This window comes from Kitasatospora sp. NPDC023385 (assembly GCF_055664045.1).
The window spans coordinates 55608-113001 of the sequence record NZ_JBVOOL010000006.1; the positions used below are offsets into that span (position 1 = coordinate 55608).

Sequence of the window (57394 nt, forward strand, 5' to 3'; positions counted from 1 at the left end):
CTCGCCTCGGGCGCCCTGGACCTCGTCCCCGAACGGGTCCGGGCCTTCGGCCTCGACGCCGTCAACGACGCCGTCGCGTACGCCGCCTCGCACGGCGGCCCGTTCGACCGCACCGCCCTCACCCCCCGGCCGCCGAGCAGGTAGGCACGTGCCGAGAGACGGCGCGGACCCCGTCGCCTGCCCAGGCGGGCGGGTGCCGGCGGAACCCGGCCTGAGTGCGACCGAGCAGGTGCTACTGGTCGCTGTCGCAGTCGTGGTCGGCCTCGACGTGGTCGCCGTCGGCGAACTGCGTCTCCAGGGCCCAGCCGCAGGTGCCGCATTCGGCGCGGCCGTCCCAGCCGCTCTCGGGTCCGTCGTCGTTGTCGGGGTCGGGGTCGTTGTCGCAGTCGGGGTCGGGGTCGTTGTCGCAGTCGGGGTCGGGGTCACGGTCGGGGTCGGGGTCGGGGTCGGGGTCGACCAAGGTGCCGTCCTCGAACAGTGCGTCGCCGCCGTCGCCGCAGGCGCCGCACTCCCGCCGGGCGTGCCAGGACACCTTGGGCGGCTGGGTGGTAGGGGTGGTTCACTCGTCTCCTCCGGGAAGTGGGCCGTCCCGGGTTGGGTGGGCCGGGACGGCGGGATCGGTGCGGGACGGGGTCAGCCGGCGACGGTCTCGGCGTGCCGGTGGAGCGCGTCCAGGAGTGCGGTCTGCTGGTCGGTCAGCTTGCCGTCGGTGCGGGCCTTGTGCTGCTTGCGCAGCCAGGTGCCGGGCCTAAACGTCGGGTCCGCTTCGCCGCCGGTGCGGTTCGCCGGGCCGTCGAGGGTGCCGCCGGTGGCGAGGTAGACGAGCAGGCGGCGGTAGGAGCGGTTCCAGTCCGGCTCCAGGCGCCACAGCTCGTCCAGCGCGTCCAGCTTCGCGATCTGGTCGGTGGTGAGGTTGTCGGCCTTGCGCTGGCGGCGCATCCACGCGCCGACCGCGTAGTCGTCGAGCTTCGCGGTGGCGGGGATCGCGAGGTGGCCGTGCTGGTGGTGGAAGGCCGCAGCGTAGGCGGCCCCGCGTTCCCAGGCGTTGGCGTTCTTCGACCAGATCATGCCGAGCGCGTCCAGCTCGCTGACCCGGGCGGCTTCCAGGAGGCCCTGGCCGTTGAGGTGGCGCTGGCGGGTGAGCCAGGAGATCAGCTCGGCGTGCTTGGTCTTGTCGGTGGGGTCGAGGTGGCCGTGCTGGAGGTGGAAGACCGCCGCGACCGCGTGCATCCGCTGCCACTCGACCGCGCGCGGGTTGAACGCCCGCAGCTTGACGGTCTGGAGGATCCGGGCGGCGTGCTGCTTCGTGTTGATCCGCAGCCACTCGACCGGCGACTCGACCGGGGCCGGCGGCTTGTCCTCCCCCGCCGCGGAGGCCTCGCCCTCGGCCGGTGTGGTCGCGGTGGTGTGCGCGGTGCCCTGGGAGCGGTGGGCGCGCAGTTCGGTGATCCGGCCGACCACCCGTGCGTCGTGCGCAGCGAGGGCGCGCAGGACCCGCCAGATGGTGCGGAAGGAGGAGGCCTCGATCTCGGCGTCGGCCTCGGCCTTCACGGCCTCGCCGGCGTCGTGGACCTCGGCGGGGTGCGCGGTGGCGGTGTCGTCGCCGATCTCCGGTGTCGGCAGGTAGACCGGGATGATGACCCAGGACACCTTGCCCTGCCGGTAGGACTGGCGCAGCGCGCGGCCGACGGCCTGGACGATGTCGATGACGCTCGACTTCGGGTCCGCGAACCAGATGGCGTCCACGGCGGCGACGTCGATTCCCTCCGTCAGGAGTCGGCTGTTGCAGAGGATGCCGCACTCCTCGCCGTCCTCGCCGGTGTGGGCCTTGAAGTCGGCGAATGCGGCGCGGCGGTCCTTGAGGCGGTCGGTGCCGGCCACCGCCTTCGCCCAGATCCGCTCCGGGCGCTCCGCGTCGGGCAGCATCTCGGAGGCGTCCAGCAGGGTGCTCGCGAACTCCCGCGCCGCGGACACCCGGGAGTGGAACGTGATGACCCGGCGCAGGCCGAGGTCGGCGACCGCGCGCAGCACCGCGATCTGGAGCGCCAGGCGCAGCAGTTCCTCGTTGCTGCGCTGGGAGCGGAGGTCGGCGACGGCCGGGAGGTTGAGCAGCTCGCGCAGGTCCTCGTCCGTGACGACCGGCACCAGGACGCGGTAGTCGGCGAGGTAGCCGTGCTCGATGCCCTGTCCGAGGGTCCAGGTGAAACAGGTCTTGCCGTAGATCTCCTCTGAGTCCATGGAGCAGAGCGCGGGCAGCTTCTCGCCGTCGGCGAGGTCGGCCAGGCCGTCCTTCGCGCGCCGGTCGTCGGCGATCCGCGGGGTCGCGGTGAAGTACAGCCGGCGCTTCGCCGGGACCTGGGCGTCGTCGTGGACGGCCGCCCACGCCTTGCCCTCGGCTCCGGCGGTGCGGTGGGCCTCGTCGACGACGACCAGGTCCCAGGCCGGCAGGCGGAAGTCGCGGTGGGCCTGGACGATCCGCCCCAGCGAGGCGTAGGTGGCGTACACGGTGACCGGCTCACCCGTCTTCTCCTTGGCGATCAGGTCGGCGATCCGCGGGGCCTGCGTGCTCACCCGGGCGTGGACGCGGCCGCCGGCCTCCGCGCTCTCCAACGCCTCCTCCCGCGAGCACGCCGCGACGGCCAGCCCTCGGCGCCCGCCCTTCAGCGACCAGGCTTCGGCGGTCTGCTCCAGCAGCTCGATCGTCGGCACCAGCACCAGCACCCGGCCCCGAGCGGCCAGGCGCCGGGCGCACCCGGCGGCGATCAGCGTCTTGCCGGAGCCGGTCGCCGCGACGACCGTCGCGCGGCCGCCGTCCTTCACCTCACGCACCGCGGCCGCCACCGCGTCCTTCTGGAACCCGTGCAGCGGCAGCGGGTTCACGGCGGTGCCGGACGGCTGCGCCGGGACCGGCGGTACGGCCCGGGTGCGCAGCACGGCCGGCACGTCCTGCTCGGCGGTGGCGGTGGTGGTCTCCACGGCGGGGTTTCTCCTTCGGATGCTGAGACGGCTCGGCGCCGCGCTCGGGCTGTGGGAGGGTCGGCGGCCTCTCCCCGGGGCCAGGTCATGGATAGGGAGAGGCCGACCTGTGACTGAGCACCACACTTGGCGAGTTGAGCGTTGACCTGGTAGGGCCTTGCCAGAGCTGGCTCGGTGAACCCGGTGCATCGCCCGCGCATCCTGAAGCGGCCGGACGCGGCCTCGGGTTCAGCCGTCATCCGGCACGGAAAGAAGTTACCTGTGCAGGTAACACGTGGCAGTCGAGGCGGGCAGCGATCACCGAGCGCGACGGCGCGACGCTGCCAGATCATCGCGGCCGCCGTTCAGGTGCCGGCCGAGAGCGAGTACGGACGAAACACCTTCGAGCGGCCCCGGCAGCGGGCCGGGATCTCCAGCACCCGGCTCGTCTCGGACCACTTCGGCACCCGGGACGAGCTGATGGAGGCGGTGCTGACCGACATCGCGCTGCAAGCCCAGGCCGCCGTCGCCCGTCGCACGGAGGACGCGCCGACCGCCACCGAGCGCCTCACCGCCCGGATCGAGGCGGAGCTGGCCCGGATCGCGCGCAACCCCGCCGCCGTCCGGGCGATGTACGAGATCTGCGTGAACGCCAGGGACGAAGAGGGCGCGCTGCGCTACGGCTCCCAGACATCGGCTGAGTCCAACGTCGCGGAGCTGGAACCGATCCTGCGAGCCGGCCAACAGAGCGGGGAGTTCCGGGAGTTCGACACCACTCTGATGGCACTCACCCCGATCGACGCCGCCATCGTGCGGATGACGCAGCCGCCTCGCGTGAGCGTGGACGACTGCATCCGTGAGATCACCGCCCTGGCCCTTCTCGCGCCCCGGAGGACGTCATGACCACACGCAATGTGCCGGCGGCGGCGCCGCGGCCGAGCGGCCGACGTCTGCTGCTCGGTGTCGTCCGGGACATCGTGGTCCCGATCGCGTTGTACTACGGCCTGCGCGCCGCGGGCATCAGCGTCTTCGTCGCGCTGCTGGCCGGCGCCTTCCTGCCGGCGCTCACCACGGCGGTGCAGTGGCTGCGCACCCGCAGCCTGGAGGGCATGGCGGGATTCATCGCCGGGACCATGCTGCTCGGCGTTGCAGCCGCGCTGGTCGGCGGCAGCCCCCGGTTCCTCCTGGCCAAGGACGGCTGGCTGACCGGCGTGGCCGGGTTCTGGTTCCTGATCTCGATCAGGGCCAGGCGCCCGCTGCTCTTCCATGGCGGCCGTCCCCTGCTGGAGGGGCGGTTCCGCTCCGACGGCACCTCCTGGGACGTGCTGTGGGAACGCGAGCCGGCCTTCCGGCGGATCTGGCGGGTCTCGACTGCGATCTGGGGTACAGCGATGCTGCTCGACGCCGCCGTGCGGGTCGTGATGGCCTACGCCCTGCCGGTGGACCTGGTGCCCGGCCTCGGCGCGCTGCTCTGGCCGATCACGCTGCTGCTGTTGCAACTGGTGAACGGCGTCTACTACGAGGTGGCCGGGCTCTGGCGGCTGACCTCCGGTACGGCCGCGTGCTCGGCGGATGGCTGAGCGACCGCCTGCTGTGGTCCAGCCACGCCAGGCAACCGGCCGCATGCGTCGACGCCGAACGCTCAACCCGCCGGCTCAACCGCTCACTCGCCGACTGAAGCGCTCAGTCACACGACCGGACTCTCTACCGCTGCTCGGGCGGCACCCAGCCGCGGACTTCGAGGTAGGCGATGTCGGCGTCCTCGACGGCGCGGCCGGTCTCCACCAGCCACTCCTTCATCGCCTCGGTGACGTCGCCGTGGTGGTCGGCGACGCGCTGGGACCACTCGGCAGCGTCGAAGCCCCCGGTGCTGGCGGAGCCGTAGGTGCGCTCCTCGGTGCCGTCCGCGCGGGGGATGAAGCCGCGGCGCAGGCCCGGAGAGTCCTCCGTGGAGCCGGCCGAGTAGGTGTACTGGTCGGCCTTCATCCGGACGGTGAAGGCGAGGCGGCCGCCGGCCTGGCCGGTCTCGTGGACGACCGGGGCGAGGTGGGAGGCGCCGGACTTGATGGCTTGCTTCCCGGCCCGGCCAGCCATCGACCCGCCCGCCTCGCCGACGACGTCCTTGCCCCGCACCCGGGCCTTCTGCCCGGTCTTGGTGCGGCGCCGCTCGACGTTCTCCTGGGCGACCGCGGACAGCGCCTCGGTGTCGCGTTCCCCGCCGCGCACCGCCCGGACGACCTGGCGCAGCGCGCCGATGAACGCCTTGCCCTTGCCCTTGGTGAAGAACTGGCTGACCAGGCTGGCGTCGCGGCCGAGCATCTTGGCGACCTGGCGCTTGGTGTAGCCCTGGTCGATCAGCTCCTGCGTCAGCCTCGCGGCTTCGTTCGGCTGGTTCGGGTCGGCCGGGCTCACTGGTCAGCTCCCTTCTCGGCGAGTTCGGCTCGGCCCAGGCCTCGTAGCTTCAGGTACTCCTCCTGGCTGGTCGGGTGCTCGATCGGGCCGGTGAGGTGGCCCTTGAGGAGGTAGTCGCCGGGCTCGCCCCGGTAGGGCCAGGGCTGGCGCTCGGTCAGGGCGATGCCATCGGTGCCGAAGTAGACGACCGTGCCGGGCTTCGCGTGGAGAGCACCGGCGTAGCCGATGACCTCCTTGCCCTGGCGGTACTTCATGTCCAGCAGCGCCGCCCGCGCCCCCGACCACACGTACGCCGCCCACTCCGGGTGCGCGTAGGGGTCGCGCGAGAAGCCGGCCTGCCGCTGCCAGGTCACTACCTCACCGTCCTGGCCGAGGATCTCCACCCCGGCGGGCAGCGCCTCGCCGACCGGGGTGGTGCCGGAGACCAGGCGCGGGCGCTGCGCGAAGCCGCCCAGGCCGAACAGCAGCACACTGCGCACCGCGCGGGAGGCGAGGTAGGCGGCCTGGCGCTGGCGCTCGTCGCCGTGCAGCTTGGAGAGGTTGGTCAGGTCGGCCCATGCGGCCTTGAGGCGCTTGCCCCACTCGTCGAGCGGCTTGCCGTCCTCGAAGAGCAGGCCGCCGAGGACCTCGATCCGCCACGGCGCGATGTGGTTCGACAGGGCGAGGTGGACCTCCGCGCCGCCCGCCCACGTGGTGAACGTCGTCCCCGGCTCCGAGGGGTAGATCCAGGCACGGTCGCCGGTGACGGGGGCGGGGAGCAGTCCGACGTGGTTCCAACCGACCGGGACGGTCACGCGCACGTTCCAGTGCGAGCACGACATCAGCGCCTTCGTCTGCTCCTGCTCGGTCATCGCCGCGAACGCCCGCGCCGTGATGCGGCGCGGCGTGCCGACCGGCGACTTCCACAGGTGCTTCGCGTAGGCGAAGGTGCGGTCGTACTCCACCAGCGCCGGCAGCTGCTCCGGCACCCGAGGCGGCAGGATCAGCTCGGTACGGCCCTGCCCGCCGGTCGCATGCAGCAGCCCGCGCAGCTCCTCCGACAGCACCGGGTAACCCCCGGCCCACTTGCCGGTGGTGGGGACGGTGCGCGACCACAGGTCCCGGCCAGTCTGCGACGGCGAGCCCATCAGGACCGCGTCGTCCCAGTGCCGGCGCAGCGCCTGCCACAGCAGCGTGAACGCCTGACGGCAGGTGACGACGTCGGCGCCGTCCGGGTCGAACCACTCCCCCATGCTCCGGATCTCGGTGCTGCCGCTGTCCGGGGCGGCGGCCGGGGCGTAGCGGCCGACCGGCTGGCGCTGGTGCACGAAATGCCCGGCCAGCTTGTCCCGGCCCGCACCGACCGCAGTGCTCCAGCGCTCCGACGGCGTGTTCAGCCAGGCGGCGACCGCGTCCTTGAGCGTGGAGTAGCGCTCGGCACCGTCGTGCCACGGGGCGCCGGCGGTGATGTAGATGCGCTCGGTGCCGGGCGCGGTGGCCTGGACGGCGTCCAGGATCTCGCCGGGAGTACGGGCGCCGAGGTCAAGGCGCACCACGCGGTCGCGCACCGCGAGGTCACCGGCCGCCGCGTCCAGGAACACCGTGCTGCGGGCCTGCTGCATGAAGTTCGGGCGTTTGGAGACCAGGCCCGTCGTCACGGCCTCGAACCGCGCGCCCGCCGGGCCCTCGGGGAGGGTGGGCAGCTCGCGCGGGCCGGCCTCGGCCACCGGACGCGGCGCGGCAGCGACCGGAGCGACCGTAGCCGCCGGGACGACCGGCGCAGCAGCGACGGGCGCGGCCGGGGCGGCCTGCTCGGCGACGACCTGGTCCTCGACGTCGGCCGGGACCGGCTGCTCGACGACGGCGGCGGGGCGGGTCAGCGTCGGAGCGACCGCAGTGGCGAGCTCGGCGGCCGGCGCGGCCTTCGGCGCCTCGACGGGCGCGGACGCGGCAGCGGCCTGGTCGTCGGTCTTGGCGGTGCGGACGGCGGCCGGGGTTGGGTCCAGCAGTGGGGCGATCCGCACGACGTCGCCGACCGACAGGCCCGAGGCCTTCGCGATGGCGTCGGCCTTGGCGCCCTCGTACCCCGCGAGCTCTGTGATCCGGCGGGCGCGCTGCAGGTTGAGCTTCTCCAGCGCGGCCTGCGCGGCCGCGACCGTCTTCTCCGCCTTGCCGATCTCCTCGCGCAGCGGGCGCAGCTCGGCGACCTTCGCGGTGTACGTCTTGCGGTCCATCAGCGGGTCACTCCCCCTGGGCGGCGGGCTGGTCAGCGGCGGTCGTGGTGGTGGTGACGTAGGCGATCGGGCCGCCCGACACCGACGGCAGGCGGGTGCCGAGCAGCAGGCTTGCCAGGCGGGCGTCCTCCGGGTCGGTGGGGTCGGCGGCGTTCGCGGGGGCGGTGAGATCGGTCAGGTAGCCGGCCAGGCGCGCCTTCGGGAAGCGGTAGCGCCCCGCGGTGCCGACGGTGCCGTCGGACTCCCATTCGGTGAGACCGGTCAGGACCGCGACGACGAACCCGGCGACCGTCACCGGCAGCACTCCGCCGGCGGCGACCCGGGCCGGGTCGCACCGCCACCAACCGGACAGCGCGGCCAGCAGCTGCGCCTGGTCCAGTGCGGTACCGAAGCCGATCCACTCCCGGTCCGGCTCGTCCACCTTCGCCGGGGCGTCCGAGCGCAGCACCGCGACCTCGGCCGCGCCCAGCACGGTCAGGTCGGCCGCCGGCCGGGCCTGCAACCGCTGGAGCGCGGCCAGCGGGAACACCTGCCGGCCGACATCGCGCACGCCGGGGACCACGCCGGTGGCCATCAGCTTCTTCACCGTCGGGATCGAGCACCCCAGGGCCGTCCCGGCTTGACCGGTCGTCACGAACACACCCACAACCTCCACGCCTATTCATCTAACTTGAAACGCTAGGGACTCTACGCCTCCACTCCGACACTTCGCACGCCTTTTTAGTAAGTCGTACAAGCATGTCTGACGGCGGTCCGCCCTCCGCTGTCGGTGCCGGGTGACACGGTGGTCGGTTACCAGCCCCGGAAGGAGGTGGAGAAGATGAGTCCTCGACAGCAGAAGGCCGTGGTGATCCTCGGCGCGGCCCTGGTCGGCACCTACCTGCTCGGCAACGTCGCCAAGAGCCAGGCCCGGGTGCTCGGCCTCAAGCCTGCGCAGCTCGCCGCGCTGAGCGCGGGCGTCGCGTTCGCCCTGCGCAACGCCTGAGCAAGGCCCACACGGTCCGGCCCGGTCACCATCACGGTGGCCGGGCCGGACCGCTTCCGGGCCCTACTCGGCGCCGGCCTCCGGACGGTGGGCCGGGCACGCCCCGCAGCAGCCCGGGACGGGCAGGGCGGCCGGGGCCTTGGGGGTGCGCAGCTTGCGGACGGCGCCCACGGCGTTCGCGGCGGCCGGGACGGCGGAGAGGACGGTAGCGCTGGGCACCGAGGCCGCGATGGCCGGCTTCCGGGTCAGGTACGTGCTCGTCACCAAGATCGTCAACGAGCTCATTGAAGCCGCGGACGAGAAGCAGCTAGCCAAGACCATTGCCCGCTACGGCCGCGTCGATCTTTTGTGCATCGACGAGCTCGGCTACATGGAACTCGACCGCCGCGGCGCCGAATTGCTCTTCCAGGTGCTGACGGAGCCCGAGGAGAAGGATGGAGCAGCATGTCACTGACCCGGGGATGCGACCACTCCTCCAGGCTTCGGCTACCTCCGCACTCGGCGAGGTCGAGGGCCCCGTAGTCGTGCCCGGTCACCTTGTTGAAGGCCCTGATCGCCTCATCCGCACCTGGCGCCCCACGCGCACCCTTCGCACCAGGCGGGAGCTCGACGGTCGCGCCAGGAGGTCCGGCCGCAGCCGTAGGCGAAACACCGGCCGAGTCAGAGCGGTTGCTGCCAGTTGCGGTATACGTGAGGGGGCCGGGCAAAACCATCGTCGCTGAACGGATTCGGCAGTGTGCCGCCGAGGGCTCCGAGGAGGAAGTCGCCGAAGCCCATCTCAAAGCGAACCCAGTGCTCTCCCTATGGATAGGCTGGCGCTTGAAAACGACGACGTCCCAGCTGTCTGGATCCCGTGCGTCGCAGAGCCAGAAGGCCACGTCACCGTTGGAGCTCCTCGCGAAGGGAGGAGTTTCCCCTCCTCCAGGTCCTCCTGGGCGGTGCCGGTAAGGGCCGCCGGCTCCTCCCTCGGGTCGAAGTCCAGTCCGTCGACAAGGACACCGTACGGGGAGCCGACCACCGGCGGCGTTCTAACGCTGAGGTACTCATCCAGCTCGCCGCCACCGTAGAGCGCGACGAAGTCACGGTAATCGGCAGGCAGGCGCAGGCCCGTGCTCCGTGCCAGCTCGTCCCAATCGACAGTGTCGCCCGGAGTGCTGGGCTCCCCGATCAGAGCCGAGAGGCGGGTGATGGCCGGGTGGACCATGGCAGTGTCGGATGATCGGCCCGTGCTGGCCCTGGCCGGCCCGTCCCAGCCGGTTGCAAGGATCGTCAGAGGGACGAAGTCTGCACGAACGGCAGGGATTCCAGATCAGCACGCACCTTCGCATCTTGACGGGCCGTGACCTGCCGGATCACCAGGATCGCCAGAACCGCAGCGACAACGCCGACCACCTCGTCATAGAGCGAATACCCGTAAGGGCGCGCCCCGAGCCGAACGGCAACCGCACCACCGACCGTCTTGGCGAGCCATGCCACCCACCATGCGTTGATCAACCACCCCCCGCCAGTGGGCGAGTTCGCGCGCCAGACGTCCAGCGCAATCCGACGCGGAATCCACCACATCGCCCCGGGGATGAACCATGCACCGACGGCAAGTCCCGCCGAATACTTGTGAGTTCCGGGAGCAAAGAGCTCCGCATTGAGTCGACAGCGCCGGAACCAGTAAAGGAACACGATGATGGTGGCGAGGAACAACGGCATGGAAATCGGCGCGAATTGCGCGAAGAGATTCGACCTGGTGCCGCCAGCCACAGCCACGGCCAGTTGTGCGGCGGTCTGCACAGCGATCAGTACCTGCGCGGCCAGGGCCAGACGCCTGGGGTCGGCGACCGGCCCGCTATAAGCCAGGGCGCGCGGACGCGGCTCGCTACGACCGGATTCAGAGTTCACTGCGGCCCCCACCAAACACGCCTGCGGTGCTGGTCACGCGCAGAGATCGCCTGAAGGATAGGGGCGCGGGTTCGAACTGTCCACGAGCCAACCAAGCCGCAGCCTGCCGACCACGGACCAGGCGCTACGGCTGTCCCGCCGCAGTCCTCGACGAGCACGGCCACTGAGCTGGGACCTGCGGCAACTCCACCGACACGCCGAGACGGAAATTCCAGGCTGTCATCAGCGTCCCCGCGACGTTCATCTACGCCGGCATCGACATCGAGCACAGCACGATCCTCCATGGCACCGCGGCGCGAGGAAATCACCCAGGCCGGGCTCGACGCAGTGCTGCTCGACGCCACCGCGAGCGCCCAGGAACCGGAGGAAGCGGACGGTCGGCAGGTGAGCACCCCACGCAAGGGCAGGCACCGCACCCGATCCCGAAACTGCCCGTGCAGGTCTTCCCCCGCCCCTGCGAGGGCGTCGAGTCGTTCATCGCCCGCCCCTCGCCGAAGTGAACTTCCGTAAACCCACCCGGCTACCGCAGCACCATCAGCTGGCCCCGGCTCATCGCAGCGACCGGCCGCAGCCGCTCCACCCTCCAGGACACCCTGGAGCAGACACCATTTCTGTCACCCACTGAGGCTCACGGTGGGTGATCTGCGCAACCGCGGCAGGGGGCCCTCGACCAGCTGCAGTCTGACCGAGCCGGGCGGGCAGGGACCTTCGGCCACGTCTCGTCACTTTCCTGCATCGCATCCAACGCGACTTTCTCGCATCCGATGCGACCGCCCGGCGTTTTTCCAGCTCGATCCCCCCGATGGAGCGAGCGCACGGCAGAGGAAGCGCTCCTCCTCTGCCACCGGCTGGCTGACGATCCTCCAGGCCAACGGCCAGGAACTCCTCCGGCAACCTTCCGGTTCAGGCGATCGTGTATTCGCATCTGCTGCGACTTACGACGCTCATGGATTTGCGCCCGCTCCGGAGGGCCTCGGACGGGGAACGAATGATGAAACCGTCGCAGGTCACAGACGTACGGCGGGGCGCCCGGGTGGTCAGATCTGCCGGTCCGGATCGGAGAAGGCCAGACTGCCGGGCGAGAGGCGGCGGCGGGCCGGGGCGGGTACGGCCGCAGCCTCGGCGGGCGGCTGGCGGAAGTCGGCGCCCTGCTCGACCGGCGGCGGCCGGAGCCCGCCGGACTGGGCGGGCAGGGGCGCGTCGGTGGCGGTCGCGGAGAAGGCGGGCATCGAGAGCCCGTGGCGGTCGGTCATGATCACCAGTCTCGCAGCCCGGACGGGTCCGGGTAGGCCAAAGCGCTCTCACTGGTGGTAACGGTCTGGCCCTGGAAATTTTTGGCTCATTGAAACTCAGCCGGCGGCGCGCACAAGCAGGTCGAGGACCGGCCCGTCGGCGCCGGCCTGGTATGGCCCGGCGTAGGTGTAGCCGAGGCGGTCGTGGAGGCGGCGGGCGGACTGGTTGCCGGGCATGACGAGCAGGGATGACCAGCCGGGGGCGAGGACCCGGATGAGTTCGGTGTGGAGGGCGGTGCCGATCCCGTAGCGGGGGCCGCGTTCCTGGACGGCGAGATCCATCGGTCGCGCTACGCGGGACTCCCCTCCTGCGGCAGGGCGAAACCCGGACACCGGGCGGAGCGCCGGGGCGGGGTCGCGGTCGAGCAGGATCGATCGGCGATCTCGAACCGCCGGTTCCGGCCCTGGCCCCGCGGAAGCCGAGGGCGCCTACCGGCCTCGAGGAAGTCCACCCGCCTGGCACCGGGGCGGGAAGCACATCGGGACGACCCGGCCGTCAGGACAGCGGACCGGCCAGCAACTGGGCGGCAAGGTCGTACAGTTCGGCCACCAGCTCCTTCGTCAGCCCGCCGCAGTGCTCCTGTTGGTCCTCCGCGCGATACAGCCATCCGCGGACCGGCCACAGCGGCGAGCCGGGGCCGTCGGCGGGGCACAGCTCAAAGCCGATCCGCTCGGCTGCCGCCAACGGATCGAGGCGGCCGTCCAGCAGGTCCCGCAGGCAGTACCGGGCCAGCGCCCGGTCGCGGCCCTCCACGGTGGCGGGCAGCCGCAGCGCCGAGCAGAGTTCCTGCTCCAGTTCGGCCAGCAGCCGGCGCGCCTCCAGAACGTCCGACTCGGACAGCACGCCGAGCTCCCACAGGCTCGGGGTGTCCGCCCCGCCGGCCAGTGCCGTCCGGGCAGCCTCCACGGCCACGGCGACCGTCTCCGGACAGTCGGCGGTCCCGCGCTCCAGCAGCACCCGGCGCAGCGGTTCCAGTGCCTCGTCCAGCTCCATGGCGCGAGCGTAGCCGCGCACTTCGGTGAGAGCGACGCATTTTGATCCGGCGGCAGCCGGCCGCACTCCGCCGGCACGGCATCGCCGTACGCCCGTGCAGCAGCCTCCACCGCTTCCCGCCACCGGTCACGATCAGGTGTTTCGACGCCCCGGGCCGGGTCCTCGACGGTGAAGCGCAATTCGATCACCTCTCCTCCCCCGGTGGGCCGGCGGCCGACGACGGCAAACATGTCGTGTTCCGTACAACTTCGGGGTGGTTTCGCGGCTCCTCGGCTCCGGCCGGGCAGCTCGCGCCGCCGTTGCGCCGATCGGCGACTCTCTCAACGGGCCGCGATCACTCCGGCGCCTGGACATCCCGATACCTCGATCGAAGGATTCCCCCATGCAGATCGGCAGGAAGCTCCTCACCCTCACCGCCACCGCCGGCATCGCCCTGGCCGGGGTGGCCGTGGCGGCACCGGCGAACGCCATCGGCTCAGTGGGCTGCCCGACGAACGGGCTCACGGTCACCACCGGCGGCAACGGCAACTACTGCGCCGCGGGCTCCATCGGCTACAAGAACACCAGCAGCCTGTTCGGGATCGGCCAGATCGACCACGTCACCTACGAGTCGACCCAGTGGAACTGGGCCGCCTTCTACAACTCCAGCGGCGTCATCAAGCTGAAGCCCGGTCAGTCCACCGGCAACCTCGGCGGTGTGATCGCCTACGCGCTGGAGATCGACAACCCGAACTGGACGTGATCCCCGGCCCCATCGGTCCGTGAATCCGGCACCCGCCACCGACCCGCGCTCGCGCCCGTGGCGGGTGCCGCTCCGCCGCGCCCGCTCCCGGAGGACGGAAATGAAGCGCTCCACGACCTCGGCCCTGACGCTCGTCCTGTTGACGGCCCTCGCGGGCTGCGGCACGGGCGGCACCCGCCCGGCTCCCCCGCAGCTGGGCGAGATCCCCACCATCACCGGCGTCGGCCAGGTGGTGCGCCCGATCGACGCCTACCTCCCCACCGCGGCGCAGACCCGGACCGTGGAACGGGCCGCCTACCTGACGAGTGCCCTCTGTCTGCGACGGCTGGGCATCACGGAGCCGCCCGGTCCGGACCCGGCCCTGGCCGAGCCCGCCGACCGGGACGTCCGGTCCCGGCTCTACGGGTACTTCGCGCCCGACCGCGTCACGACCACCGGCTACGACGCCGTCGTGGCCACCGACACCGGGCGGCCGACCTCCGCCGCCACCTTGCAGGCGCTCACCGGGCGGGACGCGACCGGCACCCCGGTCACCGACTTCCAGGGCCGGGCCCTCCCCAAGGGCGGCTGCCTCCAGGAGGGCCTGGACGCGGTCGGCGGAGCGGTGTTCCTGAGCTCCGACTCCTCCGCCCTGCCCGGCGGCGGGCCGAACGAGCCCCTGACGGATCCTCGCGTCGTGGCCGCCGACCGGCAGTGGAGCAGCTGTATGAAGGACCACGGCTTCGTCTACGCCACCCCGGCGGACGCCTACATGGACCCGCGCTGGCGCGACCGGACGCAGCGCGCCGGAGCGTCCGCCGACCACACCCCCGGCGAGCTCGCCACCGCGGCCGCCGATGACGCCTGCAAGCGGTCCACCAACTTCATGGGGATCGCGGTCGCCGTCCAGACCGCCTACGACCGGCAGTACATCGCGGCGCACCCGCAGGAGCTGGCGACGTTCGCGCAGGGCGTCAGCCGGCACGTCGCCGACGCGCAGAAGGTCGTCGCGGCGGGCGCGGCCGGGTAGCGCAGGCCCGGGTGGCCGGGACGGGGCGGGGTCCAGGGCCGGCAGAGCGGTGCCGGGGCCGTGTCCGGTGCCGTAGCAGCGGTGGCGCGGTTCGGCGACGGGGCGTCAGTCGGCCCTCTCCAGGAGTTCGGCGCCGAGCGCGGTGATGGTGTGCACGACGCTCGAGCCGTGCCGGTGGCTGGTGAGCAACCCGGCCTCGCGCAGGACGGCGGTGTGCTCGGAGGCGGTGGACAGTGCGGTGTCCAGCGCGCGGGCGAGTGCGCTCGTGGTCGTGCCTGAGCTCCGGGCCGTCTCGCGCAGGACGGCCGCTCTGGTCCGTCCGAGCAGGGCGGCCAGGCCGCCGGGCCGCGGCGGGGCGGAGCGGGTGAGCGGGTCGGCCTCGGCGGGGTCGTACGGCAGCGGGTAGACCAGCGTCGGCACGTCGACCTCGTTGACCAGCAGCCGGGGCGTGGAACCGCAGAAGAAGAAGGGCAGAAGCACGAGGCCGCGCCCGTCCAGGTGGACCTCGCGGTCACCGGCTGCGGGCAGTTCCAGGACGGGGGCCCGCCAGCGGACCGCCGGATGGAGCCCGGCGAGCAGCGCCACGACCCCGCCCTCGGCCATCGTTCGCATCCGGGCCGCCCGGTCGGCCTCGGTCCGGGCATGGATGGCGCGCTCGAAGGGTGCCACCGCCACGGCCTGGTAGCGCTCGAGCGCAGCGGTGAGGGTCGCGAGGGCGTCCTGGTCGCCGGTGGCGAGAGCCCGGTGGGCGCGGGTGGGGCGCCAGCCGGGTGGCCGGGCACCGGCGAACTGCTCCAGTTCGGCGCGGAGACGCCCGACCGGAGTGGCGGCGATCGGCTCGGCCGTCTCCGTCTCGGACTGCGCCCGGTTCGGGGTGAGGAAGTCGGGCACCCAGCCGGTCGGCGGCACGATCTCGCCCAGCAGCTCCAGCCCGGCGGGGCGCCGCCCGAGCACCTGACGGCGCCAGCGGCCGTACCGCAGCGGCAGATCGGTCCGCTGCAGCACTTGCAGGCTCAGCACCGCCTCGCCGAGCCGGGACCGACCGGCCGGGGAGAGCACCACCCGGGCCAGGTCCGCCCCGGTGAAGTGGACGCGCAGCACTCCCGCCCTCCCCCGGCCGTCACGATCACGCTGCTCCCGATGATGGGCGGCCGACCGGCCGTGGTTACCGCCTGGTTTCGGTCCTGTCCGAAACCGGGTGCGCTACTGCCGCAGGCTGGCCGATCGTCGGTGTGCCGCCCGCAGCCCGCGGGCCGAATCCGAGGAGGAGACGCCTCTCATGGGAGTCGTACACACCGCACGCCGGGCCGCCGTCACGTCACTGGCCGGGCTCACCCTGGCCGCCGGGCTGGTCGGTCTCGGCGCGGGCCAGGCCTCCGCCGCGCCCAGCGACTTCACCGTCCGGCTTCCCGCCCCACCTGGGCCTGGACGTGGACCCACTGGAGCCCCGACGCCGGCGACGCCAGCCACGCCGGCTCCATGGCCGCCGACCCGCACGGGTACGCCTACTGCCAGGCCAAGGGGCAGACCGTCTACGACGGCTCCTACGCCAACAACTGGTGGATCTACACCGACGACGACAACGGGCACCACGGCGTGTGGGCCAGCGTCGTCTACGTCTCCGGCGGCGGGAACTACCAGCCCGCGCCCGGGCTGCCGTACTGCTGGCCCGGCGGGGTCTCGCCCCAGCAGTGACCGCAGGCGGTCCGGGCCCGCACAGGGGGCGGGCCCGGACCGCCCGGGGTGTGACCTCCAGACAGCCGGTTACGGGGACGCCCGAAGGCTGAGTGACCGTCGGTGTTCGGTGTCCAGGCGCAAGGCGTTCGGGGCCACTTCGCCGATCGGTGTGTCCGAACGGGCGGGCATACTGGCGCCGTGCCAACCGCCGACGAACCCCACCAGCCACACCAGCCACACCAGCCCCCTTCTCGTGAGCCGGAGCCGACAGCGCCGGGCCGGGCGATACCCGACCCGTTCGAGGGGCTCGTCCTGGACGAGCGCTTCGTTGAGGACGCCGCCGTCAAGGAGCCGACCGCCCGGACCCGGATGCTCGCCGCGCGGTGGCGGAAAGAGCCGCCGGTGGACCCGGGAGGCCGCCGCTGGGCATCTGGGGCAGCCTCCGGCACGGCCCGCTCACGATGGACTCGGCCCGGACGCCGACGCAACGTGCTGATCGCGGTCACCGCTTTCGCGGCGCTGCTGGCCGTCGCGGTCGGGATGGACCCGGCCGGTCTGCTGAACGGGGACAGCCCGGCGGCGCGCAGCCCGCGGGCCGTGCCCACATCGCCCCGGCCGACGGCGGACGTCGCGCTGCCCGGCGGCGGGGTCTCCGACGGCACCAGGTGCGGCGCCAAGGGCTTCCACCACTTCGAACCAGCGCCCGCATCCTTCACCTTCGACGCCGGACCACCGCCGGACGCCCCACCGCCAGGACCGCAACTCGTCCTCGGCTCCTACGGGTTCTCACGGATCTCGGCGAAGGACCCCGGGAACTTCACCATCGGTCTGAAGCTCGCGCCGGGCACCAGCGACCACGCGCTGGACCTGTCCGCGCCACTCGGTCCGCAGGGCGTGGCGGTGGAGATCGAGGGCCCGGACGGCCTGGTCGGCGGGGCCCACGGCCTCCCGCTCACGCCCGACGACGACGCCCCCTCCGACACGGGCGGCACCGTCCACGTCGGACCCGAGGGCGGCGCGTCCGTACAGCTGACCCTCCCGGTCGGGGCCCTCTGCCCGGGCTTCGACGGCTTCGCCGTCCAGCAACGCCTGGCAGCGCCGACCGACTCGCACAACACCATCATCGGCCAGCCGCCCTACCGGCTCACGGTCTCCATCTCCGATCCGGCGATCGGCGCGCTGCGGCGCCAGGTGGGCTCGACGGTGCCGGGCGACGTGCTGGCGACTGACAACCGGATGCCCCACTGACCGGAGCCACCCGAGAAGAACTCCGACGATGCCGGTGGGGACTTGACCGCGGGGCGCTACGAGTTGCTGAAGCGCCTGGGACGGGCGGGACGGGGCGGGCCACGACCCCCCGCCCTCGCGTGAACCGCACAGCAGCCCAAGGGGGTCTTGGATGAGCACGTACAGCATCATCGGCCGCCAGAAGTGGAAGTCTTCGGTCCTACGCCGTCCGCGTCACGGCACGGCCGTTCCGGTGGGGCGGATCGATCACCGGCTCACCGGGCGCTCGCCGGCAGCTGTTCCGCTCGTGGGGGCGGGCCGGTCGGGACCGCGCGCAGGGCCCAGCTCGTGGTCGGCACCGCCGCGAGGCCGGCGGCGAGGATCAGGACGCCGAGCAGGATCCATCCGGCGAAGCCGACGTCGAGGCAGAGCAGCGTCGCCAGGGACTGCGCGACCACCCGGCCCACTCCCGATCCCGTGGAGAACACGCCCTGGTAGTGGCCCTGCGACTCGGCCGGGGCCAGGGCGAAGCTCAGCTCGAAGCTCGCCGCGGAGTACCAGATCTCACCGAAGGTGTAGACGACCATGGCGAGCACCAGGACGGCCGAGGCCGGCCAGGCGGGCAGGGCGGCCATGGACCCCATCAGCGCGAAGCCGATCAGCACCGCGAGGCCCGAGCGCGCCATGAACCGGGCCGCCGCCGCGGGGGAGTCGATCCCCCGGGACATCCGCACCTGGAGCAGGACCACCAGGACCGTGCTGAGCGGCACGATGACGCCCACCATCGCGTGCGGGGCCCGCGTGTGCAGGTAGATCCACAGCGGCAGGACCAGGGGGAGGACGGGGAACTGCTGCAGCATCACCGCGTTGATGCCGACCAGGCACAGGAACGGCCGGCTCACCCGGGCGCGTTGCCGCCCGTCCGCACCGCTGGGCGGGACCGGCGGCACGTGCGGCAGGCGGCTGACCATGACCGCGCAGACGGCGAACGTGACGGCGTTGCCGAGGATCAGCAGTTCGTAGCCCGTCCGCGTGGCGGAGCCGACGGCCAGCGCCGCCAGCGGGCCGCCGAGCGCGACGCCGAGGTTGCTGCCGGCGCGCAGGCACGAGCGCAGATGCGTCGGCCGCTCACCGCCGACCGCCCGGACCAGCGGGCCGCGCGCGGCCGCACTCGCCGTCGAGGCGAGGGAGATGCAGGAGCACAGCAGGACGAACGTGGTGAAGGAGCGCGCGAGGACGAGGGCCGCCATGGCCAGTGCCTCCGCGCCGAGCATCACCAGGTACACCCGCCGGGGACCGCTCCGGTCGGCGAGCCGGCCGACCGGCACACCGGCCAGCAGGCCGATCAGTCCGGCGACGGTCAGCCCCAGTCCCACCTGGGTCTGCGACATGCCGACGATCCGGACGAAGAACAGCGCGCTGCTGGTCAGGTACATGCCCGTGCCGACGGTGTTGACCACCGTCGCCCAGAACAGCGTCCGGCCCGGGCCGCGGTCCGGCAGCATGGAGAACCCGGACAGGGCCCGGCGCGCGGCCGCGGCGGTCACGGCGTCCGACACGGCTGGTCGGGCGCGGCCTCGGTCCTGACCGACTGGGCGAACCAGTCGCCCAGGGCCAGCATCCGGGCCTCCACCTCCTCCTCGGTGTCCCCGACGACGAGCGCCGAGCCCGCCTTGAGGTTCGAGGCCGCGCTGATGTCCGGGACGGTGGCCCCCTCGGTGATGCTGACGGTCGCCTGGACGCAGCCCGGCTGGGCGAGGACGGTGTCCAGGTCGGGCACCTCGACCACATGGCCCGTCGGGGCGGAGAACTGGATCCATCCGCAGGCCTGCGGACGGGCGGCGGGCACCGGCGCCGCCGGCAGGCCGAGGGCCGCGCGGGCCCACTCGCCCGGCAGGTCGACCCCGAAGCGGTGCGCGATCGCCTCCCGGATCATCGCGCCGCCCACCCGGCCGGCGCACTCGCTGAACGTCAGCTCGCCGTCGCGCTCGAACATCTCGAGGTGGAAGATCCCCTCGTGGTGCCCGAGGGCGTCCAGCGATCCCTGGAGCAGTGGCTCCGTGGACGCGTACAGCCCGGCGTGCCCCTCCCGGTCCAGGACGACGGATCCGACCGGCACACCGGCCTTGATGTCGATGACGTTGCGCAGGTACCGGGAGACCGCGAACCACTGCACCCGGCCGGACCGCACCACCCCGTCGACGTGGAGCTCGGAGCCCTCGACGAAGTCCTCCACGAGCCAGGGGCCGAGCGGCGGCCCGGACGCCTCCGCCAGCAGGCGGGCCAGCGACTGCGCGTCGGCCAGCACGTGGGTGTCCCGGGAGCCGCCGCCGGCCAGCGGCTTGACGACCACCGGGTGGTCCCAGCCGTCCGCCGCCAGATCGGCGAGGAGATCGACCACCCGGCACGGCGTCACCCGCAGTCCGGCGGCACGCACCAGCTCCTTCTGGACGAACTTGTCCCGTACGGCGATCGCGGTCGGCACGTCCAGGCTCGCGCACTTCCCGGTCGCGGCCAGCACGGCGGCCGTCACCACGGAGAGCTCGCGCATCGAGCAGACGTGTGAGAACGCGTCCGGAGCGAGCCCGTGGCGGGCGAGTGCGGAGACCACCTCCTCGGAGCTGCGGGTGTCCGGCACGGTGATGAACCGGACGGCGTCGCGGGTCTCCAGCGCCCTCGCCTTGTGCAGGTCCCGGGGGTCGACGACGTTCACCACGTGGCAGCCGAGCCCGGTGAGCGCCGTCAGGGCCGGCTCGTACCAGCCCAGGAGCAGGACCTCGGCAGATGACTTTTCCAACAGTGCTCCTCGAAACTCTTCCGCAGTGCGGTGCGCACGGGGTCCTCGGGGTGGGTGGGCGGTGGCGGCCGGGGTCTCCGGCCGGTCAGTCGTCGTCGAGCAGGACGGCGGCGGCGATGCCGGGGGCGAGGGTGACCCGGCCGCGGGAGACGGTCACGCCGGCGGGCGGCGGGTAGCCCGCCGCGCAGCGGGCGGCCAGGCAGGTCGCCGCGGACTCGGCGGCGCCGGCCCGGTCGGCGGCGATGAACAGGACGGCGTCGGCGGTGCTCCCCCGCGCCTGCACGTAGACGTGCTCGAGGGCGTCGTCGGCCGTCGCACCGTCCCGGATGCGCAGCTCCAGCTCCCGCGCGTCGAACGTCGAGCCGTGCGCGGCGAACCGGACCTGCACCAGGTACACGACGAGCTCGCGGTCGCCCGGCCCCTGCTCAGTCGCCCCAGGTGTTGTCCGGGTTGGCCGTGACAGCCGCCGCGGCGGTGCCGGCGCCGAGGGCCCGGACGGCGGAGGCGCCGGCGGGCGCCCGGTGGTGCTCCGGACCGGTCGAGCCGGCGGTCGCGGCGGTCCCGGCGATCACGGCACCGACGGTCAGCGCGAGGGCCCAACCGCAAATGGATCGGGCGGAAGTGGAAAAACTGGACATCGCTATTCCTCCGTTATGTCGCGGATCCGGAAATGGTGACGAATGCCGCCGTCGCCGGCCTGCGTTCCGGTCCCAGCTTTGCCCGGTCAGCGGCCCGGTGTCTGCCCTCCGGGCTGACAACGTGTTGCGTTTGCAGCATCAGGACAGGCCTTGTCGCGCTCTCACTCCGTTCTGTTACGGTGGCCGCGATTGACGAGGCGGAACGTACGCCTGAACGGGGGCACGGGAGTGGAATTCAGTCTGTTCGGCTTGAAGGAGGACGAGGAACTCGTCTACCGGGAGATGCTGGCGCAGCCGGGGGTACGGAAGCAGCAGATATCCGAGCGCCTGGGCTGGCCGGTCGACCGGGTCGTCGCGGCCCTGGACGATCTGGCGCGGCGCTCGCTGGTACGGCCCTCCGTCGAGCAGTCCGGCGAGCTGCGCATGGTCAAGCCGGAGGTCGGCCTGCGCCAGCTGCTGCTCCAGCAGGAGAACGAACTGCTCGAGCTGCAGAAGCAGTTGGTCGCCTCACGGCTCGCGGTGACCCGGCTGATCGACGACTCGGCCCCGAACGCGTCCGACGCGGACGGCGGCGTGGTCCGGGTGATGGGCGCCGACCAGATCCTCGCGCACATCGAGGAGCAGGCGATGACCTGCGAGAACGACATCGCCGTCTTCGCGCCGGGCGGCGCGCAGAAGCCGGAGCAGCTCGACGCCGCCCGCCCGCTGGACCGACTGGCCCTGGAGCGCGGGGTCCGGGTCCGGTACGTCTACCTCGACAGCGTCCGCAACGACCCGGCCACGGTCTCGTACGCGCGTTGGCTCGACGAGCACGGGGGCGAGGTGCGCACCGTCGCCTGTCTGCCGCCGCGGATGATCGTCTACGACCGCAGGGTGGCACTGGTCCCGGTGGACCCGAGCTGGGGCACCCGCGGGGTCCTCGTGCTCACCGGCACCGGCGTGGTGGAGGCCCTGGCCAACCTGTTCGAACGGGTGTGGACCGAAGCCGCGCCGTTCGCGTCCGGGCGCGCGCCGGCCAGGAGCAGCGCGGGGCAGCCCGAACTGGGGCCGCAGCACCAGGCGGTGGTCCAGCTGATGATGGAGGGCTTCACGGACGAGGTCGTGGCCCGGAAGATCGGCGTCTCGGTGCGGACGTGCCGCCGGATCACCGCGGAAATAATGCAGCAGTTGGGCGCGCGCAGTCGTTTCGAGGCGGGAGCCAGGGCGATGGCGTGCGGTTGGCTGGCTGATCGGCCGCGCGCCGAGAGCGTCTAGTCAACGTCAACGGGCTTGAAGAGAAGCATTCTTGACGCATTATCAAGCCGAGCCGCCATCGGAACGCGAATTCCGGCGCCGGTCCGTCGGCGCCGGAATGCGCCCGGCTCTCGGCTTACATTCGGCCGGCCGGATTCGCGAGAATCCACTCGGCGCGGGCGAGGCTCGCGGCGCGCACCCGGGGGGCGGCGTCGGATACCGCCAGGCCCCACGCGGCCACGGCGAGGGTGCGTGCCGTGACGAGCAGGTCCAGCAGCGGATCCCGGGGGTCGGCTCCGTAGGCGCGCACGGCCGCGTCGGCCCAGTCGGCGCCGTAGCCGCGTTCGCCGACGCCGAGCGCGCGGGCCCGGGCGGCGAGGCAGGCGAGGTCCCACAGCGGCGGGCCGGACGCCGCGTCCTCGAAGTCCGTCCAGACCAGCCCGCGCGGAGTCGACATGATGTTGGCCGCGTGGGCGTCGCCGTGCAGCGGCTGGGTCGCGGGGGCGGCGTCGGCGATGGCCGCGCGGACCTCGTCGTAACGGTCGGACAGCCGCTCGAGCCGGCCGGCCGTCAGCCCGCAGCCGGGTGTCAGCCCGCGGAGCCAGCCGCGCCCCTCCTCGACCAGGCCGAGCACCGGCAGCGGCACCGGCAGGTCGCGGAGGTTGGCGTGCAGCCGGCGCAGGGACCGGCCCACGTCGCCGGGGTCGAGCGTCGCCGCCGGATCCGGATGCTCGAGTGCCGCGAAGGTGAGGACGAGCCCGTCCCGGTGGTGCGGTCCGGGCGGCAACGGCGGCGGGCAGGGGCGCGTCGCATCGCGGCCGTCCAGGTGCGCGAGGACGGCGACGTCGCGTGCGAGCCACTCCCCGGTCCCGTCGCGCAGGGCGGCCATCAGCCCGGCGACACGGGCGACGACGGGCAGCGGGTCGAGCCGCACGAGGACGTTGCTGGCGTCGCGCAGCACGACGGGCCGCGTGACGCCGAGGCCGTACTCGGCCGCGACGGCCACCGCCGCGCGGGCGGCCCGGTCCGCCTGGCTCTCGGTCACCGGTTGATCCTCTCGTTCGGCGCGCGATGGTCCCGGCGCGGGATAGGTTCGGCGCGCGATGGGTTCGGCGCGCGATGGTCCCGGCGCCGGGTCGGGGCGGTTCGCCCCGACCCTCCACCCTGTCACGGCAGCCGGTAGCCGAGGTCGGGTTCGAGCACGCCGGTGTCCATCTGGGCGCGCTGCAGCCGACCCGAGTAGTCCCAGTTCATCGACTGCCAGCGGGTGAACTGGTCCAGCACCCAGACACCGGACTGACGCGAGCCGTTGCCGGAGCGGCCGTTGCCGCCGAAGGGCAGGTGCGCCTCGGCTCCGGAGGTGGAGTTGTTCACGCTGATCATGCCCGCCCGCACGCCGCGCCGGAAGGCGAAGGCCGCCTGCGGGTCGTGGGTGTAGATGGCGGCGGACAGGCCGTAGCCCGGCGCGTTGGCCAGCTCGATCGCCTGGTCGAGGCTCCGGTAGCCGGCGACGCCGACCAGCGGGCCGAAGGTCTCCTCCTGGAAGATCCGGTCCTGCGGGCGCACGCCGTCGACCACGGTCGGGTGGTAGTACAGGCCCGCCTCGGGGTCGCCGACGAAGCCCGCGCGCGGCCGGGCGCCGGTGATCCGCCCGTGCGCCGTGGAACCGTGCACCCCGTGGTGCGGGGCGATCCAGTCGAGGCACTCCTCGAACCGCTCGGCGAAGTGCTCGGCCAGCAGCGGACCGTAGAGCACCTCCCCGGTCGGGTCGCCGACCACGGCCTGCTCGACCGCCCGGACGAACTTCGCCAGGAAGGCGTCGTGCACGGACTCGTGCACCAGGACCGTGCCGAGCGAGGTGCACCGCTGGCCCGCCGTGCCGAAGCCGGAGAACAGCGCGCCGCGCACGGCGAGGTCGAGGTCGGCGTCCTCGGTCACCACCATCGGGTTCTTGCCGCCCAGTTCGAGGCACGGGGTCTGCAGGTGACGACCGGCGAGCTCGCCGATGCGCCGGCCCACCTCGGTCGATCCGGTGAAGCCGATCTTGTCGACGCAGCCTTCGGCGAGCGCGGACTCCAGGCCGGCGAAGGTCTGCGCGCCGTCCGCGTGCACGATGTCGAGCACCCCGGTCGGCAGGCCGGCGTGCGCGAACAGTTCGTAGAGCGCCTGGGCGGACGCGGCCGCGTACTCGGCGGGCTTCCAGACCACGCTGTTGCCGCACAGCAGCGCCGGGACGAGGTACCAGGAGGGCACGGCCACCGGGAAGTTGCCCGCCGTGATCACCGCCACGACGCCGACCGGCTCGCGGAAGGTGAACAGCTGCTTGTCGGGCATCTCGCTGGGGACGGTCTGGCCGTAGAGCCGGCGGCCCTCGCCGGTGAAGAAGTCGCAGGTGTCGATGATCTCCTGGACCTCGCCCAGCGCCTCCGCGTACGGCTTGCCGATCTCGCGGGTGACCAGCGCGGCCAGCCGCTCCTTGTTCGCCTCGACCAGCCGGCCCGCGGCCGCGACCACCCGCCCGCGCACCGGCGCCGGCGTGTCGGCCCAGGCGCCTTGGGCCCGCCGGGCGGCCCGGCAGGCCGCGACGAACCCCGCGGCGTCGGCGAGTCGGACCTCGGCCACCACCTCGTCGCGGCGCGCCGGGTTCGTGGAGGAGTACGTCCGCAGCCCGTGTCCGTCGGGCAGCGGCTTTCCGTCGACGACCGAGGCGGTCGGCTGCGTGCTCATGCGGTCGTCCCCTCCTTCGCCATGCCGTTCAGGGTCCGCTCGATCGCGGACAGCGCGACGTCGATCTCGTCGACGGTGACGGTCAGCGCGGGGCGGACCCGTACGGTCGCCTCGCCGCCGGAGAGCAGCAGCACCTTCTCCTCCACCCGCAGCCGGCGCAGCAGTTCGTCGCGGGTGGCCGAGTCGGGCAGGTCGAAGGCGCACATGAGGCCGCGGCCGCGGGCGTTGGACACCAGCCGGGGGTGCCGGCGGGCGAGCCGGCGCAGGCCCTCGAGGAAGTAGCCGCCGGTCACGGCCGCTCGCGGGATCAGCCGGTCGCGCTCGATCACCTCCAGCATCCGCCGCGAGCGCACCATGTCCACCAGGCCTCCGCCCCAGGTGGAGTTGATCCGGCCGCTGACGGTGAAGACGTTCTCCGGCACCTCGTCCACCCGGCGCCCGGCCATGATCCCGCCGACCTGCACCTTCTTCGAGAAGGCGACGATGTCGGGCTCCAGTCCGAGCTGCTGGTAGGCCCACGCGCCGCCGGTCAGGCCCACGCCGGTCTGCACCTCGTCGAGGACGAACAGCGCGTCGTGGTCGCGGCACAGCTGCTGCATGGCGCGCAGGAACTGCGGGCGCAGGTGGTTGTCGCCGCCCTCGCCCTGGATCGGCTCGGCGATGAAGCAGGCGATGTCGTGCGGGTGCGCCTCGAACGCGGCGGCGGCCTGGGCCAGCGCGTGCGCCTCGGCCCGCTCCACCTCGGCCAGGTGGTCGTCGAGCGGGAAGCGGATCGCGGGCACGTCGATGCGCGGCCAGTCGAAGAGCGGGTAGCGGTCCGTCTTCGTCGGGTCGGTGTTGGTCAGCGACATGGTGTAGCCGCTGCGGCCGTGGAAGGCGCGGGTCAGGTGCAGCACCTTGCGGCCCAGGTCGCGCGAGCGGCCCCGCGCCTCGTTGTGCCGGCTCTTCCAGTCGAACGCGCACTTGAGCGCGTTCTCCACCGCCAGGGCACCGCCCTCGACGAAGAAGAGGTGCGGCAGCTCCGGATCGCCCAGCACGCGGGCAAAGGTCTCCACGAACTGCGCCAGGTGGGTGGTGTAGAGATCGGAGTTGGCCGGCTTGTTGGCGCCGACCGTGGCCAGCACCCGCATGAACTCCTCGTCCTCGACGACGTCCGGCGGGTTGATGCCCAGCGGGCTGGAGGCGAAGAAGGTGTACATGTCCAGGTACGCCTCATTCGTCACCGCGTCGACGAGCCAGCAGCCGCCGCTCCGCTCGAGGTCGAGCACGAACGGGTAGCCGTCGACGAGCAGGTGGCGGGCGAGCCTCGGGTGGACCTCGGCCGGGGCGATGTCCTGGGCGGGCGACAGGCCCGCGGTCAGCGGTGAGTGCAGCATGGGCGCTCCTTGGGTTCGGTCCTGGAAACGGTGCCTGACCGGTGCTCAGGTGGGGCGGAAAAAGTCCGCACGCCCGCCGGGAATACGGGCCGACCGGTGTCGGATACAGGAATGACAGCACTGTCTCGCAGGCATTGAGGACGCTATTCACCTCCTGTGTGCGCTGTCAAGAAGAAATCGGACCACGTCCGGGGGGCCGAGCCGCGCGATCCGGACTCGGAGACCGTACCGGCTCGACGGATTCGGCAAACCAGCAGGTCAGAGCCGACTTGAAGATGGCCGCATGCTGCAAAGGCCGGGTGGTGCCAGCGGAAATTGTGGTGTCCGCGCCGCCCGGGGTGCCACAGTGGGGATACGCGGAAAGCCGCTTCGGAATTCGGCCGTGGAAATGCCGCTCCGGTATACCGCGCGAGTTTTCTCGTGAGGTATCCACGCGGCGTCCTCCGCTCATTTCTCGGACCGCCGGAATTCCCCGGTGCCGCCGCCCGGCCGGCGCGTCGCCCCGCCTGATCTGGAGGTGCCCGTATGGCCCTGCTCGTTGCCGACCCGGAGCGGACCGCGCGGCAGTTGACCGACGACCTGCGAGACGACCCCGTCGCCCTGGCGGGCGCGGCGGTCGGCCTGCGGCCCGTGCTCCTGGGGACCGCGGTGCACGACCGGCTCGCCGAGGACGCCGTCCGCTTCGTGCGGCTCGTCCGGCACGCGGCCCGGAGCAGGGCCGCCGACGCCCCGGGCCTCGCCACCGCGCTCGGTCTCGACCCGCAGGAGTACCGCACGTTCGGGGATCCGGCGTTCGACGCCGCCTCGGCCGGACTCTTCGCCCGGCCGGACGCGCTGCTCAGCGCCGGCCGCGCGCAGTTCCTGGAGTGCAACTTCGGCGGCGCGCTCGGCGGGGTGATGAAGAGCCACCTGCTGCTGCGCAGCTACGCGAAGCTCTACCCCGGGCTGCTCGGCCCGGCGGGCACCGCCCGGGCGGTGGATCCGCTCGCGGCCAAGGCGGAGGTCTACCGCGACGTCTGCGCACGGCTCGGCGTTGCGTTGAAGGTCGGCATCCTGGGCACCGTCCGGGAGGAGAACATCACCGGCGCGCGCTACTTCGGCATCGAGGTCGACTACCTGCGCGCGACCGGATTCGACGCCGCGTTCGTCGAGCCCGAGGACCTGGACGGCGGCCGGGAGGCGGAACACCCCGTCCTGTCCTGCCACTTCATCCCGTCCGAATGGCGGCGCATGGGCGTACCGCTGGAGGCGGTCGGGCGGGCCGCTCGCGCCGGGGTCGCGCTGCTGCCCTCCACCGCCGCCGCGCTGCTGTCCGACAAGACCCTGCTGGCCTGGCTCTCCGACGGCTCCGTGCCGCTCGATCCGGCGGACCGCGCGTTCCTCGACGAGGTGCTGCCGTGGACCCGCAACGTCGTCCCCGGGAGTACCGAGCACGAGGGCAGCCGGGTCGACCTGCTCACCCTGGCGGCGCAGCGCCGCGAGACGCTCGTCCTCAAGCCGGCCCGCGGCTTCGCCGGCCAGGGCGTGCGGATCGGCGCCCTGAGCACACCGGAGCAGTGGCGCCGCGCACTCGACCGGGCGGTCGCCGAGGGCGGCTGGATCGTGCAGCGCTCCACGAACGCCGACCCGCTCCCGATGGACTTCCTCGATCCGGCCACCGGATCGATGGTCAGCACCGGCAGCAACGCGGTCGTCAGCCCCTTCGTGATGGGCGGGCGCCCCGCGGGCTGCATGGTCCGCCACTCCCCCGGCCGCGCGGCCGGGGTGGTCAACCGCTCCGCCGGAGCCGCGACCAACGTCGCGGTCGCCGTTCCCGACCCGCCGCAGGACTGACCGCCCCCGGGGCGGGCTTCCCGCCCCCTCCCAGCCTGTCCCGTCCCAGCCCCGTCCCACCCCGTCACCTCCACCGCCGAAGGAGAGTCCAGCCATGCCCACCGCCAAGTTCGCCCGTCTCGAGTCGCGCACAGTGCGCGGCTCCGCCGATCCGGACCTGGTGCGCCGCACCACCTGCAACGAGGAACAGCTGCCGCTCGTCCTCGAGTCCGAGCCCGACGTCGACCTGCCGGCCTGGATCGCGGCGCACCGCGAGGAACTGCGCGCGGACCTGCACCGCCACGGCGCCCTGCTCTTCCGCTCGCCGCAGCGGCCGGACTTCGACGCCGTGGTGCAGGCGTTCAGCGGCGAGCTCGTCGAGTACCAGGGCGGCGCCGCGATCCGCAGCCGGGTCGGCCGGAACACCTACACCGCCAGCGAGTACCCGCAGGAGCTCGACATCCGGCTGCACAGCGAGTTCTGCTACTCCAACGACTGGCCGATGCTGCTGTTCTTCCAGTGCGACATCGAGCCGCAGGACCGCGGCCAGACGCCGATCGCGGACAACCGGAAGATCCTCGCGGCCATCCCGGAGGACATCCGCGCGCAGTTCGCCGAGCGCGGCCTGCTCTACGTCCGCGGCTACGGCTACAACCGCACCTGGCAGCGCTCCTACGAGACCGACAGCCGTGAGGAGGTCGAGGCGGTGTGCGCCCGTGAGGGACGCACCGTGGAGTGGATCGGCGACGACCGGCTGCGCACCTCGGAGCGCCGGGTCGCGGTGGCGGCCCACCCGGTGACCGGCGAGCAGGTCTGGTTCAACTACGCCCACGGCTTCCACATCTCCCGGATGGACAGCGGGATCCGCGACGCCCTGTCCACCTCCCCGGAGGACACCGACGAGCAGCTGTGGCCCAACAACGTCTACTGGGGCGACGGTTCGGAGATCGACCCGGAGACGATCACCATCGTCAACGACGTCGTCGAGCGGCACGCGGTGCAGTTCGACTGGCGCGAGGGCGACGTGCTCGTGGTGGACAACATGCTCGCCGCGCACGGCCGACGCCCGTTCAGCGGCCCGCGCCGCATCCTGCTGAAGATCGCCGAGTCCTACCTCGCCACCCAGGGGGTTCAGGCATGACCGTCCAGGACACCACCGCCACCGCCCTGCCGACCGAACTCGGCCCGATCCAGCGGACGCTGCTCGGCACCGGCGAACGCCGGTTCTCGCTGGCGGTCCGGATCCCCTCGGCCCAGGCCGGCCGGGTGCGCGCCGCCCTCTCGGCCGTGCTCGCCACGACCCCGGTGCTCCGGGCCCGCCTCGTCGAGGTGCCCGGCCTGCGGGTACCCAGCCAGCTTCCGGCCGCCCTCGCGGACTGGACCGGGGGCGAGCTGGCCCTCGGCACCTTCCGGGCGAGCGTCACCGACAGCTGGGACGGCCCCGGACTCACCCTCTCCTGCAACACCGTGTTCGCCGACACCACCTCCGTCAGCCTGCTGCTGGCCGAGCTGGCGCGCCGCCTCGGCACCGCCGGCGCGGGCTCCGAGCACCCCTCCGAGCACCCCGACGCCCCGGACTACCTGGCGATCGCGCCCGGCCACCTGGCCATGCTGCGCGAGGGCGAACTCGCCGAGGAGGAGCGGTTCTGGGCGGGTCGCCGCCCCCGGCCCGACGGCCCGGCCCGGCAGCTGGCCGACGCCGTTCCCGGTCGCGCCGACGGGCCCGACGGCCCCGAGGCGGAACCGGTCGCCCTCCGGCGCCCGCTGTCCGGCCCGACGCTCGTGCGGCTGAACGCGCTCGCCGCCGAGGCCGGGGCCACCCCGGCCGACGTCGCCCGCACCGCGCTGGCCACCGTGCTGCGCCGCATCGGCCTCGCCGCCGGCGCCCTCGGCTGGACCGGCGACGCCCGCGAGGCCATCGGACTGCCCACCGTCGTCGGCCCGTTCACCCAGGTGGTGCCCGGCGCGACGGCGCCGGACCTGACCCAGGACGCGCCGAGCGCGGTACGCGCGCAGCGCGCCGAGGACGAGCAGGCCCTGGCGATGCTCGGCGGCCCGGTCCACGGCCTGGCCGACCCGGCCCCCGAGCTGGTCTTCGACTCGCACGGCCTGCCGCGGCTGCCGGCGGGCTGGCACCTGGAGTCCTGGTCCTTCCCGGTGGCCGGCCGAGCGGTCTTCTCGCTGCGCGTCCAGGGGGGTTCCGCCTCACTGCACGTCGAGAGCTCCGGCCCGGAGCAGCGCGAGCGCCTCGCCGCGGTCGTCACGATGTGGAGCGCGCTGCTCGAGGACCTGGTCCACCGGACCGACGTTCCGCTCGCCGCGCTGCGCCTGCTGCCGGAGCAGGACGCGACCGAGCTCGCCGAGCGCCTGCAGGCCGGCCTGGCCGGCCCGGAGGCCGACGGCCTGGTCGCCCGCTTCCGCGCGCACGCCGCCGCGAAGCCCGACGCACCCGCCTGCCGGCAGGGCGACCGGGTACGGACGTACGCCGAACTCGACGCGCGGGCGGCCGGGATCGCGCGCCGGCTGGACGGCCTGCCGGTGGGCGGCGTCGTCGCCGTCCTCGCCGATGCGGACCCGGACCTGCCGGCCGCGCTGCTGGCGATCAACGCGCTCGGCGCCGTGTTCCTGCCCCTCTCGCCGCAGGAGCCCGCCGCCCGGATCGCGGACGCCCTCGCGCGTTCCGGGGCGCACACCGTCGTGGTCGGCGCCGGAGCCGAGGCCGCGATGCTGCCCGCGCACTGCCGGACCCTGGTGCTGGGCGACCTGCCGGACGGCACGACGGGCGGCCTGGCCGAGCCCGTCGCCGCCGGGCCCGACGCGCTCGCCTACCTGCTGCGCACCTCGGGTTCCACCGGTGTGCCGAAGCTGGTCGGCGTGCGCCGGGGCAGCCTGGAGAACTACCTGCGGTGGGCGGACGAGGAGCTCGACGTCGCCGCCACCCCGCTGCCGGTCGTCTCCAGCCCGCTCTTCGACGCCTCGTTCAAGCAGACCCTCGGCGTGCTGTACGCGGGCGGCTGCGTCCGGCTGCCGGCAGCGGACCGTCTGGACCTCGCGGCGGTGCACGCCGAACTGGCCGCGTCGCCCGAGCCGGTCACCCTCAACTGCGTGCCCGGCTACCTCTCGGCGCTGCTCGCCGAGGAGGAGGCCACCGACCCGGGCACCCGGATGAACCTGGGCCGGGTGCTGCTCGGCGGCGAGCCCCTGGACACCGACCTGCTCCGGCGGATCTGGACCCGGCACCCGCAGGCCGAGGTGTGGAACCTCTACGGGCCGACGGAGGCCACCGCCACCGCCACCGCGGGCCGGATGGTCCCGGGCGGGCGCGTGCACGTCGGCACCGGCGTGGCCGGCGCCGGGCTCGCGGTGGTCGACGAACACGGCTCGCCGGTGCCCGACGGCGTGCTGGGCGAGGTCGTCGTGACCGGGCCCGGCCTGGCCGTCGGCTACCTCTCCGGCCATCAGGGCGCCTCACCGTTCCGGACGCTGGAGATCGCGGGCCGGCGCGTCGACGCCTACCACACCGGCGACCTCGGCGTGCTCGGGCCGGACGGCACGCTGCGGCTGTTCGGCCGCGGCGACAGCCAGATCAAGCTCAACGGCTGGCGGATCGACCTGCACGAGATCGAGCACGCCGCCCGGCGCGGTGCCGGCGTGCGCGACGCCGTCGTCGTGCTGGACCGGCGGGCCGAGCGGCCCTGCCTGCGGGCGTTCGTCACCGGTGCCGCCGAAGCGGACCAGGTGCGCGCGGAGATCGCCGCGATCCTGCCGCAGCCGATGGTCCCCGACTCCGTGACCGTCCTGGACCGCTTCGACCTCACGGCGACCGGCAAGGTCGACCGTGCGGCGCTGCTCTCCCGGGCCGTGACCGCGGCCGGGGCCGATCCGCAGGACTACGACGCCGAGCAGCTGACCGTCGCCACCGCATGGCGCGCGGTGATCGGCGGCGGCTGGCCGCTTCCGGACGACGAGTTCTTCGCCTGCGGCGGGCACTCGCTCCTGCTGGCCCGCCTGGTCAACCTGCTGCGCGCCCAGGGGTACGACCAGCTGTCGCTGCGCCAGGTGGTGCGCCGGCCCACCGTGGAGTCGATCGCGGCCTTCCTGCGCCCGCGGTCCCGGACCGCCTGACCCGAACCGCCCGACCGGGGCCGCCGGGCATCGGCCCGGCGGCCCTCCCGCAGCCCGGGGCGCGGCGCGCCCCGGGCTCCCGACCACGAGAGGAACACCGTGATACGCGGCAACCTGCTCAGCCTGCGCGCCGCGGGGCCGAGCGGCGGCTCGATCGCCTTCGTCCACCCGGCCGGCGGCAGCGCCGGCGGCTTCCGCAGGCTGCTGCCGCACCTGACCCCGGGCCCGGGCGTCCTCGCCTTCGAAGCCGACGCGGAGGCCCCCGCGGACCGCTGCTCGATCGGGGCGATCGCCGCCGACTACCTCGAGGAACTCGCACTCCGGGCCGACCTGCGCCGCACGGTGCTGGTCGGCTGGTCGCTCGGCGGCGCGGTCGCGGTGGAGATGGCCCGGCTCTCGGAACGGGCCGGCGCCGCACCGCGGGCCGTGGTGCTGCTCGACAGCGCGACCCCGGCCCTGCTCGGCATGCGCCCGCGCCGGCCGGCCGCGGAGATCGCCGCGCTGTTCGGCGTCGCGGAACCCGACGGCCTGCCCGCCGACGCCGACGACCCCCGGATCCTCGCGGCCGTCGCCCGGGCCCTGGAGGACCGCAGCCCGGGCGCCGGGTTCACGCCCGCGGACCTGGAGCCGTACGCGGCCACCTACCGCTGGCACCTGCGGGCCGCCCGCGCCGAGTTCACCGCGCGGCCCTGCGCCGCGCCCACCGTCCTGGTCCGCGCGCTCGACGAGACCGGCTGGGGCGACGCACCGCGGGACCTCGGCTGGTCCGCGGTGTTCGGGCGCGCGATCGCGCAGCGCTGGACCCCGGGCACCCACCACACCCTGCTCGACCCCGCGCACGCGGCCGCTGCCGCGGCGCTGATCGAGGACTGCGCTGCGACCGAGCACGTCGACGGCTAAGCCCGACCTCTCCCGCCCCGACCCGGCAGAACCCAGGAGCCACCCCATCATGTCGCTGACCCCCTCCGACCACCGGCCGGAACCCGACCTCGGCCACGGGCCCCACCAGGACTCGGACATCGCCGTGGTCGGCATGGCCGGCCGCTTTCCCGGCTCGGCCGACCTCGCCGAGTTCTGGCGGCACTGCCTCGACGGCGAGGACCGGGTGACCCGCTGGGAGCCCGGCGGCGAGCCCGGGCCACGGGTGCCGGCCGGTGGACTGCTGGCGGACCCGGACCGGTTCGACGCCGCCTTCTTCGGACTCACCCCGCACGAGGCGCAGTTGCTCGACCCGCAGCACCGCGTGTTCCTCGAGGTGGCCTGGCACGCGCTCGAGGAGGCCGCCGTCGTCCCCGGCGAGCCCGATCGGACCGTCTCGGTGTACGCGGCGGCCGCGCCGAGCCGCTACCGGATCGCCGGGCCGGTGGACGGGCTCGACGAGAACGAACGCTACCGGCGCATGATCGCCAACAGCCCCGACTTCCTGGCCACCCGCGTCGCCTACCTGCTCGACCTGCGCGGCGAGGCGGTCAACGTGCAGACCGCCTGTTCCTCCTCGCTGGTCGCCGTGCACCTGGCGGTGCAGAGCCTGCGCGGCGGCCTGACCGACGTGGCGTTGGCCGGCGGCGTCTCGCTCGATCCGGACCAGGACCTCGGCTACGCCTTCCAGGAGGGCATGATCGCCTCCCCGGACGGGCGTTGCCGCCCCTTCGGCGCCGCGGCCAACGGCACCGTGCCCGCGAACGGCGCCGGGGCCGTGGTGCTGCAGCGGCTCGGCGACGCACTGGCGCAGGGCCGCACCGTGCACGCCGTGATCCGGGCCACCGCGACCAACAACGACGGCCGCGCCAAGAGCAGCTTCATGGCCCCCAACGTCCAGGGACAGGCCGAACTGATCGCCACCGCGCTCGCGCTGGCCGACGTGCCGGCCGAGACCATCGGGTACTTCGAGGCGCACGGCACCGGCACCCGGCTGGGCGACCCGATCGAGATCGAGGCGGCTCGGCAGGCGTACGCGCTGTTCACCGACCGCACCGGCTTCTGCGCCCTGGGCTCGCTCAAGGCCAACTTCGGCCACCTCGACCGCGCGGCCGGCGTCGCCGGGCTGATCAAGGCGGTGTGCGCGGTCCGCGACGGGCGCCGCCCCCCACTGGCCGGCCACGAGGCCGCCAACCCCGATCTCGACCTGGCCGCCTCGCCGTTCCGCATCCCGCGGGCCGCCGAGGAGTGGACCGAGCCGGTGCGCCGCGCCGCGGTCAGCTCCTTCGGAGTCGGCGGCACCAACGCCCACGCCATCGTGGAGAGCTTCGCCCCGCGCTCCGCCGCTGCGGCCGACCGGGCCGGCCGGCCCCTCGCCCTGCCGCTGTCCGCCACCGACCCGGACGGGCTCGAACGCCACGCCCGGGCACTCGCCGAGAGCCCCGGCCTCGCGGCCGCGGACCTCGCCGACACCGCGCACACCCTGGCCCGGGGGCGGTTCGCCCACACCGGCGCCCGGGCGGTGCTGGTCGCCTCCGACGCCGGGCAGGCCCGGACGTCGCTGCGCTCGGTCCAGCCGCCCACGGACCGGCACAGCGGCGACGGCCCGCTGGTGTTCAGCTTCCCCGGGCAGGCCGGCCGGGCCACCGGGCACGCCGCCGACCTCTACCGGGCCCACCCCGTCTTCCGCGCCGAGATCGACCGGTGCGCCGAGGCCCTGGACCGGACCGGGCCCGCGCTGCTGGAGCAACTCCTCGGACACGGGGACGGCCCGGCGACCCCCGGCAACCCGTACCAGCCGGCGCTGGTGGCCGTGGAGATCGCCTACGCCCGGCTGCTCGAACACCTCGGCGTGCACGCCGACACCTACGTCGGCAGCAGCCTCGGCGAGTACGCCGCGGCCCACCTGTCCGGGGTCTTCGAGCGCGCCGCGGTGATGCGCCTGCTGCACACCCGGGACACCCTGATGCGCGGCTGCGAGCCGGGCTCGATGCTCACCGCCGAGTGCGCGCCGCAGGACGTGGCCGGGCTGCTCGGCGCCCGCCTGGCGCTGGCCGGGCACAACGCGGGCGACCGCGTGGTGCTCTCCGGCGGCGTCGCGGAAGTCGAGGACGCCCGGCGGGCGCTGACCGAACGCGCGATCCCCTGCCGGGTCCTGCCCGGCGCCATCGCCTTCCACTCGCCGCTGATGGACCCGGTCCTGGACGCCTACCGCCGGGCCGTCGTCGCCGCCGCCCCGGAGCCGGCCCGCGGCGCGATGCCCTCCACCCTGACCGGAGGGTGGGCCGAGCCGCACGAATGGGCGGACCCCGACTACTGGGTGCGCCATCTGCGCGAGCCCATCCGGTTCGCCTCCGCCGCGGTGTGCCTGCTGGAGGCCGAGCGGCTGCGCTTCTGCGAACTCGGCCCCGGCACCGCGCTCACCGCACTCGTCTCCCGCGCCACCGCGCAGAGCAGCGGCCGCACGGCCGAACTCGCCGTGGCCGTCTCGGCCGGCCCCGGCGACGGCTTCGAGGCGCTCGCCACCGCGCTCGGCCGCCTGTGGGCCGTCGGCACCCCGGTCGACTGGGACGCGCTGAACCAGACCGCCGACCGCCCCTTCGTCCGGCTCCCCGGCTATCCCTTCGCCGCGCAGCGCTTCTGGCGGCACGAGCGCGCCGCAACCCCCGCCGTCGCGGGGGACGACGGGCCCGAGGAGCTGACCACGCCGGTCGCGCGGATCTCTCCGCGCGGCGCCGTCACCGGGCCGGCCGAGCCGCTGCGCGTCGCGCTGATCGCGCCCGCCGCCGACCGGTCGCCGTCCTCCCTGGCCGCCGGGCTCGCGGCCCGGCTCGAGCGGGCCGGCCACCAGGTCGAGCTGCTCGCCCCCGGTGCCTCCCCGCGCGTCCCGGCCCGGCACGTCGTCGACCTCACGCTCGCCGGCGGCCTGCCGCCGGGCCCGGACCACTCGGCCGAACCGGGCGATCCCGAGGCCCTGGCCCGCTGGCTGGACCGCGGCCTGCTCGCCCCGGCCCGCGCACTCGCCGCCCACGGCACCGCGGTGCGCGCGGTGCACGTCGTCACCCGGGGCCTGCTCCCGGTGGCCGCGGACGAGCGGCCGGACGCGTCCGCCGCGGCCGTCCTCGGCCTGGTCCGCTGCGCGCCGCACGACCTGCCCGGTGTCTCCGCGCACCTGGTCGACCTGGACCCGTCGCCGGGCGGCGGCCCCGAGGCCGCCGACCTCGACGCGCTCGTGGCGGAGATCCTCGACCCGGACCCGCAGGACGTGGCCCTGCGCGCCGGCCTGCGCTACACCGTGCGCTACGAACCCGCCCCGGCCGACCGGCCCACACCGGTCCGGCGCGGCGGCGTCTACCTGCTGCTCGGCGGCAACGGCCGGATCGGCGCCGCCGCCGCCCGGGCGCTGAGCGAGGAGGCCCCCTGCGCACTGGTCCTCGCCGGCCGCACGGCGGGCCGGCCGGCCCCGCCCGAGCAGGCGGCGACCCTGGCCCGGGTGGCCGCGCTGGGATCCACGGTCGAGGAACTCGTGCTGGACGTCACCGACGCGGCCGCCGTGCGGGCCGCCGTCGCCGGGCTCGTCGCCCGGTACGGACGGCTGGACGGGGTGCTGCACCTCGCCGGGCACACGGACACCGGCGAGTTCCGCGAGCTGACCGAGACCGGCCCGGAGGAGGCGCTCGCCATCACCGCCGCGAAGGTCCAGGGCGCGGCGGTCCTCACCGAGGCACTCCGTGACACGGACTGCGACTTCGTCCTCCTGTACTCGTCGATCTCCACCGTCCTCGGCGGATTCCGGTTCGGGGCGTACGCGGCGGGCAACGCGTACCTGGACGCCCTGGCGGCCCGCCCGCGGCCCGCGCGGGGGCCGGTGTGGCGCAGCGTGCGCTGGGACGGCTGGAGCGCCGACGGCGCGTCACGGCCCGACGCGCTGGGAACCGACGCGGGGGTCCGACTGCTGCGCCGGGCGCTGCGCTCCAGCGCTCCGGTGCTGGTCGCCGCCGCCGGAGACCTCGCGGCGCGGCGCCGCAGGGTCGCCGCCGCGCTGGCCGAGGTCGGCGGCGCGGCCGGGACGGCCGCCGCCCTCGGCGGCGGATCCGTGCTCGCCGCGGTGGCCGCGGCCGTGGCCGAGGTCACCGGTCAGGCGTGCACCGACCCGGCGCAGGGACTCGCCGGCCTCGGCGTCGACTCGCTGCAGATGATGCAGATCGCCGCGCGGCTGCGCGCCGGCCTGGGCACCAGGGCGTCACTGGCCGAGATGCTGCGCGCGAGCACGCTCGGCGCGCTGGCCGAGGTGTGCGCCGACGGCGACGGTCCCGACCCGTGCGGCCCGGCCGCGACGGGCCCCGCCGCCCTCGCCGCCGAGCCCTCGGACGCGCTCTCCACCATGCAGCAACGCCTCTGGTACCTCTGGCAGTTCGACCCCGAATCGAACCACTACAACGTCCCGTTCGGCTGGCGGCTGCCACGGCTGGACGAGGCCGGCGCCCGCGCGGCCGTGGCCGCCCTGCTGCGGCGGCACACCGAACTGCGCACCCGGTACGTGCCCGGGCCCGACGGCGCCCCGCGCCGCGTCACGGCCCCGGTGGGGCAGGTGCCCGTCGAGACCGTCGACCTGGGCGGCACGGCCGCCGGCGAGGCGGAGCTCGAGGCGGCGTTCCAGCGCGCGGCGCTGCCGTTCGTCCGCCGGCCGTTCGACCTCGAGCACCACGCCGTCCGGGTCCTGATCGCCACCGAGCCCGCGGCCACGCGGGTCCTGCTGGTGTGTCACCACGTCACCATGGACGCCTGGTCGGTGGACGTCCTGCGGCGCGACCTGGTCGCCCTGGCCGGCGGGACGGCGCCGGAGCGGCTCGCGCTCCCGCCGGCGGACTACAGCGACTTCGTCGGCTGGGAGCGGTCGCTCCCCGCCGACGTGCGCGAACGCGACCTCGCCTACTGGCAGGACGTCATCGGCGGACTCGACCCGTCCGCCCCCGTCGCCGACACCGCGGCCGACGGCGTGCCCGGCGAGGCCGCCGTGCTGCGCCGGCTGCTGCCCGCGCGGCTGACCCGGCGGCTGCGCCAGGCCGCGAGCGAGCAGGGCACCACGCTGTACGCGCTCGCGCTCACCGCCGCCGCGGTGGCCCTGGCGCAGTGGTCGGGCCGGCCCGAGGTCGTCGTCGGGTCGAACCTCGCCAACCGCGCGCTGCCCGAATTCGAGTCGGTCGTCGGCATGTTCGTGGACCCGGTGGTGCTGCGGCTGCGGCCGTACGCCGCGGGCGGACGGCTGCGCGACGCCGTCGGCCACGTCCGCGAGGTCTTCCTCGGCGCCCTCGAACACGCCTCGACCCCCTACCAGGACGTGGTGAACCGCTCCGGACTCGGCGGCCAGGAGCAGCGCAATCCGCTCTTCTCCGTCGTCGTCACGATGTTCGACGGTGAACAGCTCCCCGCCGGCGCGGACGAGGTCACCTCGCTGCGGCTGCCGCCGCCCGCCGCGGTCAAGTTCGACCTCTGCATCGAGTTCCTGCCCCACCCGGACGGGCTGACCATCCACCTCCTCTACCCGCCCGCCCGGTACCTGCGCGCCACCGTCGAACGCTTCACCGAGCGGCTGGCCGCGCTGCTGACCGCGCTCGCCGAAGGCCGGGACGACGAACCGCTGCCCGCGCCGCAGACCCCGCGGACCGCGGACGGCAACCGCTTCGCCCGTCGCTTCGCCCTGACCGGGCGGACCGCCGCCCCCGCCCCCGCCCAGACCTCTTCCGTCTCGTGAGGCACGCCATGACCACCACCACCCCCGGCACGCTGGCCGCCGTCCTCGCCGCCCGGGCCGCCGAGGCCCCCGACCACCCGGCACTCACCGACCGTTCGCGCCGGTGGACCTGGGCCGACCTGGACCGCAGGGCCCGGCAACTGGCCTGGGCGCTGCGGGAAGCCGGGGTCCGGCCGCGCGACCGCGTCGCCGTGGTCGGCGGCCGCCGCGCCGAAACCGTGCTCGGCCTCCTCGGCGTCCTGTACGCGGGCGCCGCCTACTGCGTCGTCGACACGGCGTTCCCGGCCGGGCGCCGCGCCGCGCTGCTCGACCGGCTGCGCCCGGCCGCCGTCGTGGAGGCCGACCCGGGCGCGACGCCCGGCGGCCTCGACTGTCCGCTCGTCCCGCTCGACGCGACGGCCGACGGGCCGGCCACCGCCGGGCCCGCCGCGGCGAGCCCGTCCGACCTCGCCTACGTGCTCTTCACCTCCGGCTCCACCGGCACCCCCAAGGGCGTGCAGATCGAGCAGCACTCGGTGCTCAACATGGTGCAGGCGGTGGAGGAGTTGGCGCCCTGCCTGAACCGGCCGGTCGGGACCATGGTCGCCGGCCCCGGTTTCGACGTGACCGTCTGGGAGGTGTTCAACATCCTCGTGAACGGCGGCACCGTCCACGTCCCCGACGACGAGGTGGTGCGCGACCCGGCACGGCTGTGGGACGAACTGTGCGAGCGGCGGGTCAACCACGCCTACCTGCCCGCCGGCCTGCTGGCCGAGCTGGTGGAGACCGCCGAGCAGCGGGCCGCCCGCGGCGACCGGAGCTGCGTACTGGACCGCGTGCTGGTCGGGGTCGAGCCGCTGCCCCAGCGGCTGCTCGGCCGGCTGGTCGCGGCCGTGCCCGGGCTGCGCCTGATCAACGGCTACGGGCCGACCGAGTCCACCGTCGTCGCGACGATGCACCTGTTCGACGGGGTCGAGGACCCCTGGCGCCGCACGCCCATCGGCCGGGCGGTCGCCGGCACGGCCGTCCACCTGCTCGACGACGGCCTGCGCCCGGTGCCCGCCGGCGAGGTCGGCCAGATCGTCCTGACCGGCGTCGGCCTGGCCCGCGGCTACCTGGACGCGCCGGAGCAGACCGCGGCCGCCTTCGTCCGGCTGCCCGACTCCGGCGAACGCGCCTACCTGACCGGGGACTACGGCAGGCTGCTGCCCGGCGGGGCCCTGGAGTTCGCCGGCCGCCGCGACAGCCAGCTCAAGATCGACGGCGTCCGGGTCGAACTCGGCGAGACCGAGGCCGTGCTCGGCGCGCACCCCCTGGTGCGCCGCGCCCTGGCGATCGTCACCACCACCCCCGTCGGCCCGCGGCTCGCGGCCGCGGCGGAGGTCCCGGACCCGCACGCCCCCGGCCTCGCCGAGGAGTTGGGCGCCTGGGCCGCCGAACGGCTGCCGGCCGCCGCCCGCCCCACCCGGATCGTCCTGGCCGCGGCCTTCCCGCTCACCTCGAACGGCAAGGTCGACACCGCCGCCCTGCTCGCCGACCGCTCGCGGCCCGCCGGCCTCGGGCCGGTCACGGCCGCCGAGGGCGAGCACGAGCAGCTGATCCTCGACGTCTGGCGGGAAGTCCTCGACACCCCCTGGCTGGGTGTGACGGACCGCTTCCCGGCCGTCGGCGGCAGCTCGCTGGCGGCCATGCACATCGCGTCCCGGCTGCGCCGGCACGGCCTGGACGTGGGCGCGACGGACACCCTGGCCGCCGGGACGGTGCGCGGCCTCGCGCGAAGGCTGGCCACCGCGCGGCCGGCCGGCGGGCCCGTCCTGCCGGACGGGACCGCGCGCCTGGGCCGCAGGGGCGCCGCCCGCACCCAGGAGGGGCTGTGGGCCTGGCGCGAGCTGCACCCGGACAGCTCCGACACCACCGTCGTGCACGCCGTCCGGCTGGAGGGCCCCTGCGACCACGACCGCCTGCGGCGGGCCGTGGCCCGGGTCGCCGCCCGGCACGAGGCGCTGCGCACCGTCTTCGCCGTCGACGACGACGGGCGGCCGGTCCAGATCGTCCGGCCCGCGCCCGACGCGGACCGCACCCCGTTCGACGTCCGTGCGGCGGCCGACCGGGACGAGGTCCAGGCCCGGATCGACCACTGGCTGCGCCACCGGTTCGACGTCTCCCGACGCTGCTGGCACACCGAGCTGGTGACCGCGCCCGACACCGCGGTGCTCGTCCTCGCGGCCGACCACCTGGTGTTCGACGGCTGGTCGGCGGAGCTCTTCGAGGCCCACCTGGCCGAGGCCTACCACGACCCCGACGCGGAGCCCGCCCTCGCCCCCGGCGCCCACCCCGCCGATGCCGCCGAGGCGCAGCGGCGCCTGCTCGCCGGGCCGCAGGGCGAGCAGTTGCGCCGGTACTGGGCCGGGGCGCTGGACGGTTTCACCGACACGATGCTCCTGCCGGAGCCCTTCGCCGCCGGGCCCGTGCCCGCGCGCCGCACCGGTGTGCTGGAGCAGGACCTGGACGCCACCGCCTGCGCGGCCCTGAGCACGCTCGCGGCCGCGGCCGGCACCACCCGCTTCACCGCGGTCGTCGCCGCCCTCAAGGCGTACCTGCACCTGCGCGGCCTCGGCCCGGACAACACGGTGAGCATCGCGGCGTCCACCCGTGACACCTTCGACGCGCACAGCGCCATCGGCTACTTCGTCAACCTCGTGCCGCTGCGCGACCGCGTCCGGGAGGACGAGCCGTTCCCCGCGTACCTGCGTGCCGTGGCCGCCCTGGCCGGCGAGGCGCTCGACCACGCGGCGCTGCCGTTCGAGGACGTCATCCAGCCGCTCGGCTTCACCGGCGGCACCCCCGGGCCGGCGCGGGTCGTCGTCGCGCAGCACATCGCACCCGCGGGCCCGCGCACCGCCGCGGGGCTCACCTTCGGCCCCTGGCCGTCGATCCCGAGCAACGCCGTGTACGACCTCGCGCTGTTCGTCGAGGACGGCGAACGGATCCGGCTGCGCTGGCTGTGCGACCCGGCGCAGTTCCTGGAGGGCACCCGCGAGCGGCTGGCCGAGGGATTCGCGGCGTTCCTCGCGGCGCTCGCCCAGAGCCCCGGGCTGCCCCTGGGCGAACTGCCCGCGATGGGCCGCGCCGAGGAGCGGACGGTCCTCGGCGGACCGGGCCGGCCGCTGCCGCCGCCGGCCCCGCGCGAGACCCTCACCGCACTCGTCGACGGCCACGCCGCCCGCGACCCGCACGCCACCGCGGTCATCGACGGGGACCATCACCTCGACTACGCGCACCTGGTGGCCCGGGCAGCGGCCATCGCGGCCGCACTCGGCGCCGACGCGGACCAGCGGCACCCGGTCGTGGTGGTGCTGGAGAAGTCGGCGGACCTCGTCGCGGGCCTGCTGGCCGTACTCAAGGCGGGCTCCTGCTACCTCCCGCTGGCGCCCGAGCACGCGCCCACCCGGCTGGCCGACCTCGCCCGCCAGTCCGGCGCCCGGGTCGTGCTGACCCGCAGCGGCCTGATCGACTCCGCCGCACTGCCCGACGGCATGTCGGCCGTCCTGGTCGACCGCGTGGGCGACGGCTCCGTCGACGGTTCCGCCGACAGTTCCACCGACTGCTCCGCCGGGCACGGACCCCGACCGGACCGGCAGCCCGCGCACGACTCGCTGGCCTACGTGATGCCGACCTCCGGCACCAGCGGCGTCCCCAAGCTCGTCGGCGTCCCGCACCACGCCGTCGTCCGGCTCGTCCACGACAGCACCACGCTGCCGCTGGGGCCGCAGGACCGCACCCTCCTCGTGGCCAACTCGTCCTTCGACGCGGCGACCCTCGAGGTGTGGGGCGCACTGGCCAACGGCGGGACGGTCGTCGTTCCGACGGCCCGGGAGCTCGAGGATCCGCTGCTGCTGTGCCGGGCCGTCGAACGCCACCGGATCACCACCGGCTTCTTCACCGTCACCCTCTTCGCCCGGATGGTGGAGGCCGCGCCGGCCGCCCTCGCCGGCATGCGCCACCTGCTGGTCGGTGGCGAGGCCGTACCGCCCGAGCTGTTCGCCGAGGCGGCCCGCTCCGTGCCGCGCGACATCCTGGTGAACGGCTACGGCCCGACCGAGAACACGACGTTCTCCTGCTGCCACCGGCTGGACCGGGATCCCGTCACCGGCCGGTCGGTGCCGATCGGCCGCGCGATCGACGGGTCCACGGCGCATGTGACGGACGAACGGCTCCGGCCGCTGCCCGTCGGAGCCGTCGGCGAGATCGTCGTCGGCGGCCCGGGCCTGGCCGTCGGCTACCTCAACGACCCGGACCTGACCGAGCGGCGCTTCCCCGCCCACCCCTGGGCGCCCGGTGAGCGCGTGTACCGCACCGGGGACTACGGGCGGGTGCTGCCGGACGGCACCCTGGAGTACCTCGGCCGCCGGGACAAGCAGCTGAAGATCCGCGGCTTCCGGATCGAGGCCGGCGAGGTCGAGACCGCCCTCGCCGCCCACCCCGCCGTGCGCCACGCCGTCGTCTTCGCCGTGGACTCGCCCACCGGCCGCCAACTCGCGGCCGCCGTCGAAACGGTGGCCGTCGAAACGGTGGCCGTCGAAACCGCGGCCGGCCGCGTCGCGACGCCCGAGGAACTGCGCGACTGGCTCGGCGGGCGGCTGCCCGGCTACCTCGTGCCCGCACGGGTGGGCGTGTACCGGCACCTGCCGCTCACGGTCAACGGCAAGGTCGACACGGGCGCGCTGGCCCGGGAGATGCAGGGCTGCGGGCAGAGCGCGACGGGGCCCCGGCCCGCCGCCGAGCGCGCCAGGACGCCCACCGAGGCAGTGGTCCTCGACGTCCTCGCAGACGTCCTGGCAGCACGGCTGGGCCCCCACGACAACGTCTTCCACCACGGCGCCGACTCCATGGCCGTCCTGGCCCTGTGCGCCCGGCTCGCCAAGCGCCTCGACCGGCAGGTGCCGTCGAACGTCGTCTTCGAGCACCCCACCGCACGCGCACTGGCCACCCGGCTCGCCCCGACCGCACGGTCCGAGGACACGCAACGCACCGCCCTGCTCAAGCGGGTCGCCGCCGCCCGGGCAACGCGAGCACCCCGCTGACCCTGCGCGGCCGCAGGCAGACCGCTCAAATCCGGTGCGCGCGCACCGGCCAGCCCGCCACCGTGGCCGACGTCGACCACGGTGGCGGGCTGCGCAGCACACCCGGCCCGCTGCGCAGCGTCGCCCTGGCCCGACCCCGGGCTACCGCCGCCGGTCCGCCGCCGACTCGGACGACGCGCCCCACTGGCGCGGCACGGACTGGGAGTAGTTCGTCATGTTCGTCCGCGCGAGGCGGCCGTTGGGGATGATCATCAGGTGGTTCGACGGGTTGCGCACACCGCCGAGGGCCACCCCGTCCCCGTCCGGCGTTCACCGAGGCCGCACCCGCGCTGACGGGAGCACTGACTACCACCACGCCCCGCCAAGGGCGGTGGGATCCCCGCTACACCCCGGGCCCCCTGGTGCACGCGACGACCTCTGGCGCACACCCAGGCCCGCTGGCTGCGCGCAGCCGTCCGGCACGGGCGTGCAACCTGCCCGCTCCGGCTGTGCCCGCCTTCCTCGATGCCACCGTCGGCGGCCGCACCCCCCGCGAGGAAATCGTCTGGATGCTCGCCGTCGCGGCCGCTTATCAGGAGGTCGACGCCCGCGAGCCGGCGTAGCCGACGCCGAGGCCCGGCCGCCGAAGGTGTCAGGGATCGGCGGCTGGGCGGTGCGGCGGCGGTCAGTGGTCGACCAGGGCGTCACCGAGACCGTCGGCCCAGCTGCCGCAGGTCCCGTAGTCATGACGGTGGCCCACAACCCGGCGCCCGTACCGATGACGTTCCGGTGGACCGGGTTCGTTACGGAAAGTCATCGCGGTGTGAGCTGGATCCCCTTGAGGGGGGTGTCGGAACGGGGTGGCTCGTGACGGTTCTCACGCGCTCAGCGTGCCTGCGACCCTTCCTAGTAGGTCGTTCCCGGTCCCGCGTCCCGCAGTCACCCGGCTGATCGGCGGCGCTGCCGCGCTCCCGTGCCTGAGGGCTGTTCCCCCCGCGTTTCCGCAGACCAAACGGGTGCAAATGGGCACAAAAGTCCGCGCTTTTCCAGGTTTGACTCCCCGGGCGACGGGAACCGTCCCGCGTCCGACGAGCGCGTTCGCCCGGCTCCGCTACGACGCCGCGTCGTAGCGGGCACCCCTTGGAGCCGGGCCCCGACCCCGCTAACAATGGCTCAGTCGCCAGCTGCGGCGGCGGTTCGTACCGCTGCCGCAACTCCCGCCCGGCGGTCACCATTCGTGACCACCCCGGTGCCGACCCCCGCCCGCCGGCCCTCTCGGGCCCGCCGAGCCGCGGGGCCAGGCGCCCCCACGATTGAGGTCGAACTCCCCCATGCCCGTGATCTCCACCCGCATGCGCAAGTCCGCCGCCCTGCTCACCAGCGCCCTCGGCATCGCCGCGATCGGCGCCGCCATCGTCCCGACCGCCGCCTCGGCCACCACGCCGCAGCAGCTGGCCGCGAGCATCGTCCCCGCCGACCAGCTCGCCTCCTTCGACCAGATCATCTCCCACGAGAGCGGCTGGAACGTCACCGCGACCAACCCCTCCTCGGGCGCCTACGGCCTGGGCCAGGCCCTGCCCGGCAACAAGATGGCCTCCGCCGGCGCCGACTGGAAGACCAACGCGTCCACCCAGATCAAGTGGGCCTACGACTACATGAACAGCCGCTACGGCAGCCCGAACCAGGCCTGGGCCTACTGGCAGGTCCACCACAACTACTGATCGGCCGCAACCGCCGATCGGCCACCCGCGAAGGACCCGCGGACGTCACAAGCCGAGTCCAGGGCCGAACAGGGTCCAAAGCCGAGGGGCCCGGTGCGCACACCACGCGCACCGGGCCCCTCGGCTCGCCCGCGACAGCCCGCGCTGTCGGGACCTCGGTCAGTCGATGCCTTCGACGATGCGGAAGTCGCGCTCGACGCCGTCGGAGAGGACGGCCAGGGCCTCCTGGTAGGCCGCACTCTCGCGTGCCGCGACGGCCTGTTCGAAGCTGTCGAACTCGATCAGGATGGTGCGCTCGGCGATTCCGGCGTCGTATGCGGCGACCCGACCGCCACGGGCGAAGGTTCGACCGCCCCCGGCCTGGACGGCCGGACCGGCCAGTTCGTTGTAGGCGGCCAGCTTCTCAGGGTCTGAAATGGTGCGGTAGACGCTGACCCAGTAGCCCTTGGGCATGGAACCTCCGGTGTTTCCGACTCGGATGAGTGCATCTGACTTACGGGTTGGTCCCGGACGGGCGTCGGCGGGCGAGAACGAGGCTTGTCAGCGTCGTGATCGCCATGGCGCCGATGCCGACCAGCGCCGCGGTGGTGTAGGCGCTGTCGTCGGGGAAGAGCTGGCCGGGGTCGGTGCCCGCGGCGAGGATCAGGCCGCCGATGGCGCTGCCCAGGGAGTATCCGACGCTGCGGACGACGTAGTTGAAGCTCATGGCGCTCGACGTCTCGCTCTTGGGGGTGACGGCCAGGATGACGCCGGGCATCGCGGCCGAGAAGCCGCCGACGCCGAAGCCGAGCACGCCCATCGCCGCGAACAGTTCGGCCAGGTCCGACCGGGCCGCCGCGAACAGGGCGAACCCGCCGGCGACCACGACGGCGCTGCCGGCCAGGAGCAGGGGGTCGGCGATCCGCGTCCGGACCCGGGGCGTGAGCTTGCCGGCGACGAACCCCAGCACTGAGAACGGGATGAGGACCAGCCCGGCGACGAAGGTCGTCAGCCCGAAGCCGTAGCCGGCGCCGTGCGGCGTCTGCGCGTACCGGGTGATGAGCGTGAGCAGGAGGTACATGCCGATCCCGCCGACGAACATGGCGAGGTTCGCGCCGGCGACCGCCGGGTGCCGCACCGCCCGCACATCGACCAGGGGCGTCGTTTTGCGCAGCTCGATGACGGCCCAGACGCAGAACAGCACCACCGCGATGACGGCGAGGCCCGCCGCCACGGCGAGGTGCCGGCTCCACAGATTCCGTTCGCCGGCGAGGAACAGCACCAGGAGCAGCGCAGCGGCCAGGACGACCGCGCCTGCCACGTCCACGTGGGCGGAGCGGCCTTCGGGGGCTTCGGGCATACAGCGCCACGCGGTCAGGAGGGCGGCGGCGGTGACGACCAGGCCGAGGCCGTAGGCGGCCCGTACCCCGCCGAGCTCGGCGAGCAGTGCGGCCAGCGGGTAGCCGACGCCGGCCCCGATGATCGAGACCACCGAGACCAGGGCGATCACGGCCGCGCTGCGCTCCTCGGGGAGGTGGTCCCGGGCCACGCCCATCATCAGCGCCGTCAGCCCGAGCCCGACGCCCTGGGCCGCCCTGCCGGCCAGCAGCCACGCGAACGGGAGTGGCAGCACGGTGAGCGCGCTGCCGGCGACGACGACCGCCAGCGTGGCGAGGATCGTGGCCCGCCGGTGCGGGCCGGCTCCGAGCCGGCCCAGGACCGGCGTAGCGACGGCGCCGCTGAGCAGCGCGACGGTCAGTGTCCACTGCGCGCTGCCGAGCGAGACGTGGAACGAGGTCGCCACGCTGGTGATGAGCGGCGCCCCGAGGCTGCCGACCGCCGCCACGACCAGAGCGATGAACATCAGGGCGGGGACCAGCAGCCGCGCCTCGGAACGCTCCACCGGGAATGCCTTCGCCGCGACCCCGCCGACCGGCTGCCCGGTCACTGCTTCGGCCCTTCGCGGTCCTGGCTTTCGAGCTCTGCCAGATGCTGCAGCGCCGGAAGGGCCGCCACCAGCGCCTCGACCTCGTCGCCGGTGAGCTCGCCGATCAACCGCTCGAACGCGTGGACGCCCGCCTGGCGCCGCGTCCGGACATAGGAGGCGCCGGCCTCGGTGAGGCACACCAGCGTGACCCGCTTGTCGGACGCGTCGCCCCGCCGCTCGACCAGACCGGACTCCTCCATCACCCGGACCAGGGCGGTCATCGCCGGCTGGGTGACGCCCTCGACCGCGGCCAGATCGGTGATGCGCCGCGGGCCGGTCCGGTCCAGGGTGGCCAGGGTGGCGGCGGACGTCAGGCTCATGTCCCGGGGCAGGCGTCTCGCGCCCCTGGTGGCCAGGCCGTAGAGGGCTGCCCCGATGGCGGCGGACGCGCCAGGGGCGGTGTCTTGACGACTCATGCTCGAAGCATAGCATTTTTATATTCATCGTTTATGGAAATGGTCGACCGGCGCGGGCGGCCTCGACCGCTGGGAGCCGGTGGAACGAGCCCGCCGTCTTCGACAGGCACGACCCTCCGCACCACCGGCCCGCATCGAGTTCCCTCCGCCGCCAACCCGCACCGCAGACAAAAGCGGCATCGTCGACGGCAAGAAGATCGTCATCGATCAGGTCGAACCGGTCCAGGCCTGCCCGGCCGCCACCGGGAACGCCGCCCCGCCCGACACCGGCGTCCCCCGGTCATGCCCGCCGCCGCGCTGCGGGACACACCGCAGGCCCGACCGGCGCGCACGGCCGGCCAGCGCGGGCCCACCGAGGACGACGCCAAAGCGGCCCGGAGCCGGGCCGAGGAACTCCAGGCCCAGCGCCCGCCCCCGATGAACGACCGCGGCACGACCGCCGTCATCGGCGTCTACAGCACTGTCACCAAGACCTGGACCAACCGGATCGCCATCGAGGGCGGCGGCACCCCGCCGCCAGGCTGGCAGCTGCGCCCCGGCGAGAAGTTCGTCCAGGCCGACGGCGCCGCCGGCCGACCGGTCATCCACGCGGAGGAGACCATCGTCGACAGCCCTCAGGCCAGACGAGGTCATCGGCTTCGGCGGCACCTCGCGCAACATCCGCCAGGACCTCTGCTACCGGGCCCTGGCCGGGCGCGGCATCACGTTCGGCGGAGCCGGCGACCGCGGCGGCGCCCCGGACAAGTCCCCCTACTCGACCTTCTGGTCCGAAGGCTGGTGACGTAGCCGTCCACGAAGCACGAACGTCCGGGCCTTCGCGCCACCGGTCCCGCTGGCCGAGCAGCACGCGGTCACCCTGCTGTAGGCGGCGGCCTTCTGGCACCTCAGGCGTGGGGGTGCTCCTGGCCTGCTTCCGGGTCAGGGCCGGTCGAGGGCCGGTCCGCTGCGCAGGCCCCAGGACGCGGAGGGCTTGATCACGACGGGGGGTCGGGGCCAGGATCTCCCCCGGTTGGATCACAACGGGGGGAAGCCGTGATGTCGGAGGACCGGTCGGTCGGTCGTGGGCTGAGACAGCGCCACATCGCCATGATCGCGCTGGGCGGTGCGATCGGAGCCGGGCTGTTCGTCGGCTCCGGTGTCGGGATCGCCGCGGCGGGGCCCGGGATCGTGGTGTCGTACGTGGTGGCCGGGGTGCTCACGGTGCTGGTCATGCGGATGCTCGGCGAGATGTCCGCCGCCCGCCCCGGCTCCGGGTCGTTCTCCGCGCACGCCACCCGTGCCTGGGGGCCGTGGGCCGGGCTGCTGGCCGGCTGGATGTACTGGGCGCTGCTGGTGGTGAGCGTGGCCGCGGAGGCGATCGGGGCGTCCCGGATCGTGGCGGGATGGCTGCCGCAGGTGCCGGCCTGGGTGTGGGTGGCGGCGTTCATGGCGCTGTTCACCGGGACGAACCTGGCGGGCGTGCGGCACTTCGGCGAGCTGGAGTTCTGGTTCGCCGGGGTGAAGGCGGCCTCGATCTGCGCGTTCATCCTGCTCGGCGCCGCCGCCGTGCTCACCGGCCGGACTCCGGCCGCGGAGAACCTGGCCGCGCACGGCGGCCTGCTGCCGCACGGCTGGCACGGGGTCGCGGTGGGCACCATCGCGGCGGTGTTCGCGTACGGCGGGCTGGAGACGGTGACCATCGCCGCCGCCGAGTGCGAGGACCCGGTGGCCGCGGTGCGCCGGGCGGTGCGCACGGTGCTGTGGCGGGTGGCGCTGTTCTACATCGGCTCGATGGCGGTGATCGTCGCCGTGGTGCCGTGGGACGACCCGGCGGTCACCGGCGGCCCGTACGCGGCGGCGATCGGCCGGATCGGGGTGCCGGGCGCGGCTCAGCTGATGAACGCCGTCGTGCTGGTGGCCCTGCTGTCGGCGATGAACGCCAACATCTACGGCTCCTCGCGGATGCTGCACGCCCTCGCCGCCCGCGGCGACGCCCCACGCCTGCTGGCCAGCCGCAACCGGTCGGCCGACCGCGGCGGAGACGGCGACGGCGGCGGCAGCAGCGACTTGGCCGACACGGCCGGGACGGTCCGCGCCGTGCTCGCCTCGGCCGCGTTCGGCTTCGCGTCGGTGGTGCTCAGCCTGCTGTGGCCGCGGACCGTCTTCCCGTTCCTGCTGAACTCGATCGGGACGGCGATCCTGGTGGTCTGGATCCTGATCGCCGCTTCCCACCTGCGGCTGCACGGCCGGCCGCAGCGCACGGACGGGCCGGAGCGGCACGGGCCGGAGTACGGACCGGAGCAGGAGCGCGGGCTGCGGCAGGCGGCCCCGATGCGGGGCTTCCCGTACCTGGGTTACCTGGCGCTGGCGACGATGGCCGGGGTGCTGGTGTTCATGCTGGTGGACCCGGACAGCCGCAGCCAGGTGCTCTGCACCGGCGCGTGGACGGCGGTGCTGCTGCTGGTGGCCGGGCTGCGGCGGCACCGTCGCGGGCCGAACGCCGGGCCCGCCGTCGCCATGGTCAATGCAGCAGTGGCCACTGCCGCCGTGGCCACTGCCGTCGGGGTCACTGCCGTCGGGGTCACTGCTCCCGTGCGTACCGCGCCAGGAACAGGTCGACCCCTGAGCTGATCATCCGGTGCATCGCGGCCTCGTCCAGTTCGGCCTCCGGGCGGAACGTCCGCACCAGCTGCGGCACGCCCACCGTGCAGGCGACCAGCTGCTGCACGGCCAGCGCCGGGTCCTCCACGGCGAGCACGCCGCGGCGGTCCAGTTCGGCGAAGGCCTCGATCAGCGGGCCGTTGTTCATGTCGTAGCTGACCCGGTACCAGAGCTGGCCCAGCTGGGGGAAGCGGTCGATCTCGCCGATCACCAGGCGGCGCAGCGACATGATGTCGGGGCGCAGCAGGATGCGGGTCCAGTCGAGGGTGAGCGTGATCAGCGCGGAGCGCAGGTCGTCGGCCTCGGCGATGGTGGAGTTCCACGGCTTGAGGTCCTCGTAGGTGGTGGGCAGTATGCCGCCGATCACCGCGAGGAAGAGCCGTTCCTTGTTGCCGAAGTGCTTGTAGATGGTCGCCTTGGAGACGCCGGAGCGCGCGGTGATGGCGTCCATCGAGGCGGCGGAGTAGCCCTCTTTCAGGAACTCGACCAGGGCCGCGTCGATGATCGCCTGCCGGCGCCGCTGGGCGGCGTCGACCGGGCTCGGGATGATCGGGATGCCGAACTCGTCGATCGGCTGGGGGCTGTCGGCGGCCATCGGGGGTTCTCCTCGTGGTGCTGGGTGCTGGGTGCCGGGTGTTGGATGCTTCGGGGAGAGACGGTACGGGCCAGTATAGGAAACTGAACGGTCCGGTCGTGCGCCTGGCACCTGAGGCCTGGGCCGCGGCGACTCCGGCGGCACCCGGCGGCGCGCCCGGTCAGTGCACCAGCGAGGCAAAGTACGGGCCCAGCCCGGCGATCCGCTCGCCGAACGCCGCCAGCTGCGGGCCGAGCGCCGCACCGAGCAGGAACACCAGGTTGAACAGCCCGATCGCCTCCGGCCGCCGCTGCGGCGTCACGGCCTCGGCGGCGGCGCCGGTCAGGACGCCCTGGCCGCCCGCGTTGACGCAGGCGCTGGCCCCGGCGCCCAGCAGCACCAGCGACGCCCAGGGGCCGAACGCGGCGAGCGTGAGTGCGGCGAACGAGACGCCGAGCAGCAGGCCGGCGGTCCACCGCAGGCCCAGCCGGGGCGCGGCGCGCACCAGCGACCAGGAGAGCAGCGCGCCGGTCAGAGTGGTGAGCGAGCCGGCGGCGCCGGTCTGGACGGTGCTCCAGCCGGTCAGCGCGGCGACCCGCCGCGGTGCGCCGTAGACCAGGCCGAAGTTGACGGTCGCCAGGACCAGCATCACCGCCGCGACGGCCCGGAAGCGCGGCACCGCCAGGACGTCCAGGCCGAGGAACGAGCGGCTCCCCACACCCGCGGCCGCACCCGCACCCCGCGCCGACTCCGGTCCGGTCCCGGCCATCGGTCCCGCGGCCGGTCCCGCGGCCGGTTCCGCGCACCCGCGCAGTGCGGCCGGCAGCACCGCCAGGGTCAGCACCGGCAGCACCAGGCAGGCCCGCCAGCCCAGCCCGGCCGCCACCGCCGCGCCGATGAACAGCCCGGCGGTGCCGCCCGCCGCGCTGCCGATCGCGACGACCCCGGAGGCGCGTCTGTCCGGTTGGCGCGCGGCCAGCTGGAAGGCGGCCACGTTGAACCCGGCCGCCCCGACCGCCAGCAGAGCGCGCCCGGCGACCAGCGGGCCGAGGGCCGCCCCCGCGGCGAGCGTGACCAGCACGCCGAGCAGCAGCGCCCCCGCGGAGGCCAGCAGCAGCGCCCGGGGGCCGCGCCGCCCGGCGGTGCCGGTGAGCAGCGGGGTGCCGAGCATCATGCCGAGCCCGTAGCCGCTCATCAGCCAGGCGGCGGAGCCGAGGCCGGTGTGCAGCTCGCGTGCGATGGCGGGCAGGACGAGGCTCGGGCTGGAGAGTCCGGCCGCCCCCGGGGCGGCGACCGCCGCGAGCAGCACACCGGTCCGGAGCGACCCCCGTACGCCCCGGCCGGCGCTGTCCGTCGGCGGCTCCGCCGGGAGCGTGCCCGCCCCTGCGGCCGTGTTCAGCACGCCCGGGCTCATTCCGGGATCCTGCCGAACTTTCCGTTTGCGAAGTCGAGTTGGGCCTGCCGGAGCTCGGCTGCGGTGTTCATCACGAACGGGCCGCCGCGGGCCACCGGCTCGCCGATCGGCTCGCCGGCCAGGACCAGCACCTCGGCCGGGCCGTGCGGCGCGGCGACGGAGATCCGCTCGCCGTCGTGGGCCAGTACCGCGAGCTGGCCGTCCGCCAGCGGCGCGTCGGGCAGCTCGACGGCGCCGGAGAGCACGTAGACGGCGGCGTTGTGGCCGAGCGGCACGGTGAAGTCGGCCCGTCCGCCTGCGGCGAGCACGGCATGGGCGAGCAGGACCGGCAGGTGCGTCTCGAAGGGTCCGGCCACGCCGTGGCTGCGGCCCGCGATCACCTTGACCCGGCTGCCGTCCTCGGTGTGCACCACCGGGATGGTGTCGGGCCCCTGGTTCTGGCTGCGGGCCGGGAGGTCCTTCAGTCGGGCGGGCAGGTTCACCCAGATCTGGAGCATGTGCTGGCGGCCGCCGTGGGCGAGCAGTTCGGCGGTCGGCTCGTTGGAGTGGACGATGCCGGCACCGGCGGTGAGCCACTCGACCTCGCCGGCGACGCTGGTGCCGCGCCGGCCGGTCGAGTCGGCCCAGTCCATCGAGCCCTCGATGAGGTAGGAGACCGCCTCGAAGCCGCGGTGCGGGTGGGCGGGGGCGCCCTTGGCCTCGCCGGGGGCCAGCAGCAGCGGACCGGTCTGGTCGACCATCAGGAACGGGTCGAGCATCGGGAGCTCGGCCACCGGGAACGGGCGGCGGACGGGGAAACCGGCGCCCTCGAAGGTGTGCACGGGATCGATGACGGTGGTGGTCGAACGGACGGTGGTGATCGAACGGACGGGGGCGGCCTGGGCCGCGGCGAGCTGAGTCGTCGTCATGCCGAGAACTGAACTACACGACCCAGTTCAGAGTCAATACTGAACCGTCTCGTTGACACATTGAACTGAACAGTTTAGATTTTCGGCGTCGGAACGACCGCAGGCCCAGCAGGGGTCGCCCCCACCGTCCTGACACCGCATGGCGGAAGGCCGTCGCCCTCGCCAGGCGACGGCCTTCCGCGCTGCCCGCAGGAGGCGGCCTTCGGGGCCGTCCAGGGCGGGAGGGGCAGGCTCCCGAGCGGAACCGGGGCGGGGGCGGCGTCAGACCTGGTAGCGGTCCGGGGCGAGCAGGTGCAGGTGTTCGGCGACCCAGTCGGAGGTGCGGCGCAGGCCCTCGTCCAGGCCCACCTGCGGCTGCCAGCCCGCCAGTTCGCGCGCCTTGCGGTTGTCGGAGAGCAGCCGCTCGACCTCGCTGCCGCCGGGGCGCAGCCGGGTCGGGTCGACGACGATCTCGGCGTCCTGGCCGGAGGCGGTGATCAGGGCCTTGGCCAGGTCGCCGATCGACACCTCGCTGCCGGTGCCGAGGTTGACGGTCTCACCGAGCGCGCGGTCGGCCCGGGCGATCGCCAGGAAGCCTTCCGCGGTGTCGGTCGCGTAGGTGAAGTCCCGAGTGGGGGTCGTCGAGCCGAGCCTGATCTCCCGTGCGCCGGAGTGGAGTTGGGCCAGGATGGTGGGGATGACGGCGCGGGCCGACTGGCGCGGGCCGTAGGTGTTGAACGGGCGGACCACCGAGACCGGCAGTTCGAAGGCGTGCCAGTAGGAGAGCGCCAGCATGTCCGCGCCGATCTTCGAGGCGGAGTACGGGGACTGCGGCTGCAGTGGGTGCTGTTCGTCGATGGGTGCGGTGATCGCGGTCCCGTACACCTCGCTGGTGGAGGTGTGCAGGAGGCGGGCGCCGTGCCGCAGGCAGGCGGCGGCGACGTTGTGGGTGCCCACGACGTTGGTGTGCACGTAGGCCTCGGGGGCCAGGTAGCTGTAGGGGATGCCGATCAGTGCGGCGAGGTGGAAGACGGTGTCGCAGCCGGCGACCGCGTCCAGAACGCGGCCGGGGTCGCGGACGTCGCCGGCGACCATCTCCACGGCGCTGTCGGGGTCGGCCAGGTAGCGGGCCAGGTATCCGCGTTCGGCGTACGGCTTGTAGTGCACCAGGGCGCGGACGCGGGCGCCGCGGGCGACGAGCAGATCGACCAGGGTGCTGCCGATGAAGCCCTCGGCGCCGGTGACCAGGACGGTCCGGCCGGTCCAGTCCTGGTGCGCGGTGGGGGTGTTGGGGTCGGTGGGGTGGTTCATGGTGGTCCTCCGGGTGGTCGGGGGCGGGCGGGTGGTCGGCGGTCAGCAGTCGTGGGGCGGTCAGCAGTCGTGGGGGGCGGTGGTGGGCGACGGCTCGGGCTGCGGGGTCCGGCCGATGACGCCGAGCACCTTGGCGGCCAGCAGGTCGGCGGCCCGTGCGTGGTCTCCCGGGTCGGCCGCCCGTGCCATCGCCGCCAGTCGGGCCGGATCGGCGAGCAGGGGGTCCACCAGTGCCGCCAGCCGCTCGCCGGTGCACTCGTCGTCCGGCAGCAGCAGGCCGGCTCCGGCGTCGGACAGGACGCGTGCGTTGTGGGTCTGGTGGTCGTGCGGCGCGTGCGGGTAGGGCACCAGTACGGCGGGCGTGCGGACGCTGGAGAGTTCGGCGACGGTGGCGGCCCCGGCGCGGCACACCATGAGGTCGGCTGCCGCGTAGGCCAGGTCCATCCGGTCCAGGTAGGCGACCGCGTGCGCCGTCGGGTTCCCCTCCAGCGCGGCCCGGACCTGCGCCAGCGCGGCCGGGCCGGTCTTGATCAGCAGCCGCCGGTCGGTGCGGTGGCGCCAGCGTCCGGCCAGTTCGACGGCGGCCGCGGTGAGCCGGGCCGCGCCGAGGCTGCCGCCGTTGAAGACCAGCAGCCGGGCGCCGTCGGGGACGCCGAAGTGCCGCCGGGCCTCGGCGCGCAGCGCCGCCCGGTCGAGTCGGGCCACGGCGCCGACCAGCGGCATCCCGACGGTCTGCGGCGAGCGGCCGGCGGGCAGGTGCTCGCGGGTGCGGTCGAAGGCGAGCGCGATGTGCGGGGTGAGCCGGGCGGCGAAGCGGTTGGCCCGCCCGGGCACCGCGTTCGACTCGTGCACCACGCTAGGCAGCCCGGCCATCCTGGCGCCGACGATCACCGGTGCGCTCGGGTAGCCGCCCATGCCGACCGCCACCTGGGCGCCCTGGGCCCGCAGGATCTGGCGGCAGTCCCGGCCGGAGCGCATCAGCGCCGCGGGAAGCAGGTAGCGGCGGGGGCCGAGGGAGGCGTCGAAGGGGATCATGTCGACGGTGTGCAGCCGGTAGCCGGCCTGCGGGATCAGGGTGGTCTCCAGTCCGCGTTCGGTGCCCACGAAGGAGATCACGGCCCGCGGGTCGGCCCTGCGCAGCGCCTCGGCCAGCGCGAGGCCCGGGTAGATGTGTCCGCCGGTGCCGCCGGCGCCGATCACCACCGACAGGGGGCGGTCGCTGTGGTCGCTGTGGTTGCCATGACGGCCGTGGTTGCCGTGGAGGCCGTCATGGCTGTGAGGGCCGTGGTTGCCGTGATGGCTGTGAGGGCCGTGTTCTGTCCGCATGCCGTCGAGCCTGCTGAGGCCGTCTAAGAGACTTCTCAGAGTCGTTTTGAGAGGGTTGTCCGCATGGGCAACGGGCAGAGGGTGCTGGTCGTCGACGACGATCCGGAGGTGCGGGCCGCCGTCGAGGACGGGCTGGCCGTCGAGGGCTACCAGGTGCGCGGCGCCGCCGACGGGCTGGCGGCGCTGAGCGAGGTGGCCGGCTGGCAGCCCGACGCGATGGTGCTCGACCTGCTGATGCCCGTCCTCGACGGGCTGGCGGTCTGCCGGCGGCTGCGGGCGCTGGGCGACCGGATCCCGATCCTGGTGCTGACCGCGCGCGATTCGGTGAGCGACCGCGTCGACGGCCTCGACGCGGGGGCCGACGACTACCTGGTCAAGCCGTTCGCGCTGGACGAGCTGACCGCCCGGCTGCGCGCCCTGCTGCGGCGCAGCGCCCCGGCGGCCGAGGAGCCCGGCTGCCGCTTCGCCGATCTGGACGTCGACCCGGCCACCCGGACCGGGAGCCGGGCCGGGCGGCCGGTGGAGTTCTCGCGTACCGAGTTCGCGCTGCTGGAGGTGCTGCTGCGCCACCCCGGCCAGGTGCTCCCGCGCGAGGTGATCATGGAGCGGGTGTGGGGCGCCGACTTCGGCCCCGACTCCAACTCGCTCGCCGTCTATGTCGGTTACCTGCGCCGCAAGCTGGAAGCCGGCGGCGAACCGCGGCTGGTGCACACCGTGCACGGGGTCGGCTACCGGCTGGACCGGGCTTGAGGGCGCACGCCCGCTGGCGGCGTCGGCGCCCGCTGCGCACCCGGCTGGCCCTCGCCTGCACGGCCGCGGTCGCCGTGATGGCGCTCGGGATCAGCGCGGCCGCGTTCAGCATCGTCCGCTACGAGCTCACCCACCAGCTCGACCAGCACCTCACCCAGCAGGCCACCCTGGTGCAGCAGCAGCACCGCGACCAGGGGCCGCAGGTCGTCTACGGCGAGTGCAACTACCTGGCCGCCCCGGCCTGCGCGCAGATCGTCTCCGCCGACCCCGGCAAGGTGGCGAACGAGCCGTACCTGCTGCCCGTCACGCCGGCCACCCGCCAGGTCGCCGACCGGCAGCGGGCCGGCTACTTCACCGACCTCGTCATCGGCGGCCACCCGGCCCGGATGCTCACCACGCCGATGATCGCGGCGCCGCCCGGCGCCCGGCAGGCCGTCCAGGTCGCGCTGCGCGCGGACAGCGTCCAGGAGGGAGTGCGGCAGGCCGGCGCGCTGATGGCGGCCGTCGCGGCGGTGGGCGTGCTCCTGGCCGCCGCACTGGGACGTACGGTGGCCCGCACCGGCCTCGCCC

General features: G+C 74.1%; 48 protein-coding genes and 1 pseudogene (2 of these 49 only partly in view). 20 read left to right on the top strand and 29 right to left on the bottom strand.

Features of this window, described 5'->3' with window-relative positions:
• Positions 1–144, top strand: partial view of an alcohol dehydrogenase catalytic domain-containing protein gene (locus AC0B61_RS11755; RefSeq protein WP_471740478.1) — the 3' end only. Its footprint begins 951 nt before the window's first position; only the last 144 of its 1095 coding nucleotides appear in the window; its start codon lies off the left edge, out of view; its stop codon occupies positions 142–144.
• A gap of 88 nt (positions 145–232) precedes the next feature.
• On the opposite strand, the gene AC0B61_RS11760 is transcribed toward AC0B61_RS11755, so the two are convergent.
• The gene (locus tag AC0B61_RS11760; protein WP_471740479.1) at positions 233–532 is read right to left on the bottom strand and encodes a hypothetical protein; all 300 of its coding nucleotides are present in this window, start codon (positions 530–532) and stop codon (positions 233–235) included.
• 101 nt (positions 533–633) lie between these two features.
• Positions 634–2976, bottom strand: a complete 2343-nt coding sequence (locus tag AC0B61_RS11765) for a helicase associated domain-containing protein (RefSeq protein WP_471740480.1) — start codon at positions 2974–2976, stop codon at positions 634–636.
• Positions 2977–3237: 261 nt separating this feature from the next.
• Between AC0B61_RS11765 and AC0B61_RS11770 the strand changes: the two genes are divergently transcribed.
• Together AC0B61_RS11770 and AC0B61_RS11775 are read left to right on the top strand one after the other, a co-directional pair.
• Positions 3238–3858 (top strand): TetR family transcriptional regulator C-terminal domain-containing protein, encoded by a 621-nt coding sequence (locus tag AC0B61_RS11770; protein ID WP_471740481.1) that lies wholly within the window; start codon positions 3238–3240, stop codon positions 3856–3858.
• Positions 3855–4535 (top strand): VC0807 family protein, encoded by a 681-nt coding sequence (locus AC0B61_RS11775; RefSeq protein WP_471740482.1) that lies wholly within the window; start codon positions 3855–3857, stop codon positions 4533–4535. Before AC0B61_RS11770 ends, AC0B61_RS11775 begins: the two co-directional genes overlap by 4 nt.
• A 124-nt stretch (positions 4536–4659) precedes the next feature.
• On the opposite strand, the gene AC0B61_RS11780 is transcribed toward AC0B61_RS11775, so the two are convergent.
• Genes AC0B61_RS11780 through AC0B61_RS11790 form a run of 3 tightly spaced genes read right to left on the bottom strand, consistent with a single transcriptional unit; the run spans position 4660 to position 8214 of the window.
• Positions 4660–5367 carry a helix-turn-helix domain containing protein gene (locus AC0B61_RS11780; RefSeq protein WP_471740483.1) on the bottom strand — a complete coding sequence of 236 codons (708 nt, stop codon included), beginning with the start codon at positions 5365–5367 and terminating at the stop codon, positions 4660–4662.
• Positions 5364–7580 carry a hypothetical protein gene (locus AC0B61_RS11785; RefSeq protein WP_471740484.1) on the bottom strand — a complete coding sequence of 739 codons (2217 nt, stop codon included), beginning with the start codon at positions 7578–7580 and terminating at the stop codon, positions 5364–5366. The genes AC0B61_RS11780 and AC0B61_RS11785 overlap by 4 nt, the downstream gene beginning before the upstream one ends.
• A 7-nt stretch (positions 7581–7587) precedes the next feature.
• Complete coding sequence (locus AC0B61_RS11790) at positions 7588–8214, bottom strand: DNA-binding protein (protein WP_471740485.1); 627 nt, start codon at positions 8212–8214, stop codon at positions 7588–7590.
• Between the two features lie 186 nt (positions 8215–8400).
• On the opposite strand from AC0B61_RS11790, the gene AC0B61_RS11795 reads away from it, so the two are divergent.
• The gene (locus AC0B61_RS11795) at positions 8401–8565 is read left to right on the top strand and encodes a hypothetical protein (protein WP_471740486.1); all 165 of its coding nucleotides are present in this window, start codon (positions 8401–8403) and stop codon (positions 8563–8565) included.
• A 63-nt stretch (positions 8566–8628) separates the two neighbouring features.
• Here AC0B61_RS11795 and AC0B61_RS11800 read toward each other — a convergent pair whose 3' ends face one another.
• A complete protein-coding gene (locus tag AC0B61_RS11800; RefSeq protein WP_471740767.1) occupies positions 8629–8829 on the bottom strand; it encodes a hypothetical protein in 201 nt (66 codons plus the stop codon).
• Here AC0B61_RS11800 and AC0B61_RS11805 point away from each other — a divergent pair.
• A pseudogene (locus AC0B61_RS11805) lies at positions 8771–9010 on the top strand (ATP-binding protein); the annotation flags it as partial. The gene AC0B61_RS11800 and the pseudogene AC0B61_RS11805 sit on opposite strands and share 59 nt — an antisense overlap.
• Positions 9011–9343: 333 nt before the next feature.
• Here the strand turns inward: AC0B61_RS11805 and AC0B61_RS11810 are convergent.
• The 5 genes from AC0B61_RS11810 to AC0B61_RS11830 form a co-directional block, all read right to left on the bottom strand.
• The gene (locus AC0B61_RS11810; RefSeq protein WP_471740487.1) at positions 9344–9769 is read right to left on the bottom strand and encodes an SMI1/KNR4 family protein; all 426 of its coding nucleotides are present in this window, start codon (positions 9767–9769) and stop codon (positions 9344–9346) included.
• 65 nt (positions 9770–9834) lie between these two features.
• The gene (locus AC0B61_RS11815; RefSeq protein ID WP_471740488.1) at positions 9835–10455 is read right to left on the bottom strand and encodes a DUF4328 domain-containing protein; all 621 of its coding nucleotides are present in this window, start codon (positions 10453–10455) and stop codon (positions 9835–9837) included.
• A gap of 1037 nt (positions 10456–11492) precedes the next feature.
• On the bottom strand, positions 11493–11708 hold the full coding sequence (locus AC0B61_RS11820) for a hypothetical protein (protein ID WP_471740489.1): 216 nt from the start codon (positions 11706–11708) through the stop codon (positions 11493–11495).
• Between the two features lie 96 nt (positions 11709–11804).
• Entirely contained in the window at positions 11805–12029 is a 225-nt protein-coding gene (locus AC0B61_RS11825) for a GNAT family N-acetyltransferase (RefSeq protein ID WP_471740490.1), read from the bottom strand.
• Positions 12030–12243: 214 nt separating this feature from the next.
• Positions 12244–12741, bottom strand: a complete 498-nt coding sequence (locus AC0B61_RS11830; protein WP_471740491.1) for a hypothetical protein — start codon at positions 12739–12741, stop codon at positions 12244–12246.
• 382 nt (positions 12742–13123) lie between these two features.
• Here AC0B61_RS11830 and AC0B61_RS11835 point away from each other — a divergent pair, with 382 nt between their 5' ends.
• Complete coding sequence (locus AC0B61_RS11835; protein ID WP_471740492.1) at positions 13124–13483, top strand: hypothetical protein; 360 nt, start codon at positions 13124–13126, stop codon at positions 13481–13483.
• Positions 13484–13583: 100 nt separating this feature from the next.
• On the top strand, positions 13584–14492 hold the full coding sequence (locus AC0B61_RS11840) for a hypothetical protein (RefSeq protein ID WP_471740493.1): 909 nt from the start codon (positions 13584–13586) through the stop codon (positions 14490–14492).
• Positions 14493–14597: 105 nt separating this feature from the next.
• Here the strand turns inward: AC0B61_RS11840 and AC0B61_RS11845 are convergent, their stop codons facing one another.
• Positions 14598–15593: an ArsR/SmtB family transcription factor gene (locus tag AC0B61_RS11845; RefSeq protein ID WP_471740494.1), complete on the bottom strand. Its 996-nt coding sequence runs from the start codon at positions 15591–15593 to the stop codon at positions 14598–14600.
• A gap of 378 nt (positions 15594–15971) precedes the next feature.
• Here AC0B61_RS11845 and AC0B61_RS11850 point away from each other — a divergent pair, with 378 nt between their 5' ends.
• A complete protein-coding gene (locus AC0B61_RS11850) occupies positions 15972–16187 on the top strand; it encodes a hypothetical protein (RefSeq protein WP_471740495.1) in 216 nt (71 codons plus the stop codon).
• A 180-nt stretch (positions 16188–16367) separates the two neighbouring features.
• Complete coding sequence (locus AC0B61_RS11855; RefSeq protein WP_471740496.1) at positions 16368–17417, top strand: SCO2583/SCO2584 N-terminal domain-containing protein; 1050 nt, start codon at positions 16368–16370, stop codon at positions 17415–17417.
• Positions 17418–17671: 254 nt separating this feature from the next.
• Here the strand turns inward: AC0B61_RS11855 and AC0B61_RS11860 are convergent, their stop codons facing one another.
• From AC0B61_RS11860 to AC0B61_RS11875, 4 genes are all read right to left on the bottom strand, one after another.
• Positions 17672–18955: an MFS transporter gene (locus tag AC0B61_RS11860; RefSeq protein ID WP_471740497.1), complete on the bottom strand. Its 1284-nt coding sequence runs from the start codon at positions 18953–18955 to the stop codon at positions 17672–17674.
• Positions 18940–20193 (bottom strand): ATP-grasp domain-containing protein, encoded by a 1254-nt coding sequence (locus AC0B61_RS11865; protein WP_471740498.1) that lies wholly within the window; start codon positions 20191–20193, stop codon positions 18940–18942. The genes AC0B61_RS11860 and AC0B61_RS11865 overlap by 16 nt, the downstream gene beginning before the upstream one ends.
• 85 nt (positions 20194–20278) lie before the next feature.
• Positions 20279–20590, bottom strand: a complete 312-nt coding sequence (locus AC0B61_RS11870; RefSeq protein WP_471740499.1) for a hypothetical protein — start codon at positions 20588–20590, stop codon at positions 20279–20281.
• Positions 20591–20618: 28 nt separating this feature from the next.
• On the bottom strand, positions 20619–20765 hold the full coding sequence (locus AC0B61_RS11875) for a hypothetical protein (protein WP_471740500.1): 147 nt from the start codon (positions 20763–20765) through the stop codon (positions 20619–20621).
• Between the two features lie 294 nt (positions 20766–21059).
• On the opposite strand from AC0B61_RS11875, the gene AC0B61_RS11880 reads away from it, so the two are divergent.
• Positions 21060–22085, top strand: a complete 1026-nt coding sequence (locus AC0B61_RS11880; protein ID WP_471740501.1) for a hypothetical protein — start codon at positions 21060–21062, stop codon at positions 22083–22085.
• A gap of 115 nt (positions 22086–22200) precedes the next feature.
• On the opposite strand, the gene AC0B61_RS11885 is transcribed toward AC0B61_RS11880, so the two are convergent.
• The 3 genes from AC0B61_RS11885 to lat all read right to left on the bottom strand — a co-directional run bounded on the left by AC0B61_RS11885 (position 22201) and on the right by lat (position 26167).
• Positions 22201–23109 carry a phosphotransferase gene (locus tag AC0B61_RS11885; RefSeq protein WP_471740502.1) on the bottom strand — a complete coding sequence of 303 codons (909 nt, stop codon included), beginning with the start codon at positions 23107–23109 and terminating at the stop codon, positions 22201–22203.
• A gap of 122 nt (positions 23110–23231) precedes the next feature.
• Positions 23232–24791, bottom strand: coding sequence for an aldehyde dehydrogenase family protein (locus AC0B61_RS11890; RefSeq protein ID WP_471740503.1), 1560 nt, complete (start codon positions 24789–24791; stop codon positions 23232–23234).
• Positions 24788–26167: an L-lysine 6-transaminase gene (gene lat, locus AC0B61_RS11895; protein WP_471740504.1), complete on the bottom strand. Its 1380-nt coding sequence runs from the start codon at positions 26165–26167 to the stop codon at positions 24788–24790. The genes AC0B61_RS11890 and lat overlap by 4 nt, the downstream gene beginning before the upstream one ends.
• Positions 26168–26692: 525 nt before the next feature.
• Between lat and AC0B61_RS11900 the strand changes: the two genes are divergently transcribed.
• From AC0B61_RS11900 to AC0B61_RS11925, 6 genes are all read left to right on the top strand, one after another.
• The gene (locus AC0B61_RS11900) at positions 26693–28000 is read left to right on the top strand and encodes a hypothetical protein (RefSeq protein ID WP_471740505.1); all 1308 of its coding nucleotides are present in this window, start codon (positions 26693–26695) and stop codon (positions 27998–28000) included.
• Positions 28001–28094: 94 nt separating this feature from the next.
• Positions 28095–29120 (top strand): TauD/TfdA family dioxygenase, encoded by a 1026-nt coding sequence (locus AC0B61_RS11905; protein WP_471740506.1) that lies wholly within the window; start codon positions 28095–28097, stop codon positions 29118–29120.
• Positions 29117–32104, top strand: a complete 2988-nt coding sequence (locus AC0B61_RS11910; protein WP_471740507.1) for an AMP-binding protein — start codon at positions 29117–29119, stop codon at positions 32102–32104. The genes AC0B61_RS11905 and AC0B61_RS11910 overlap by 4 nt, the downstream gene beginning before the upstream one ends.
• Positions 32105–32203: 99 nt before the next feature.
• Positions 32204–33004 carry an alpha/beta fold hydrolase gene (locus AC0B61_RS11915; RefSeq protein ID WP_471740508.1) on the top strand — a complete coding sequence of 267 codons (801 nt, stop codon included), beginning with the start codon at positions 32204–32206 and terminating at the stop codon, positions 33002–33004.
• A gap of 49 nt (positions 33005–33053) precedes the next feature.
• Positions 33054–38777, top strand: a complete 5724-nt coding sequence (locus AC0B61_RS11920) for an SDR family oxidoreductase (protein WP_471740509.1) — start codon at positions 33054–33056, stop codon at positions 38775–38777.
• A gap of 8 nt (positions 38778–38785) precedes the next feature.
• Positions 38786–43840: an amino acid adenylation domain-containing protein gene (locus AC0B61_RS11925; protein WP_471740510.1), complete on the top strand. Its 5055-nt coding sequence runs from the start codon at positions 38786–38788 to the stop codon at positions 43838–43840.
• A 141-nt stretch (positions 43841–43981) separates the two neighbouring features.
• Here the strand turns inward: AC0B61_RS11925 and AC0B61_RS11930 are convergent, their stop codons facing one another.
• Positions 43982–44116 (bottom strand): hypothetical protein, encoded by a 135-nt coding sequence (locus AC0B61_RS11930; protein WP_471740511.1) that lies wholly within the window; start codon positions 44114–44116, stop codon positions 43982–43984.
• A 1034-nt stretch (positions 44117–45150) separates the two neighbouring features.
• On the opposite strand from AC0B61_RS11930, the gene AC0B61_RS11935 reads away from it, so the two are divergent.
• The gene (locus AC0B61_RS11935; protein WP_471740512.1) at positions 45151–45540 is read left to right on the top strand and encodes an aggregation-promoting factor C-terminal-like domain-containing protein; all 390 of its coding nucleotides are present in this window, start codon (positions 45151–45153) and stop codon (positions 45538–45540) included.
• Between the two features lie 159 nt (positions 45541–45699).
• Here AC0B61_RS11935 and AC0B61_RS11940 read toward each other — a convergent pair whose 3' ends face one another.
• From AC0B61_RS11940 to AC0B61_RS11955, 4 genes are all read right to left on the bottom strand, one after another.
• On the bottom strand, positions 45700–45993 hold the full coding sequence (locus tag AC0B61_RS11940) for a DUF1330 domain-containing protein (protein ID WP_471740513.1): 294 nt from the start codon (positions 45991–45993) through the stop codon (positions 45700–45702).
• 40 nt (positions 45994–46033) lie between these two features.
• On the bottom strand, positions 46034–47467 hold the full coding sequence (locus AC0B61_RS11945; RefSeq protein WP_471740514.1) for an MFS transporter: 1434 nt from the start codon (positions 47465–47467) through the stop codon (positions 46034–46036).
• Positions 47464–47826: a MarR family winged helix-turn-helix transcriptional regulator gene (locus AC0B61_RS11950; protein WP_359015572.1), complete on the bottom strand. Its 363-nt coding sequence runs from the start codon at positions 47824–47826 to the stop codon at positions 47464–47466. The genes AC0B61_RS11945 and AC0B61_RS11950 overlap by 4 nt, the downstream gene beginning before the upstream one ends.
• Positions 47827–48129: 303 nt before the next feature.
• Positions 48130–48582 carry a hypothetical protein gene (locus AC0B61_RS11955; RefSeq protein WP_471740515.1) on the bottom strand — a complete coding sequence of 151 codons (453 nt, stop codon included), beginning with the start codon at positions 48580–48582 and terminating at the stop codon, positions 48130–48132.
• A 375-nt stretch (positions 48583–48957) separates the two neighbouring features.
• Between AC0B61_RS11955 and AC0B61_RS11960 the strand changes: the two genes are divergently transcribed.
• Positions 48958–50532 carry an amino acid permease gene (locus AC0B61_RS11960; protein ID WP_471740516.1) on the top strand — a complete coding sequence of 525 codons (1575 nt, stop codon included), beginning with the start codon at positions 48958–48960 and terminating at the stop codon, positions 50530–50532.
• Here the strand turns inward: AC0B61_RS11960 and AC0B61_RS11965 are convergent.
• From AC0B61_RS11965 to AC0B61_RS11985, 5 genes are all read right to left on the bottom strand, one after another.
• Positions 50483–51157, bottom strand: coding sequence for a TetR/AcrR family transcriptional regulator (locus AC0B61_RS11965; RefSeq protein ID WP_471740517.1), 675 nt, complete (start codon positions 51155–51157; stop codon positions 50483–50485). The two genes, AC0B61_RS11960 and AC0B61_RS11965, sit on opposite strands and share 50 nt — an antisense overlap.
• Before the next feature lie 160 nt (positions 51158–51317).
• Positions 51318–52550: an MFS transporter gene (locus AC0B61_RS11970; protein WP_471740518.1), complete on the bottom strand. Its 1233-nt coding sequence runs from the start codon at positions 52548–52550 to the stop codon at positions 51318–51320.
• Positions 52547–53458, bottom strand: coding sequence for a pirin family protein (locus tag AC0B61_RS11975; RefSeq protein WP_471740519.1), 912 nt, complete (start codon positions 53456–53458; stop codon positions 52547–52549). The genes AC0B61_RS11970 and AC0B61_RS11975 overlap by 4 nt, the downstream gene beginning before the upstream one ends.
• 261 nt (positions 53459–53719) lie before the next feature.
• A complete protein-coding gene (locus AC0B61_RS11980) occupies positions 53720–54748 on the bottom strand; it encodes an SDR family NAD(P)-dependent oxidoreductase (RefSeq protein WP_471740520.1) in 1029 nt (342 codons plus the stop codon).
• Between the two features lie 60 nt (positions 54749–54808).
• A complete protein-coding gene (locus AC0B61_RS11985; protein WP_471740759.1) occupies positions 54809–55948 on the bottom strand; it encodes a UDP-N-acetylglucosamine--N-acetylmuramyl-(pentapeptide) pyrophosphoryl-undecaprenol N-acetylglucosamine transferase in 1140 nt (379 codons plus the stop codon).
• Positions 55949–56137: 189 nt separating this feature from the next.
• On the opposite strand from AC0B61_RS11985, the gene AC0B61_RS11990 reads away from it, so the two are divergent.
• Positions 56138–56824 (top strand): response regulator transcription factor, encoded by a 687-nt coding sequence (locus AC0B61_RS11990; protein ID WP_471740521.1) that lies wholly within the window; start codon positions 56138–56140, stop codon positions 56822–56824.
• On the top strand, positions 56821–57394 hold the beginning of the coding sequence (locus tag AC0B61_RS11995) for a sensor histidine kinase (protein ID WP_471740522.1). 803 nt of this gene lie beyond the right edge of the window; only the first 574 of its 1377 coding nucleotides appear in the window; it begins with the start codon at positions 56821–56823; its stop codon lies off the right edge, out of view. The genes AC0B61_RS11990 and AC0B61_RS11995 overlap by 4 nt, the downstream gene beginning before the upstream one ends.

Excerpts from the sequence above, each read along its gene's own strand:
- AC0B61_RS11775 (WP_471740482.1), top strand. The coding sequence starts at position 3,855 with ATGACCACACGCAATGTGCCGGCGGCGGCGCCGCGGCCGAGCGGCCGA.
- AC0B61_RS11785 (WP_471740484.1), bottom strand. The coding sequence starts at position 7,580 with ATGGACCGCAAGACGTACACCGCGAAGGTCGCCGAGCTGCGCCCGCTG.
- AC0B61_RS11795 (WP_471740486.1), top strand. The coding sequence starts at position 8,401 with ATGAGTCCTCGACAGCAGAAGGCCGTGGTGATCCTCGGCGCGGCCCTG.
- AC0B61_RS11810 (WP_471740487.1), bottom strand. The coding sequence starts at position 9,769 with ATGGTCCACCCGGCCATCACCCGCCTCTCGGCTCTGATCGGGGAGCCC.
- AC0B61_RS11820 (WP_471740489.1), bottom strand. The coding sequence starts at position 11,708 with ATGACCGACCGCCACGGGCTCTCGATGCCCGCCTTCTCCGCGACCGCC.
- AC0B61_RS11825 (WP_471740490.1), bottom strand. The coding sequence starts at position 12,029 with ATGGATCTCGCCGTCCAGGAACGCGGCCCCCGCTACGGGATCGGCACC.
- AC0B61_RS11830 (WP_471740491.1), bottom strand. The coding sequence starts at position 12,741 with ATGGAGCTGGACGAGGCACTGGAACCGCTGCGCCGGGTGCTGCTGGAG.
- AC0B61_RS11835 (WP_471740492.1), top strand. The coding sequence starts at position 13,124 with ATGCAGATCGGCAGGAAGCTCCTCACCCTCACCGCCACCGCCGGCATC.
- AC0B61_RS11840 (WP_471740493.1), top strand. The coding sequence starts at position 13,584 with ATGAAGCGCTCCACGACCTCGGCCCTGACGCTCGTCCTGTTGACGGCC.
- AC0B61_RS11850 (WP_471740495.1), top strand. The coding sequence starts at position 15,972 with ATGGCCGCCGACCCGCACGGGTACGCCTACTGCCAGGCCAAGGGGCAG.
- AC0B61_RS11890 (WP_471740503.1), bottom strand. The coding sequence starts at position 24,791 with ATGAGCACGCAGCCGACCGCCTCGGTCGTCGACGGAAAGCCGCTGCCC.
- lat (WP_471740504.1), bottom strand. The coding sequence starts at position 26,167 with ATGCTGCACTCACCGCTGACCGCGGGCCTGTCGCCCGCCCAGGACATC.
- AC0B61_RS11900 (WP_471740505.1), top strand. The coding sequence starts at position 26,693 with ATGGCCCTGCTCGTTGCCGACCCGGAGCGGACCGCGCGGCAGTTGACC.
- AC0B61_RS11905 (WP_471740506.1), top strand. The coding sequence starts at position 28,095 with ATGCCCACCGCCAAGTTCGCCCGTCTCGAGTCGCGCACAGTGCGCGGC.
- AC0B61_RS11910 (WP_471740507.1), top strand. The coding sequence starts at position 29,117 with ATGACCGTCCAGGACACCACCGCCACCGCCCTGCCGACCGAACTCGGC.
- AC0B61_RS11920 (WP_471740509.1), top strand. The coding sequence starts at position 33,054 with ATGTCGCTGACCCCCTCCGACCACCGGCCGGAACCCGACCTCGGCCAC.
- AC0B61_RS11925 (WP_471740510.1), top strand. The coding sequence starts at position 38,786 with ATGACCACCACCACCCCCGGCACGCTGGCCGCCGTCCTCGCCGCCCGG.
- AC0B61_RS11935 (WP_471740512.1), top strand. The coding sequence starts at position 45,151 with ATGCCCGTGATCTCCACCCGCATGCGCAAGTCCGCCGCCCTGCTCACC.
- AC0B61_RS11940 (WP_471740513.1), bottom strand. The coding sequence starts at position 45,993 with ATGCCCAAGGGCTACTGGGTCAGCGTCTACCGCACCATTTCAGACCCT.
- AC0B61_RS11950 (WP_359015572.1), bottom strand. The coding sequence starts at position 47,826 with ATGAGCCTGACGTCCGCCGCCACCCTGGCCACCCTGGACCGGACCGGC.
- AC0B61_RS11955 (WP_471740515.1), bottom strand. The coding sequence starts at position 48,582 with ATGTTGCGCGAGGTGCCGCCGAAGCCGATGACCTCGTCTGGCCTGAGG.
- AC0B61_RS11960 (WP_471740516.1), top strand. The coding sequence starts at position 48,958 with ATGTCGGAGGACCGGTCGGTCGGTCGTGGGCTGAGACAGCGCCACATC.
- AC0B61_RS11965 (WP_471740517.1), bottom strand. The coding sequence starts at position 51,157 with ATGGCCGCCGACAGCCCCCAGCCGATCGACGAGTTCGGCATCCCGATC.
- AC0B61_RS11970 (WP_471740518.1), bottom strand. The coding sequence starts at position 52,550 with ATGAGCCCGGGCGTGCTGAACACGGCCGCAGGGGCGGGCACGCTCCCG.
- AC0B61_RS11975 (WP_471740519.1), bottom strand. The coding sequence starts at position 53,458 with ATGACGACGACTCAGCTCGCCGCGGCCCAGGCCGCCCCCGTCCGTTCG.
- AC0B61_RS11980 (WP_471740520.1), bottom strand. The coding sequence starts at position 54,748 with ATGAACCACCCCACCGACCCCAACACCCCCACCGCGCACCAGGACTGG.
- AC0B61_RS11990 (WP_471740521.1), top strand. The coding sequence starts at position 56,138 with ATGGGCAACGGGCAGAGGGTGCTGGTCGTCGACGACGATCCGGAGGTG.